This is a genomic window from Heliobacterium chlorum, assembly GCF_014502795.1.
Classification (GTDB): domain Bacteria; phylum Bacillota; class Desulfitobacteriia; order Heliobacteriales; family Heliobacteriaceae; genus Heliobacterium; species Heliobacterium chlorum.
In genome coordinates, this window is the sequence record NZ_JACVHF010000001.1 from 576255 (window position 1) to 623501 (window position 47247).

Genomic DNA, 47247 nt, shown 5'->3' on the forward strand with positions numbered 1-47247 from the left:
CATAAAGGGCGAACCGATTGGAACCCTGCTGTCGTCAAAGATTTAGTCCTTCTAGAGATCCAAGAGATGGTAGGAACGCCTCAGTCTGTTATGATATCTGACGACAATCAAGGGCCTGAAGTATTCCTTATGGTGGGACCTACCGGTGTGGGCAAAACGACAACCATCGCCAAATTAGCGGCTACATTTTCTATTGTCAACCGCCGTAAAGTGGGCTTGATTACGGCTGATACCTATCGAATCGCCGCTGTCGAGCAACTAAAAACCTTTGGCGATATCATCGGCGTACCGGTGGAAGTGGTCTTTACCCCGCCGGCCTTACGAGAAGCGATTGAACGAAACCGTGACAAGGACCTCCTGCTTGTCGATACGGCCGGTAGAAGTTATAAAAATGAACTTCAATTAGAAGAGCTTTCTGCCTTTGTAGAAGCGAGCCAGCCAAGCAGAATTATCCTTGTGCTCTCGGCAACCACCAAGTATAAGGACCTGATTCGAATCGTCGATTCCTTCTCTAAGTTTGAAATTAACCGGTTTTTGCTCACAAAGCTCGATGAAACTAATCAATATGGTTCGATTTTAAATGTAATTTATGCCACCGGAACACCTCTTTCATATATCACCACAGGTCAGAATGTGCCAGATGATATTGAAATTGCCAATCCAGAGAAGTTAGCCAATCTGATCTACGGAGAGACAAGCTTATGAAAGACCAAGCGGAAAAACTCCGCCTGATGATGCAAAATATGCGGCAAACAATGGAGCGGGAGATCATGGGTCACCTGCCGCCTACGCGGGTGATCTGCGTATCCAGTGGAAAAGGGGGCGTCGGAAAGACCAATATCACCCTAAGCCTGGGCTTGGCTTTACGGGATTACGGGATGCGGGTTCTTCTGCTCGATGCGGATATGGGGATGGCCAATATCGATGTCGTTTTGGGGAGGGTTCCTCCATATAATTTGTATCATGTCATCGGCGGACAGAAAAAACTGGCCGACGTCATCTATGAAGGACCAAAAGGATTACAAGTTATATCCGGTGGTTCTGGGATTGCCGAACTAGCCAACTTAAGTAAAGAAGCGTTAGACGAATTTATTACGGGCTTTTCTATCCTCGATGGGACCGTCGACATTTTGCTGATCGATACAGGCGCTGGAATTTCCAGAAACGTTCTTTCCTTTGTATATGCTGCTGACGAACTGCTCGTCGTCACAACTCCGGAGCCGACAGCCATCACCGATGCTTATGGATTGATTAAATCGGTTGAAGCCATGCAGCCCGGCAAGGCGATATCTGTCGTCATCAACCGTGTGGAGAGCAGGAACGAGGGAGACAGCGTTTCACAAAAATTAAAAATGGCTGTTCGTCAATTTTTGCACCGCGAAATACTGGTTCTCGGTTATATCCCCGAAGATTTACTCGTGGCAAAGGCAGTCAAAGCCCAAAAACCCTTCTATTTGCAGAATGATCGGTCATCGGCCTCTCAGGCTGTCTCTCAATTGGCAGCTACAATATGTAATTTACCACCTAAAGAAGAACCTGTTGGAGGAATTTCCCGTTTGTTCAGTCGAATGAAACGCTTTTTTGGGTAAGCACAAATGAGGTTAGGCAGGAAAAAGTCCATACCACGTGGAAGAAAGCTATAAGACGGGTACAAAAGCCTAAAAGCCGTCCGGGAGTGATAAATATGCCGCAAATGAAAGTACTTGTAGTAGACGATTCTGCATTTATGCGAAAAGTCATATCGGATATGATCGCAGCTGAGCCCGGAATGGTTGTTATAGGAACAGCCCGCAACGGTCAGGACGCCATGGAAAAAATCTCTCAACTGAAGCCAGATGTGATTACACTGGATGTTGAGATGCCTGTGATGGATGGACTGACGACGCTGGAACGAATAATGTCGACAAACCCATTGCCGGTGGTTATGCTCTCCAGCTTAACCCAGCAAGGTGCCGATGCGACCATGCAAGCATTGCAAAAGGGTGCTGTCGACTTTGTCCCTAAACCATCCGGTTCTATATCCTTGGATATTCATAAGGTTCGTGAGCAGCTCATCAGCAAGCTGAGAGTAGCCGCTATTGCCAAGATCAGACCCAGAATCAGCGAAATTCGTCCCCTTACACGACCAGTTACCTCTCCTGTTCCTCAACCGGTAGTGGCTGTGTTACCGGAAGTACAGAAACGGGCTAAACTTACCTCCCCGGGTTCGGGTCGACTCAATCGTTTAGTTCTTATAGGTACCTCCACAGGTGGACCAAAGGCACTCTACGAAGTGATTCCTAAATTACCAGCCGATCTTGGAGCAGCTGTGCTCATTGTCCAACATATGCCCCCTGGGTTTACCCGATCCCTGGCGGAACGATTGGATGCGGCTTCTGCCCTCAAAGTGAAGGAAGCCCAAGACGGAGAAGAAATTATCACCGGTACTGTTTATATTGCCCCTGGCGACTATCACTTTAAGGTGACTGTAACCGATAAACCAGGAGCAGGAAAACAAATGTGGGCCAAGCTGACCCAAGATCCACCGGTAGGCGGACACAGGCCGGCAGTTGACGTCATGATGACGTCAGCTGCGCAGCAATACTGGTCTTCTATGGTGGGTGTCGTTCTCACGGGAATGGGCAGTGACGGAACGGAAGGTATTAAACTTATAAAGAAACTCCAAGGCCGCACGATCGCGGAAGACGCATCCTCCTGTGTCGTATTCGGTATGCCCAAAGTGGCAATCGAGTCGGGATGTGTGGATAAGGTGGTTCCCATAACCGGTGTGGCAGATGAAATTGTAAAATCACTGCAGGACCGATAGTCTGGCAACTGCGGAGGTGTGATTAAGATGGATATGTCCCAATATATGGACATGTTTATGGAAGAGTCAAGAGAACATTTACAAGCGCTAAATCAAAAGATTTTAGAGCTGGAAGACAATCCTCATGACTTGGGAATCTTAGACGAAATCTTTCGTTCGGCCCATACCTTAAAGGGGATGTCGGCCACCATGGGATTTGAACGCATCGCCGAATTGACCCATGAGATGGAAAACGTCCTTTCCGTATTGCGCGGCGCTCAGGTAGCCGTGAACACGGCCGTTGTAGATCTCCTCTTTCGATGCCTAGATTCCTTAGAAAGCATGGTCGATTCGATCAGCAGCGGCGATACAGGGAATGCCGATGTGAGCGATCTGATCACGCTGCTGCGTAAAGCTGGCCAAGGGGAATTGGTTGCCGCCGATAAACCCAAAGAATCGATCCGGGAGGCGAGCAAAGTGAGCGAACCTGTTCAAGCCGATCTTCCCACGGTTGTCGATGGAATCGAAGTATTAAAATCCTTTGAAATCAACCAATATGATCTGACACTGCTTCAAGAAGCACAACGCAAAAGATATGACGCATACCATATTCAAGTGGAACTCGATCCCGGTTGTGTCATGAAATCGGCCCGAGCGTATATGGTATTTCGCAACCTTGAGGAGTTCGGTGAGATTATCAAATCCGTTCCGTCTTCACAGGAACTGGAAGATGAGAAATTTGATCTGTCTTTTGAAGTCGTCGTAGTGACGAAAGAAGACCAAGAACGGGTTTTACATGCTGTCGATTCGATCGCTGAAGTCCGTGTCAAGTCGATTACGCCGGTAAACCTCAAAGAAGTAAAAGCACAGGAAGCGCAAGATAATGATATTCCACAAGTGGTAAAGGAAACGAACGAACCAACGAATGAGAATGCCCTTTCGCTAAAAAATCGAACGACTACGGAAGCAAAAAGCAAAGCCAAAGGAAGCCAGACCGTTCGGGTGGATATTGAACGTCTGGACAATTTGATGAACCTCGTGGGAGAACTGGTTATCAACAAGACGAGACTGGAACAGATCTCCACCACCAATAGTGTGACCGAACTGAACGAAACGATTGAACATATCGACCGAATCACCACAGATCTACAAAATGTGGTGATGAAAGTTCGCATGGTTCCTATTGAACAAGTTTTCAACCGGTTTCCTCGAATGGTCCGGGATCTCGCGAAGGAATTGGGCAAGGAAATCAACCTCATCGTGGAAGGAAAAGAAACAGAACTAGACCGGACCGTGATCGACGAAATCGGCGATCCACTCGTCCATTTAATTCGAAATGCCATCGATCATGGCGTTGAGATGCCTGAGATTCGCCGCCAAAAAGGCAAACCGGTCGAATCGGTCGTTCGTCTGGTGGCGAAACATGAAGGTAACAACGTCGTCATCGAAGTGGACGATGATGGTCGTGGACTCGATCCTCAGGCGTTGAAGAACAAAGCCGTTCAAAAAGGCATCATCAGCGCAAGGGAAGCCGAGCAGATGGATGATCAGGCTGCGATCAACTTGATTTTCATGGCTGGTTTCTCCACTGCCGAAAAAGTCTCTGATGTATCGGGACGCGGAGTCGGCCTAGATGCTGTTCGCACAAAGATTGAATCCTTGAGCGGTTCCGTAGAAATTGAGACCCGTATCAATCAAGGCACGAAGTTTAAAATTCGTCTGCCATTGACATTAGCCATCATTCAGGCCTTATTAGTGAATGTGGGTGAAGAAATCTACGCCATCCCCTTAGGTACAATCGATGAAACAACCAGTATCATTCCCTCCCATATCAAAAAAGTACAAAATCAAGAAGTGGTCCTGCTCCGTGGCAATGTTCTGCCCCTCGTACGCCTGGACAATGTGCTTGAAGTTCCCAAAACCGTCGAAGAGTCGGAAGAACTCTATGTAGTTGTCGTGCGTAAGGGTGAGAAAAAGGCAGGCCTAATCGTCGATTCCTTGATCGGGCAACAGGAAATCGTGATCAAGTCGCCAGGAAAATTACTCCAAGGAATCAGTGGTATCGCCGGAGCGGCCATCCTTGGCAACGGACATGTTTCCTTAATTCTCGACGTTGGAACACTTTTCTAGGAGGTGTGGGTAGTGGAAAAGGTCGATTTCTCCGATGAACTGCAGTTGGTGGCATTTTCGCTGGCTGGCGAAGAATACGCCGTCGATATTCACTATGTACAGGAAATCAATCGTCTGTTGAACATCACCCGGGTACCGAAGGCTCCCTATTATGTGGAAGGGGTCATCAACCTGCGGGGGAATGTGGTCCCGGTCATTGATTTACGGAAACGCTTTTCACTTCCACCACGGGAAACAACTGATCGAACACGTATCATTATCATTAAAGTCAAAGATATTACGGTAGGCATCATCGTTGACGGTGTATCTGAAGTCATCCGCATTCAATCCTCTGCTGTTGAGCCGCCTCCGGGGCTCTACGGAAGCGTTGATCTTGATTACATTCGTGGTGTCGGTAAGATGGATGATCGCTTATTAATCCTCATCAACATCGAAAAAGTGATCGACTTGGAAGCGCTCGCCGACGAAGAATAGAGAACTCGAGTGGGCCAAGGAGCATTTCTTTTCGCTGCCAGACGTGGGCCTTGAATAGAAATGGTAGCGATGGGAGTGAAGGGATGATGCAGGCATGCTGATCAAGGTGGGCATGGCCGACTTGAAAGCGACCAAAGCACCAAACAACTTGATGACGTCAGGTCTTGGTTCTTGTATAGGTATTTGTCTTTACGATGCTGTTGCCAAAGTCGGTGGTTTGGCCCATATCATGCTGCCCCATTCCGCCCATGCTCGTAGTTCGGAAAACAAAGCCAAATTCGCCGATACGGCGATTCCCGTTCTGTTGGACGATATGATTCGATTGGGTGCTGTAAAAAGTCGCCTTGTCGCCAAGATCGCCGGGGGGGCGCAAATGTTTTCCTTTCCCGGTGCATCCGATGTGATGCGTATCGGAGAACGAAATGCTGAGGCCGTCGTTCTCAAGTTGAGACAAGAAAATATCCCCCTCTTGGCGAAGGAAACAGGCGGAAATTACGGTAGGACCATCGAGTTGGACACAACGAATGGAAAATTGCTCATCCGTACCATAGACCGTGGTGAAAAGGTGCTATAGGGAGGAGACAAATTGGGCCGCGTCAAAATCTGGGTTCCCCTTGCTTTGGCTTCATTTACCTGGCTCATCACCGCGGTTGTTGCCTTAAACGCATCGGTCTCTTGGAGTGCTTTATTCATCCGCAGCTTCTGTGCCGCCTCTGTCGTCGGCGGACTCACCTGTGTCACCCTGTTCTATTTCGATAAAGTATTGACACAAAGCGATAATCATCGAAACATCACTCGGAGCCATTTTGGAAATGAGGCCCACAAGGGAAGTATGGTGGACGTTAAAGTACCTGCTGCGAACCCATTTGTCCCTGGACAAATCGAGGCAGACATCGAAGAACTTCTGGCGTCAGATCCGACGAGGGCAGCCGAAATTATGCGGAAAATGCAGTTAGAGAGTTAATGCGCCTTCAGGGTTCGCAAACTACGGGATCGCGGGGTAGGTGGCGAAAATAATTATATCAGCAAAAGATATCGCCAGAGCAGGCTTACTCTGGGAACGGTATAAAGAGCACAAGGATTCCTCAGCCCGCGAAGAGCTAATCCTTTTATATTCCCCTTTGGTAAAGTTTGTAGCGGGACGGTTGGCCATCAGCCTGCCGCCCAATGTCGATCGGGATGACTTGCTCAGTTACGGAGTTTTTGGCCTCATGGACGCCTTGGAAAAGTTCGACCTCAGCCGTGGCCTCAAATTTGAAACTTATGCTATTTCGAGAATTCGCGGTTCTATTCTCGATGGACTGCGGGCGATGGACTGGGTACCTGCGTCGATTCGCCAAAAGGCAAAAGAGATTGAAAAGACATACTTAGCACTGGCTCAACAATTGGGCAGAGAAGCGACCGATGAAGAGGTTGCCCAAGCGTTAGGTGTGAGTGAGACTGATTTCCAAAAAACATTGCAGGATGTCCGGGCCACCACGATCATGTCTCTTGACGAATACTGGTTAGCGGAAAACGATAAGTCTGAATCTGTGCGACTCCTCGACACGTTGGTCGATGAACAAAATGAAGAACCGACAGCTGGTTTGGAATTTGAAGAGACAAAGCAACTCTTGGCTGGTGCGATTGATAAGCTTCCCGAAAAAGAACGAACCGTAATCGCTTTATACTATTATGAGGGTCTTACCTTAAAGGAAATCGGCACTATCCTCGGCGTCTCTGAGTCTCGCATATCGCAGTTGCATACAAAAGCAATTTTACGGCTCCGTGGACAGTTAGCCAGACAGAAGAAAAAAATCTTCTAGAAGTTCGATTCGTAAAAACGGAGGTGATACTGTGAGTGACATTAACTCCGATATGTTGAACCGGGACGGTTTTTATCGCATTGAATACAGAACAGATGGTGTTTTTTTATCCGTTTTTGCACCAGTCGGTTCCGGACGTGTTGTTACCGCAGAAACAGTACTCGCTGAGCTTTTAGATCGGGAGGTCCGCGGTTTCGATCCAAACCACATCCGTCAACTCGTGCTCCGGCAAGAACAGAACATAGTCATCGCTGAACCTCAGCAAGAAGTGATCCGAGACGGACAAGTTAAGGTCGAAACAGACCGGGACGGGATGAAGGCTTATCTGATCGTTTATCCCCCTCGAGGAGGGCAGGCAGTTACATTTGATGTGGCTATGGCAGCATTGGAGCAGGCTGGCGTCGTCTACGGGATCAATGAACAACTCGTTCGTATCGCCCTAAATAATGTTCAACCGGGCCAACGAGTGATGGTTGCCGAAGGGCAACCTGCGAAAGACGGCAAAAATGCGAAAATCGAATATCGATTTAACACAGACACACGTATTCGACCTGCTGAGCTTGAAAATGGACGGGTCGATTTTTACAATTTAAACTTAATCAAAAATGTACAGCCCGGAGAGATCCTGGCGATTCGCACACCTCCTACGGAAGGTGTGCCCGGTAAGACTGTTACAGGACGTGAGCTACGTCCGAAACCCGGCAAGGACGTACGCATTCCAGCGGGGAAAAATACAGCTATTAGTGAAGACGGAACGATTTTGATGGCGTCCACCGCTGGCCACGTTCACATTGTCAGCGAAAAAATCATGATCGACCCCGTCTTTGAACGTAAAGGCGATGTCGATTTTTCCTCAGGTAATCTTAACTTTCTAGGAACAATCATCGTTCGCGGTTCCATCACCTATGGCTTTCAGGTCAAATGCGACGGCGACTTAGAAGTGATGGGTTCGATTGACGGCGGTTCTGTCTTTGTGGGCGGAAACCTAACTGTTCGCCAGGGAATCCAAGGCCAACAAAAATCTGTCATCGATGTCAAAGGTAACGTGATCACTCGATTCATCGAAAATGCTACCGTCAAGTCCGGCGGTGATGTTATCGTCGGTGAAGGCATCATGCATTCAAATATCGATGCTGGACGAACTATCGCTGTGGGCGGAAAAAAGGGATTGATCGTTGGCGGCCAATGCCGTTCCGGTGAAGAGATCATGGCCAAAAATATCGGTTCTCCTCATTCCACATTAACAGAGCTAGAAGTGGGGATTCGGCCGGAAAAACGGCAGATCTATAACGAACTCGTGAAAAAGTTAAAAGATGCTACCGTTAATCTCGATAAAACGGAGAAAGCCGTGAATGTTCTCAAAGAGTGGGAACGACGCCAGGGCAAACTACCTTCCGAAAAGCAGATTCTCCTATTTAAACTGGCCCAAGCCCAAATTCAAATCCAAAAAGACGTGGAATCACTCAACCGAGAAAAAGAAGCAATGGACGCTGAATTTGAACAGATTGGCAATGGCCGAATCCGTGTTTCATCGAGGATATATCCCGGTGTCAATATCCGCATCGGCCAGTTTAACACTAGAGTGCGCGATCCGATAGATTTCACCAACGTCTATATTGACAACGGAGAATTCCGTTTTGGCCCCTATTCCTAAAAAAGTATACCGTCCCGGGTGACATTGGGGGGGATGACCATGACATTACGTCCCGTCGACATGCAGGTGATCGTGCCAAAAGTGACGGAAGTCGGTAAGCAGCAGCAGGTACAAAATCTAGCGCCTGACCAACAACAGCACTTTTTAGGCCAACAAGGCCAAGTAGAGGCCGATCATCGGCAAAAGACGGTCCAGTCATCGCCGCAATCAGAAGAAGGACGAATCAGAGAAAGACAACAGAACAAACAAGGACGACAGCAGGGAAAGAGCAAATCGGGCCGTCGCGATCAGGACGAACAAGAGGAATCGGTGCCGCAGGATCCACTTCGTGGGAGATTACTGGATATAAAAATTTGACCCAATCAAGGAGGAACCGCCTTGGACTCGGGAATATTGCTCACAGGAATTGGATGCCTGCTGATGGGGGCAGGACTTGCTTCTTCATTTTGGCAGCGGAGACAGCAGCAACAGGAACGAATCGAAACGGATGATATCAAAGGACAATTGGCGGATGCCCGTTTAGTCAAAGAGGATATGGAAGCCTTGCTGACGGCAGCAGCGAAGACGGGGGAAGAAATCGTCAACGATCTGCGTCAAGAAGTTCTTCAAGCACAGAAAGTCCTGAAACAAATAGAAACTCAACGTACAGCAGCCATGGTAGGATCTATGGAACTGCCAAGCGACCGGGAGAATAAGCTTGTTGATCAAGCGAAACTACCTCGTCCCTTTTATATTCAGGAATACTTGCGAAATAATGAAGTGAGGGGAAAAAGAACGAGTGCCCCAACGCCATCCCCAAATCCTTCTGTTCCCCCGATTCCCATGGCGCCGATCGTACGGGCTGAAGCTCATATTAAAGCCCTCGGAGAGGGCGAGCCGAAACAATGGAGCAAAAGCAAACGGTACGAACAAGTCCCGGTGTTGTTTGAGTTCGGATTAACGGACGAGGAGGTTGCCCAGTTCTTACACATCGGTAAAGGTGAAGTTCAACTGGTAAGCCAGCTTCGCAGGAGGGCGTAAAGGGTGAACAATAAACGTTCGCCTGAAGCAAAAGGGGCCTTTTCTAAAGCCATCCGATGGGTGAGCGATGGAAAGGTTCTTTTTACTTTAGGAATGATATTCTTCGGGGCTGGATTGCTACTTCAGGGAATCTCTCTGAAGAGTCCCCCCGCACCGATAGGGCAAGAAACTGCAGAGACGGCTAAACCGGATGAACCCATCAATCCAGGAACACCTAGCAATCCCCCCGCTCCAGCTACCCCTATTCCGACCGAAAATAGACCGATAGACACCGCAGAAAGTGGACAAAGCGGGGTCAATAATACTCCGGCTGCCCCAACTGATCCAACTGTCAATCGCACGATCGTTTGGGTAAACGGCGGTGACACATCCGAAACAGTAGCAGAGAAACTGCAACAGGCCGGTCTAATCGAAAATACGCGCCAGTTTAACGATTTTTTAATCAATCGGGGCTATGCTCGGCGGCTTCAGAACGGTGAGAAAATATTATCCAAAGGAATGGATGAAGAGGCTATCGCTAAAATACTCGTAACAGCTCCATAATTTTTTGACGTAGCCCTTGCCAGAATCCACCGGAATATGATATCATTTTTATCGGTGTGTTAAGTACACACGGTTGAAGACCGAAACGTTCGGTTCCCTGGCATGGCCAGGGTAACGGGCCGGGATGATTCAACCGGAGGAACAAAAACCTGAGAGGAGGTGGATGTTGTGGCGGTTATCTCTATGAAGCAACTGCTGGAAGCAGGTGTACATTTCGGACACCAAACCCGGCGCTGGAACCCCAAGATGGCCCCCTACATCTTCACTGAACGGAACGGTATTTACATTATTGACCTGCAAAAGACCGTTCGTAAAGTCGATGAGGCTTACAACTTCATTCGCGAGGTTGCAGCCCAAGGGAAGAAAATTCTCTTTGTAGGGACGAAAAAGCAAGCTCAAGATTCTGTCAAAGAAGAAGCTGAGCGTTGCGGCATGTACTACGTCAATCAGCGTTGGCTGGGCGGCATGCTCACCAACTTCCAAACGATTCAAAAGCGTATCGCTCGTCTGCGTGAGCTTGAGAAGATGGAAGCCAACGGCACCTTTGAAGTTCTGCCGAAAAAAGAAGTCTCCAAACTCCTGCACGAGAAGGAAAAGTTGGAGCGCTTCCTCGGCGGTATCAAAGACATGAAAGACCTGCCGGGAGCCATCTTTGTCATCGACCCGCGGAAAGAGCGGATTGCTGTTGCGGAAGCCCGTCGCCTGGGGATTCCCCTCGTCGGCATCGTGGATACCAACTGTGATCCCGATGAAATCGACTACGTTATCCCTGGCAACGACGATGCCATCCGTGCTGTCAAGTTGCTGACAGCGAAAATGGCTGATGGTGTGCTGGAAGGCAACCAAGGACAATCGGACGCCCAATAGTCCTACAGGGGTGACCGGGGGAGACCCCGCCGTCACCCTTTTTTGATTAGTCGCCAGAACATACGGATATACTACCCGAATGAGGTCATATGATAGGAGGAGTATCAACGTGGTTACAGCAGCCATGGTAAAAGAACTGCGCGAGCGCACTGGCGCCGGCATGATGGAATGTAAGAAGGCTCTCGGTGAAACGAACGGTGATATGGAAAAGGCCGTTGACTACCTGCGTGAAAAGGGCCTCGCCGCTGCTGCTAAGAAGGCCAGCCGGATCGCCGCGGAAGGTCTCGTCGAATCGTACATTCATGGTGGCGGCCGTATCGGTGTTCTCGTCGAAGTGAACTGCGAAACGGACTTCGTCGCCAAAACCGATGCTTATAAAACCCTCTGCCGCGACATCGCCATGCAAATCGCCGCTTCCAAACCGGAATATGTTCGCCGCGAAGAAGTTCCGGCGGAAGTCATCGAAAAAGAAAAAGAAATCCTCCGCAACCAAGCCCTCAACGAAGGCAAACCTGAAAAGATCGTCGATAAAATGGTGGAAGGCCGCGTTGAAAAGTACTATAAAGAAACCTGCTTGCTCGAACAACCATTCATCAAAAACCCGGACGTCACTGTTCAACAACTGCTCACCGAAGCGGTCGCGAAAATCGGAGAAAACATCAGCGTTCGCCGTTTTGTCCGTTTTGAACTGGGCGAAGGCTTAGCCAAAAAACAAGACGATTTTGCTGCCGAAGTCATGGCTGAAATCAATAAATAATAGACATTTCGGTGCGTATCGAAACACGAAAAAGGGGACACATGGGTGTTCTCTTTTTTATAGGAAAAGGATTTTCTTCCCGCTTGTAGAAAAGGGATAAAGAGATAAGGGGAGGTAGGACCCCATTGCAGCCAAAATATAAACGTGTGATTTTAAAATTAAGCGGTGAGGCCTTAGCCGGCACCAAGGGCTACGGCATCGATCCCGATGTGGTGAACTCCATCGCCGATCAGATCCAAGATGTCAAAAAAATCGGTGTCGAAGTTGCCGTCGTCGTTGGGGGTGGAAACATCTGGCGTGGCGTTGCCGGTTCTGCCAAAGGAATGGACCGGGCCACTGCCGACTACATGGGGATGTTGGCCACAATCATGAACTCCCTCGCCATACAAGACGCATTGGAAAAGCGGGATGTAGATACTCGGGTACAAACAGCGATTGAAATGCGGCAGGTGGCTGAACCGTACATCCGTCGCCGCGCCATTCGCCACCTAGAAAAAGGCCGTGTGGTCATCTTCGCCGCCGGAACAGGCAACCCCTATTTTTCGACTGATACGACCGCTGCGCTCCGGGCAGCCGAGATCGAAGCAGACGTGATCCTCATGGCCAAACGGGGTGTCGACGGAGTGTATGACTCAGACCCCCGCAAAAATCCAGAAGCGAAAAAAATCAACGAGTTAACATATATCGACGTGCTGAATCAGGGCCTTGGCGTCATGGATTCCACCGCCACGTCCTTGTGCATGGATAATCATATTCCCCTCATTGTATTTGGCTTGGAGACACATGGAAACATCGAACGTGCCGTCATGGGAGAAAAGATCGGCACGGTGGTTGGGAGGAAAGAAAGTGATTAAAGAAATCAAAAATGAAACCGAAGACAAGATGAAGAAATCCATCGAAGCTCTGCGCAAAGAATACCAGTCTATTCGTGCCGGCCGTGCCAACCCCGCTATCCTAGATAAAGTCATGGTGGAGTACTATGGTGTTCCGACTCCCCTCAACCAAGTGGGCAACATTTCGGCACCAGAACCACGGCTGCTCATGATTCAGCCCTGGGAGAAGTCGCTACTCTCAGCGATCGAAAAAGCTATCCTCAAGTCTGACCTGGGTCTGACGCCATCGAACGACGGAAGTGTTATTCGACTCATCATTCCCCAACTGACACAAGAGCGGCGGAACGAGCTGGTCAAGCAGGTGAAGAAACGGGCCGAAGAATATCGGGTCATCTTGCGTAACCATCGCCGTGAAGCGAACGATGACATCAAAGCCTTGCAAAAAGATCACATGATATCTGAAGACGAAGCGAAACGGGCCCAAGATGAAGTGCAGAAGCTGACCGATAAATTCATCAAAGAAATCGATCAAGTGGCTGAACGCAAAGAAGCCGAAATTATGGAAGTGTAACCTTTGTCAACACCGAGTCTAGATAACTTAGAACAGACATGGGTCGGTAAAACCCTGCAGGAGACAGTTGATTACTGTAAGCGTTCCGGCATAGATTTTCTGACTCAGTCTGTTGGCAGGATAGAGGAAACCACTCCGGTAGAACCAAGAGTGCTCCAAATCCGAAGCGGTAAACCGATGATTATCGTGTATGCACACTTTCCCCGCTACCACTAAACCACAATTTACCCCCTCGGAGCCCCGAGGGGGTTCATCACTCTTAGCGTAAAAAAGCGGAACAGACAGGAGGGGTCTGATTGCCACGACGTTTATGGCCTTTCGGCCAAACAAAAACATCTGCCGACGAGCAGGCATTGAGCGAGCAAGTTGACCCCCACCGTATCCCCAAACATATCGCCATCATCATGGACGGCAACGGGCGCTGGGCGAAGCGCAGAGGTTTGCCCCGAGTGGCCGGGCACCGAGCGGGTGTCGAATCGCTCCGTCGCGTCCTTGAAGTCTGTGAAGATTACAACATAGCCTATTTAACGGTTTACGCATTCTCCACGGAAAACTGGAAGCGGCCTGCCGATGAAGTCAATGCCCTCTTTGACTTGCTCGTCGAATACCTACATCGCGAACTCAACACTCTCCATTCGAAGGGAGTGCAAATTCGGGCCATCGGCAAAATCGAGGACCTGCCGGCAGGACCCCGTCGAGAATTAGAAAAAGCCATCGCGAAAACGGCTAACAATACAAGACTCGTTCTGAACGTGGCTCTTAACTACGGGGGGCGATTCGAGATCGTCGAAGCTGTCAAGTCGATTGCTCGCTTGGCCGTGGAAGGTAAGGTCGATCCCGAACGAATTGACGAGAAATTCATGAGTCAGTATTTGTACACGGCCGATGTGCCTGATCCGGACTTATTGATTCGTCCTTCCGGAGAACTACGACTATCAAACTTTTTACTCTGGCAATCGGCTTACACAGAGATTTGGGTTACACCTACCCTGTGGCCTGATTTCGGTCGAAAAGAAATGGTCCAGGCGATTGTTGATTATCAAGGACGGGACCGCCGGTTTGGTGGAGTGAAAGTCTAGGAGGAAGTATCCGTCATGCTCTGGAAACGTATGATAAGCGCAATGATAGGAATTCCTCTGGCTGTCGCCGTCATCTACTATGGTGGATGGATCATGACTCTGGCCGTAGGCTTGCTTGCTATGGGAGGCGTCTACGAGTACCGGCAAATGCTTTTACAATTGGAGACGGATCCGCCAGCATGGATAAGCTATCCTCTAGTTATTGCCGTGGTTTTAACGGCTCACTATGGCGGTCAACAGGTAAGCTGGATTCTTACAGCGGCAGGTCTAACCATGCTGGCTCATCTCGTCTTTGCCTACCCTGACGGTAAACCTCAGGAAAGCGCTGCTGCGATCACCGGAGCGCTGACGATCACGTGGCTGATGGGCCACTTGATCCTCCTGCGGCAGCTTCCCGCCGGGGTAGAAGCGGTCCTGCTCACCTTTTTGATCACTTGGTCCACCGATACGGGCGCCTATTTTGTGGGCCGAGCCCTGGGAAAACGCCCCTTGGCGGCTAAGCTCAGCCCCAAAAAGACGCTGGAAGGCTCTATGGGCGGCTTGATCGCAGCGGCCCTGGTTGGTGCTTATGTAGGGCCCCTCTGGTTTCCCCATATCCCTTTGCCGCTATGGATCGGGGTGACCTTGCTGGTTTCCGCCCTAGGACAGTTCGGAGACTTAGCTGAATCGGCGCTCAAGCGTCTAGCCGGGGTCAAAGACTCCGGTAATCTCATCCCGGGTCATGGCGGCGTTCTGGACCGCTTTGACAGCATTCTCTGGACAGCGCCGTCGACCTATTACTTTCTCCTGTTTTGTGAGAGGTTTCTACAATGAGAGATTGGCAATACTGGCTGGCGATTTTTCTGCGTTTGGCTGTCATCACCCTAACGCTGGCCTTGGCCTATTTTACAATTGAATACGCGCTGCCGATGACGATCGACGTATTTGGGCGGTTGACCACGTACCTGTTGCCTTTTCTGCTGGGTATCATGATCGCCTTGCTCATCGAACCGGTCGTAGAGTATGTGAGTAAGCGGACGACCTTGACGAGAGGACTGTCCACATTCCTCACCCTTGTCGTCTTCTTAGGTTTTGTCAGCGTCAGCCTGGTCGTCATCATCAGCCGTCTCGTCATTGAAATGGTCAAAATCGCATCCAGTTTGCCCTCACCACAGTTTATGACGCAATATTTCGCCAACCTCGTGCAAATGGCTGCGCCCTATTACGCTGCGCTCCATTCATCACCGGAAGTATACGCCACGGTGGAGCGAATTGCTGCAGAAGGCCTGATCGGTGTTAAAAATTTGGCCGTTTCTGGGTCAAACTATCTATTAGACACGATCACTTCCTTGCCGTCCTTCTTCACGATCCTGATCTTCACCTTGGTAGCTAGCTTCTTTTTCAGCCGGGACAAGCGAGCCATCTTGGATCTCTTGTACGGTGTTCTTCCTGATGCCAGAGCCAGCCAAGCTCGACAGATCATCATGGAACTAGGGGAAGCCTTTATCGGCTTTGTTCGTGCCCAAGTGATTCTGGTATCCATCACAGGCTTGCTGACCATCATCGGATTGTACGTCTTAGGCAACGAATACGCCTTTACCGTAGGGATTTTGACAGGGTTAATGGACCTTTTGCCCATATTGGGGCCGGGTCTTGTTTTTCTGCCTTGGATCATCTGGGAACTGCTCACTGGTCAATACACACTCGCCGCTAACTTGAGCATTCTCTACGGGGTACTTGTTCTCAACCGCCAATTCATTGAGCCGAAAATTGTAGCCGATTCGATCGGTCTTCACCCCTTAGCCACCTTAACGGCCCTCTATGTGGGTCTAAAAGCTTTTGGAGTGATCGGGGCCATTATTGGGCCGACTATTGTTTTACTGCTCATATCTATGTACCGGGCTGGCGTATTCAAGAACATCCAAACGAGGTGAACAGATTGACCAAAAGGTTAGCCATATTGGGATCCACCGGCTCTATCGGACGGCAGACCTTAGATGTGGTAGATCAAAGTGAAGGCCGCTTAGAAGTCATCTCTTTGGCGGCAGGAACCAACTGGCAAGGAGTGTTGGATCAGGTTCGTCGCTACCGACCTCAACTCGTCGCCATGATGGACACAGTTGCTGCAGAGAAACTGGCCGATGCGCTCCAGAAAGAGGACATCCACATCCCCATTTGCACCGGCGAGGGCGGATTGGCGAAAGCGGCTTGTCACCCCGAAGTCGATACAGTGGTGACGGCGGTCAGTGGTGCCATCGGATTGGGACCGACGATGCAAGCGATCGAGGCGGGCAAACATATCGCCTTGGCAAATAAAGAGACCCTCGTTGCCGCTGGTGCTCTCGTCATGGAGGCAGCACGGAACAAAGGCATTTCCATACTTCCCGTTGATAGTGAACACTCAGCCATTTTTCAATGCTTACAAGGACAGGATCGACGCCATGCACGGCTCATCCTGACCGCATCAGGGGGACCTTTCCGCGATAAAAGTGTCGAAGAACTTTACCGTGTCACCGCTGACGATGCCCTTCGGCACCCGAACTGGCGCATGGGTCCTAAAATCACTATCGATTCAGCGACTCTGATGAACAAAGGTTTGGAAGTGATCGAGGCTCGTTGGCTCTTTGATACGAATTTTGACGACATCGAGGTGCTTGTTCACCCTCAAAGTATCATTCATTCCATGGTAGAGTTCACCGACAGTTCCGTCATCGCCCAACTGGGTTTGCCTGACATGCGCCTACCCATCCAATACGCCTTAACCTATCCGGACCGTTGGACGACGAATTGGCCTCGTTTGAACTTAGCTCAGATGTCTTCCCTCACTTTCCAAACGCCCGATCTAGAGAGATTTCCTAGCTTGGAACTGGCGATACGGGCCGGACGGGCCGGAGGGACCTTACCGGCCGTCATGAACGCGGCCAACGAAGTCGCTGTACACGCCTTTTTAGATCGAAAGATCGGCTTTATGGATATTCCGAAGATCGTCGAGGAAGCCATGGAAGCCCATGAATGGATGCAGGAACCGGATTTGCTGACCATCCGCAGGGCTGATGAATGGGCTCGTATTTTTGCAGAAATGCGTGTCAACCATGGAAGGGAGGTCTCGGATTGCTCACCTTTTTAGCCTCCGTGTTCGTTTTCGGCCTGATGATTTTCTTTCACGAACTAGGGCATTTCGCTGTCGCCAAATTTACCGGTGTCCGAGTTCTGGAGTTTAGTCTTGGCATGGGACCGAAACTGGCAGGTATTCGGAGCGGTCCGACCCTGTACGCCTTACGCTTGTTGCCTATCGGAGGGTTCGTTCGGATGGCCGGGATGGATCCGGAAGAGAATGCAGTTGCAACAGGCTATGATCCAGGTAACTTTAATAACAAAACCGTCCTACAGCGGGCAGCGGTGATCTTTGCCGGTTCTTTCATGAATTTCATCTTGGCTTTCCTCCTCTTTCTCTATATCTACATGATCATCGGCGTTCCCACCTATTCGAATGTCATCGGTAACGTACTCGCTGGAAAGCCGGCCCAAATGGCTGGAATTCAACCGGGAGATCGTGTGCTGTCGGTCAACGATCAACCGGTGAAAAACTGGCCTGAGATGATCAGTCAAATTCACCCGAACGCCAATCAACCGTTGAATCTACGCATTGAGCGACAAGGGGAAATCCGGGAAGTGACGGTTACGCCGGCACTCGATCCAGAACGCAACGTGGGCCAGTTGGGAATCACCGTCGACGATAAAAGCATGATCTATGAGAAAAAGGGATTATTCGAGTCGTTAAAACTAGGGACGGCCAACACTTTTGCGATTACGGGCTTGATCCTGCAATCCATCATCCAAATGATCACCGGGGCAGCGCCACCGGAAGTAGGCGGACCGGTGATGATCGTCAACGAGATCGGAAAAGCGGCTCAAGTGGGACTTAACTCGTTGCTCATGTTGGCCGCCGTCTTGTCCATCAACTTGGGTATCATCAACCTCTTTCCGATCCCTGCCCTTGACGGCAGCCGTCTTGCCTTTTTAGGTCTCGAAGCTTTGCGGGGCCGGCCCCTCGATCCCTCGAAAGAAAGCATGATTCACCTTATCGGTTTCGCATTGTTGCTCGGTCTCATGCTCATCGTCGCTTACTTAGATGTCTTGAAATTGATGGGAGGAGGGGACTAGAAAATGGACATCACCTTGCCTCGTCGGTCCACTCGACGCATCTACATCGGCAATGTCCCCATCGGCGACGGAGCACCTGTATCGGTCCAATCCATGTGCAACACAGATACCCGGGACTCTCGAGCCACCTTAGAGCAAATTGGCCGCCTTGCTGCGGCTGGTTGCGAGATCATCCGGGTCGCTGTCCCCGATGCCAAAGCGGTAGAGGCACTGACGGAAATCGTCAACCATTCCCCGATTCCTGTCATCGCGGATATCCATTTTGATTATAAGTTGGCCATTGGTGCCCTCCGGTCTGGTGTGCACGGTCTTCGCCTCAACCCCGGAAACATTGGCGGTTCGCAGAATGTGCGGGAAGTTGTCGCTATCGCTCGGGAACGGCAAGTCCCCATCCGTATCGGTGTCAACGCCGGTTCTCTGGAAAAATCCCTTCTCGAAAAATATCAAGGGGTAACAGCAGAAGCGCTTGTAGAAAGCGCTTTGGGCCATATCCGGCTTCTGGAGAATGAAAACTACCCTTGGATGAAAATCTCCCTGAAAGCTTCGTCAGTTCCTCTCATGGTCAAGGCGTATCAGTCCCTCTCTGCACAAGTGGATTACCCGCTCCATATCGGCGTCACCGAAGCAGGTACCGTCCGATCAGGCGTCATCAAATCTTCCGTAGGGATCGGTGCCTTGCTGGCTATGGGGATCGGCGATACTTTACGGGTATCTTTGACAGGCGATCCTGTACCAGAAGTTGCTACCGGTTGGGAGATCCTAAAGTCGCTGGGACTGCGCAAGCGGGGTCCGGAAATGATCTCCTGCCCCACCTGCGGTCGTTGCCAAATCAACCTGACAGCCGTGGCAGAAGCGGTGGAAAAAGCGCTGGAGACGGAGACTCGTCCCATCAAGGTGGCCGTAATGGGTTGCGTCGTCAATGGACCGGGCGAAGCTCGGGAAGCGGATGTGGGCGTCGCCGGCGGTCGAGACAGTGGGCTTCTTTTTCGTAAAGGGGAAGTCATCAAAAAAGTCTCTCAAGAAGAAATGGTCGAGGCTCTCCTTGAGGAGATTCGCAATCTCCCTGCTTGAGTCTTATTTGATAGATCTACCAATCTCATAGAATAATTGGAGCGTGAAAACACCGTGCGCATGTCGCAACTGTTCGCACCGACTCTGCGGGAGACGCCCGCTGAAGCTGAAGTCATCAGCCATCAACTCTTGCTGCGGGCGGGATTTATCCGCCGGTCTTCGGCCGGCGTCTATCATTACCTGCCCTTGGCGCAGCGGGTCCTGCAAAAAATCATGGCCATCGTCCGTGAAGAAATGAACGCTGCTGGCGGTCAAGAACTGCTCATGCCTGTCATTCAACCGGCTGAACTGTGGCTGGAGTCAGGTCGCTGGAATGTATACGGCGACGAACTATTCCGGCTAAAAGACCGGCACCAGCGTGACTTTTGCCTCGGTCCGACCCATGAAGAGATCATCACCGATTTGGTAAAGAACAACGTCACCTCTTATCGGGATTTACCGCTGATGCTTTATCAGATCGCTAACAAATATCGTGACGAACGTCGCCCCCGCTTCGGATTGATGCGAGGCCGTGAGTTCATCATGAAAGACCTCTATTCTTTTGATCGTGACGAGGCGGGACTCCATGAATCGTACCGCAAGATGTATGAAGCGTATACGAACATATTCCGACGCTGCGGCTTGAAGTTTCGCCCAGTAGAAGCCGATGCTGGTGCCATCGGAGGCACTGGCGGTTCGCACGAATTCATGGTCCTCGCCGAATCAGGCGAAGCCGAGATCGTCTATTGTGATGCTTGCGAATACGCTGCCAACGTGGAAAAGGCGGAATGTAAGCCTCAAAACCAACCAGGCAAACCGGCCTTGCCGATGGAAAAGGTATCTACACCGGGACAGAAATCGATTGAAGACGTGAGTAACTTCCTCAAGGTCAACCCGACCGACACGATCAAGACGATGATCTTCCGGGCCGACGATCAGTTAGTCATGGTGCTTATCCGCGGCGACCGGGAAATCAACGAGATCAAGCTCAAGAATAAACTGGACTGCCTGGACTTGCGGCTTGCCTCCGAAGCAGAGTGCCTCGAAGTAAGCCCCGGCGGTACAGGCTATCTCGGCCCTGTCGGCATCAAAGGCATCCCCATCTATGCGGACTTAGAAGTAATGACTCTGACGCGGGCCGTCGTCGGTGCAAACGAACCGGAGGCTCACTTGATACAAGTACTGCCCAATCGCGATTTCTCGGTGACAGAAGTGGCCGACTTACGGATGATTCAAGCAGGCGAGCCTTGTCCCCAGTGCGGCGCGCCGGTGAAAAAAGCCCGCGGCATTGAAGTGGGACAAGTCTTCAAGCTGGGCACTAAATACTCCAAGTCGATGGGATGCACCTATCTCGACGAAAAAGGGCAAGAGCAACTCATGGTCATGGGCTGCTACGGTATCGGTGTCAGCCGTACGATAGCATCGGCGGTGGAACAAAACTATGACGCCAATGGCATTGTCTGGCCTGTCGCCATCGCCCCCTATCAAATTGTCGTTGTCCCCGTATCGAACAAAGATGCAGCTCAGATGGAAGCTGCTGAGGCGATTTATAAAGAACTGCAACAAAAAGGGGTCGACGTAATGCTCGATGATCGGGCCGAACGTCCCGGTGTAAAATTCAAGGATGCTGATCTCATCGGTTTCCCAATTCGCATCACCGTCGGCAACAAACTGGCCAGTGAAGGGCTGGTAGAGGTCAAACTCCGCAACAATGGTGATCAGTTCAACCTTACCAGGGGAGAGGTCACCGATAAAGTCGTCTCTTTGATTCAGCAGAGTGTGGCCCAAAATAGGTAAGTACCGTTAGAACAAAATATCTCCTGATTAAGAGGTGGGAAGATGTCTGTTTCCGTCATTATTCCTGCTTATAACGAAGAACGAACCATCACCGACGTAGTTCGAGCCGTTATGGCATCGCCTTATGCGGATGATGTCATCGTTGTCAGTGACGGATCGGAAGATCACACCGCTTTTTTGGCCCGACAAGCGGGGGCGCAGGTGATCGAGCTTCCTGACAACCGGGGAAAAGGTGCCGCCATGCAGGCAGGAGGCAAGGTGGCCCGATTTCCCACATTTCTCTTTCTCGATGCAGATTTGATAGGTCTTACTCCGACCCACCTAAGGTCACTGGCCCAACCAGTGCTCGACGATCAGGCCGATATGACCGTCGGCATCTTTGAGCAGGGGCGATTCGCCACCGACTTGGCCCAACTTGTGAGCCCCTACCTATCAGGTCAGCGGGCACTAAAAAGAGATGTCTTTACGGCGATTTCGGAACTAGAAGCCAGCCGCTATGGCGTCGAGGTCATGTTGACACGGTTTTTTCGGAATAATGAACACCTGCGTCAGCAGGAAGTGATCCTGACCGACTTAACCCATCTGATGAAAGAGGAGAAACTGGGATTCGTCAAGGGCTTCAAAGCCCGCTTGAAGATGTATTGGGAGATTGGAACTGTCTATTTGGAACGACCAACAAGGATAGGCAGAGACGATAGGCCCGATTCGTAAAGAAAAGGTAAGTCTTGTAGAATTGCGAGGCTTCTGACGAAAAGAGGGTCTGCAGACCGACAATCGGTCTGGCAGATTCTCTTTATTTTTTCTGCATCATTTTTCTTTGACCCCTGCTATGTAGCAGCATTCTTCAATTTTCATACCATAATGATACATTGCCGAATACGGAACTTTTATTCGTCCATCCTTGCGAGAAGTATTCAGGATAAGCCGCCGATCGTTAGTCTTGATTTCGCTCTCTTGGACGTACTCTGTATTAAGGAAACTTAACAAAGCCAAGTACGAGGAAGGTGACCGGGAATGTGGAAATCGTTTAGAAGAGGCCTGACCAATGTAGCTAAACCCTAAAATAAAACAGGGAAGGGCGGCTGAAACATTGGAAAACCGTAAGACCTATATCCTGGACACAAACGTACTTCTACAGGATCCTGAATCGATTTTTGGATTTAAGGAAAATGATGTGATCATACCCGCCGCAGTCGTCGAAGAACTTGATGGTAAAAAGCGCCTCCAAGATGAATTAGGGCGGAGTGCCCGTCAAGCGTCTCGATTGCTCGATGGACTGCGGGAGAAAGGATTTCTTCACGAAGGGGTGCCTCTCCCGGAGGGAGGCACCTTGCGCGTAGAACTAAATCACCGCGATGTGGCTGGTTTTCCCGAGGCTTTTTCCACTTCCGGGGCTGACAACCGGATTCTATCGGTTGCCTTTAACCTAAAACGCGATGAAGAGGAGAGAGGCGTCGAAGCACAGCCCGTCATCATTGTGAGTAACGATGTGATCGTACGCATCAAGGCTGATGTACTCGGCATCGAGGCAGAGGAATACCGACGGGACCGGGTGACGGAAGACCAGGAGCACTATATGGGGTTTAAAGAGATCACCGTTTCGGCAGCCCTTATCGATTGTCTTTATCAGGATCTCGTCGTTGATATTGAAGAGACTGGCTTGAAAAGCAGTTGTTGGTACCCGAATGAATTTGCTATCTTGAAGGATGAATGGGGTTCCAGTCGATCCGCTGTCGGTCAAATCAGCCCCGATGGTCGTAAACTCGACTTGATATCGCCGGCGACCCAACCGGTCTGGGGTGTCACTCCCCGGAACGTTCAGCAGAAAATGGCATTGCGCCTCCTGTTGGACGATGAGGTCCCCCTCGTGACCATCTGCGGCAAAGCGGGCACGGGCAAAACGTTGCTGACGTTGGCCTCCGCCCTGCACAAGACGATGGATGATCAACGGTATAAGAAAATTCTTGTTTCTAAGCCGGTCGTTCCTATGGGCCGCGACATGGGCGCCCTTCCCGGCGAACTCGGTGAAAAGCTTCGTCCTTGGATGCAGCCCATTTACGACAATCTAGAATTCTTACTCGGGGCCAAAAGCGATATGATGAAAGACATTTTGGAGGAATATGGAACGATCCAGGTGGAAGCGTTGAGCTACATCCGTGGCCGCAGCATCCCGAAACAATTTATCATCATCGATGAAGCACAGAATTTGTCCAAACATGAGATTAAAACGATCGTTTCTCGGGTGGGAGAACAGAGTAAAATCATCGTGATGGGCGACCCTCAACAGATCGATGCGCCCTATCTAGATGAAAGGAATAACGGTCTCGTCTACTTGGTAGAAAAATTTAAAGACCAGGAAATCGCCGGTCATGTAGTCCTGACCAAGGGTGAGCGCTCTCGCTTGGCTCAACTGGCTGCCGATCTGTTATAAACCGTCAGTTGAGACAAAGACCGCCTTCATGGTAAAATTGAGAAAAAGGGTGGCCCCTTTGGGGCCACCTTAACCTTTCGGGAGACGTTGAAATGAGTTCTCAGCCAGAAAAGTGTGACGTGCTAATTTTATCGGTCGAGGCCGGAACGGGACATGCTCAGGCAGCTCGCGCCTTAGCCGATGCCTTGGCGGAGCGGGGCCTTGTCTCCCGGATAGAAGATGCCTTTGCTTATGGACCACCCTGGGTCTTTGATACAGTCATCGGTGTCTATCTACGTTTGCTGGAACAGGCCCCAAGCCTTTATAGCTACCTTTATGGACTCGCCGAAGGTCCTTCAGCAGGTCGACTCGGACAAAGGATACTTACGACATATCTAAAAATCTTCCTAGGTCAAGGGTTAAGGGATCTGATCCGGCAAAGAGAACCTCGCTGTATTATCTGTACTCATCCTTTTCCAGTAGGGGTTCTCGGCTACTTTCGCGAGGAAGGCTGGCTTCAAGGGCCTATCGCTGGCGTCGTGACGGATTTTTCCATTCACCCCTTCTGGGCTTTTGAGGGCGTCGATCGTTACTACGTGGCGGCGACGCCTCTCGTCGACCAACTGAGAACCTTCGGAATTGATCCGAAGACGGTACAGGTGACGGGGATTCCGATCAAGGAAGATTTTCTACGGGCCGCACCGATGAGCCGGACCGAAGCGGAAAAAGCCCTGAACATTCCCGCCTCGCCGAAACGTATCCTTGTCATGGGCGGCGGGCTGGGACTAGGACCAGTGGCTGAATGGGTGAGCGATCTCACTCGAGCGCCCTTAGAAGACCTGCAGATCGTCGTTGTGGCTGGTAAAAACGAGGAACTTGAACAGCGTCTACGCCAAATTCCGGCACCGCCGGAACGGCTCATCGTCCTCGGCTATACCCGTCAGGTCGCCTTACTGATGGCATGCAGCGATCTGTTTATCACCAAACCCGGCGGCCTATCGGCCTCGGAGGCCATGGCCATGGCCCTGCCGCAAATTTTGCTGCCGCCTTTGCCAGGTCAGGAGGAGGTCAACCTGCGATTCCTTGTCGATCACCAAGCAGCTTGGCCTGCAGAGGATGGGGACAAGTTTATCGAACAGGTGACGGTCCTGTTGCAGGATGAACAAAGACTTTCGGCTTGTCGCGAAGCGGCCCGCCGCCTAGGCAACCTATTGGCTGCCCGAAAAGTGGCCGACGATATCGAAAACATCATCAATCGGTAATGGGGGGACCACCTTGGCCACCATGCCTTCAAATATAGCCTCCGCCGCTGCTGCCGTATCAGCTCCGACGACGACCCTATCGGGAGACAAGCCCCTCTTTCAGATCGAGCGGGTCATCGTACAGCGGCAAAAGGCGTCATGGATCTTATCCATAAGAGCGAATAAAGCTTGGACGGAGTCCGACTTACAAAATCTATTGGATAAAACCCGTTCCGCCGTTCCTGAGTTGCAAGAAATCGATCTACATATCGAATGTCCTGTCCAAAATTCAGAACAGTTGCTTCGAGATTATTGGGAATGTTGGGTGTCCCTTTCCGTACCGGACAAAGCGCCACTGGTGCGAACAGCCTTACTCAATGCAGATAGACGAATTGAAGGAGATCGTTTTGTTCTTTCCGTCGATCCGGCGAAAGCAGATTGGCTCCGAACACGTCAATGTCAGCGCCATTTAGCTGAAACGGCGGCCCGCGTTTTCGGCGTAAAATGTACAGTCATCCTAAAAGAAGCGGAAGCACAAGTAGATGATCAGTACCTGCAAGCTCGCGAAGAAGAAGAAAAGCGGCTCTTGGCAGAAGCGAACAAAGCCGCCGAAAACAGCGGTGGAACCAGCGTTACCAAAGGAGACGATAAACCTTCGGGGCCTGTCGGCGAGATTTGCGGAAAAACGATCGGCGATTGGGAAGTGACCCCCCTTAAAGAAGTGCAGGATGAAGAGCGCAGCATCATCGTGCAGGGTCGCGTATTTGGACTGGAGACGCGAGACTTAAAGTCCGGCCGCCGCCTAGTCACTTTTCACGTCACCGACGAGACCGATTCAATCACAGTCAAGGTCTTCGAAGGAGAGAAAGAAGACATCCTGGCTGACGGACGTCTTAAAGATAATGCATGGGTCAAGGTTCGAGGCCAGGTACAATTGGATAAATGGCAACAGGAACTGACGTTGCTGGCCCGGGACATTAATGCTCATAAGGTGTCCATCCGGCCTGACAATGCCGAAGTGAAGCGGGTCGAACTGCATGCCCATACGAAGATGAGTTCCATGGACAGCGTCGTATCGGCGAAAGATCTGGTTGCGCGAGCTGCCGCCTGGGGCCATCCGGCCATCGCCATCACCGATCATGGCGTGGTACAAGCTTTTCCAGAAGCCTTTGAAGTGGGTCGCAAGCTCAAGATCAAGGTGATTTACGGCGTTGAAGGATATTTTGTGGACGCCATGCCCGCGAACGGTCAAAAGATGAAATCCTATCACATCATCCTCATGGTGAAGAACTACACCGGTCTGAAAAACCTTTACCGGTTGATCACCAAATCCCACCTGGAGTACTACGAACGTCGCCCTCGCATTCCCCGGCCGCTTTTAGAGGAATACCGGGAGGGCCTCATCGTAGGTAGCGCCTGTGAGGCTGGTGAACTGTTCCAAGCGATGCTCAAAGGCGCTGATGACGACGAACTCAAGCGTATCGCCGACTTTTACGATTTCTTAGAGATCCAGCCTGTCGGCAACAACATGTTCTTATACAGAAAGGGAGAAGTTCCTTCGGTAGAGGCGCTGCGGGATTTAAATCGGCGCATCGTCCGTATCGCCGACGAACTCGGGAAGCCGATCGTCGCCACTGGTGACGTACACTTTTTGGAACCTAAAGATGAATGCTATCGGCGTATCCTTATGGCTGGCAAAGGCTTTGAAGACGCAGACGACCAGGCGCCTCTCTACCTCCGGACTACTGACGAAATGCTGGCTGAATTCGACTATTTGGGGAAGGCCGACGCCAAGCGGGTCGTCATCGATAACCCGCGCCTCATCGCGGACATGGTGGAAGAAGTTAAACCGATTCCCGATGAGTTTTTCCCGCCGATCATCGACGGCGCTGAAGAGCAGATCCGCAGCATGTCTGAAACAAGGGCGGCCGAACTTTACGGAGATCCCTTGCCAGACGTGGTTCGCAAGCGTCTCGATAAGGAACTACACTCCATCATCTCAAACGGCTTCTCCGTCCTATACCTCATCGCCCAAAAGCTGGTGAAAAAGTCGAACGACGACGGCTACCTGGTCGGCTCTCGGGGTTCCGTCGGCTCCTCCCTGGTTGCCACTTTCACAGGCATCACCGAAGTAAATCCTCTCCCGCCGCACTACTGCTGCAGCCATTGTAAACATTCCGAGTTCATCACCGACGGCAGCACCGGCTCCGGAGCGGACTTGCCCGATAAGGTATGTCCCCAGTGCGGCCATCCATTGACCAAAGACGGTCATGATATCCCCTTCGAAACCTTCCTAGGTTTTGAAGGAGATAAGGTACCTGATATCGATTTGAACTTCTCCGGTGAATACCAGCCGAGAGCCCATAAATTCACAGAAGAGCTCTTCGGCAAAGACTATGTCTTCCGGGCCGGAACGATCGCCACCATCGCCGAGCGAACGGCTTTTGGCTTTGTAAAGAACTACATGGACGAAAAAAAGATTCCTGCCAGAAACGCCGAACTGTCCCGACTGGTCGGCGGATGTACCGGTGTCAAACGGACGACAGGCCAGCACCCGGGAGGCCTGATGGTCGTCCCGCGAGACGGCGATATCCATGACTTCACGCCGCTGCAGCGCCCGGCCGATGATACCAAATCAGAGACGATTACGACCCACTTCGACTACCATTCCATCTCCAGCCGTCTCGTCAAGCTGGACATCCTCGGTCATGACGATCCGACGGTCATCAAGATGTTAGAGGACTTGACAGGGATCAATGCGAAGACTATCCCCTTGGACGACCAGAAAACGATGTCCCTTTTCTCGTCGACAGAAGCATTGAGCGTTACGACCGAGCAAATCCGTTCCAACACAGGCACGTACGGCATTCCTGAGTTCGGCACGAAGTTCGTCCGCCAAATGCTGGAGGACACACAGCCGAAGAGCTTTTCTGAACTGGTGCGCATCTCTGGGTTTTCCCATGGTACCGATGTCTGGCTGAACAACGCCCAGGACCTGATCAAGAGCAGAACTTGTCAGGTGGGCGAAGCCATCTCTACCCGGGATGACATCATGGTTTACCTGATGTACAAAGACCTTCCTCCCAAAAAAGCCTTCTCTATCATGGAAGGCGTCCGGAAAGGCAAGGGTGTCAAACCGGAAGATGAACAACTGATGCGGGAGAAGAAAGTGCCTGAATGGTACATCGAGTCCTGTAAAAAGATCAAATACATGTTCCCCAAAGCCCACGCTGTTGCCTATGTAACCATGGCATTTCGCATTGCCTGGTTCAAAGTTTACTATCCCGAAGCTTTCTATGCCTCATTCTTCACCGTTCGAGCCGACGAATTCGACGCAGACCTCATCTGTCAAGGCGGGTCCGTTGTGCGCCGAACGATTGAGGAGATCGAGCGCAAAGGGAACGAAGCGTCAGCGAAAGAAAAGAACTTGCAGACTATCCTCGAATTGGCCCTCGAGATGTACGAGCGCGGGATCCACATGCAGAAAGTAAACCTCCAACGATCCCACGCATCCAAGTTTCTTATCGAAGAGGCAGGTCTCTTACCGCCCATTGGCGGCCTGCCGGGTGTGGGCGCCACAGCGGCGCAGAACATCATGGCCGCGAGGGAGGAAGGGCCGTTTATCTCCATTGAAGACCTGAGGGTGCGGAGCCGAGTAAGTAAGACCGTCATCGAGGCACTGCAGAAGCATGGGGCTTTGGATGGAATGTGTGAGACGGACCAGATGTGTCTGTTTTGATAGCCTATTGATTAGGATTCCTATGAATCTTGTCAAAAAGCCCGGAATGAATAAAGCGGTGAGTAAAAAGGGTTCTTTTTACTCACCGCTTTTCTTTTTGGCAGAACCAATTGATGGTTACGCAGGAGGTTCGTTTAGAATCATATAGCTTCTTTAACCTCAATCGATAATGACTCTACCCCCCGTTTGAGTTCCTCTAATAAACATAACACCTCGGAAGATACCTTTTCCGCTTCCTCAAAAACCTCTCTTGAATGGGCAAGATCCATCCTTTTATACATTTGAATCGCATGAGCACATTTTTGATGGAACAAGGCGTGAATCTCTTCCAGTTGTTTGAAGGGTTCCAAATCGCCAAACTCCAGCTTTCCGATGCCATAATACCATTTGCCAAGGCGACATACCCTATGGTCGCGCACATTTGTTTCGTCGAGGGTAAGAATACCCCGAAGCATATAGGCAAGGCGAGCCTTCCACAACAGGTGATCCGTTTTTGCCAAGTCGATAAGTTCATTGGCCGTAAAGAATACTTTCTTGCCGCTTAACTCGGCCCGGATAGCGTCGGCTTGTTTTAACACCTCCAGCAAACTGACGTTGCTTTTTTGCATCATGTCGTTTAACAGTACCGTCCGGTGGGAGAAATCTTTGATCGTGGCGTGAACCTCATCAAAAGCAGCGTTTTGCTCCTGGGCCAAAGGAGTCAGGTTGACAATCGTTTGACCGATCTCTTCGAACACTTCGATAAGGTGGCTAGCGTTTTGGCGTACTGTATCCACTGACTTGGAATTGTGTTCGAAGGAATCGCTCATTTGATGAAATGAAGTACAGATTTTATGGACCTCATTTTGAATCCCTACCAGTTGAAGGGTAATCTCTTCGACCGATTGCTTAGCTTGAACGGCGAGTTTCCGGATCTCTTCGGCTACGACTGAAAAGCCTCGGCCATGTTCTCCCGCCCGGGCGGCTTCAATAGCAGCGTTCAAGGCCAATAGATTCGTTTGATCGGATACCGCTTTTACTGCCGATACCAGGTGGTCGATACGGGCTGTCGAGCGGTTCAGCTCTTGTATCCGGTTCGTCACATCCAGCAAATTTTTCCGAGAGTTTTCTGTTTCTTGAGTTACCTCTTCTAAACTGGAGTTGGTTTGCATCACCGACTCCTTCCCCGATTGGGTTTGTTCTGCTGTTTCTGTCACCATTTGGGCAAAATCATTTATCGAACTTGATACCTGAACTACGGAGCCTGCGACATGATCAAAGTTAGCTGTTAATACCTCAAATTCATGGGCTAACTGATTCACGTATTCTCCGTTGTTCAGCCCCTCGAAAACGACCGTGTTTAAACTGCTCGTAATCTTTTTAAGCAACGATTCTTGTTGATCGAGCAGTTTATTGATGAGTCGAGTTACGGGATATAAAGAGTCCTCTTTTGATAGATAAATGCGTAACGTATAATCGCCTTCACAAATTTTTTCTAGAGCGGAGATAATCGGATTTAAGTCAAGCTGCTTTTCCTCCAGGGCTGGTTGGTTTGCTCGCTTCCAAAAAATATATATGCACCTCCTGACATTTATCTACATTCTAAATTCCCTAGCATTTAAAAACTTTTTCGGCCAATATCATAACCGCTCTATATTATGCGATGGCAAAAGAATTGCCCCTTCTAAAATCACAGAAGGACGAACATAATACCCTTGAGATATTTCAAAAGGGGCTATTATAAATGGAAACAGTCGCACAGCTGATTCTGAAGGTTCTGTCGTCTTTGGGGACAAAGCGCATCTACGGGTTGCCAGGTGATGCCATTTTACCGCTGATGGATGCCATTTCGAAGCAAGATGCCATCCGTTTTATCGGCACGGCTCATGAAATGGGGGCAGCCTTTATGGCTTGTGGAGAGGCACGGGTAACAGGATTGCCGGCTGTATGTATAGCAACAGAAGGCCCTGGTGCTTTGAACTTAGTGAATGGCGTGGCCGACGCCTATCGCGACGGTATTCCCCTTTTAGTGTTGACGGGGCAAGTGGAAACTGGAAAGCTGTATAGCAATGCGAAGCAATACATCGATCAGCAAGCCCTTTTTCTTCCGATCACCGGAATGACCACTCTGTTTACTCGTCCAGAGTCAGTGGTCGATGTCATTAAGGTGGCTTGGCAAAAAGCTATAGGTGACAGTATCCCATGCCACATCTCCAGCCCAAAAGATATCCTGCTCAGCCCCGCACCGGTGGCCGAGCTGCCAACCATCAGTCCATTGGCGCCTCCGTCCATTGACGGGGATATTTCGTCAATCGTCGCTCTGTTAGAGGCCAGCGAACGTCCGATAATTATCGCTGGAAAGCTTGCATACTCTTTTAAAGAAAAGGTATATCGTCTTGCTGAACAATTAGGGGCTGGGATCATTCCCGGACAAGGCGCCCGGGGCGTTTTTTCCGCCCAAGATCAAAGAGTCTTATCTGGATTGGGAGAAGCCCACATTCCACCGATTCTCCGGGAAGCGGATTGCATCATCTTTATCGGTTCCAGCCCCTATGAGCACCCGTTTATCCCGAAAGAGGTTCCGGTGATCCAAATTGAGCAGCGTCTGCAACTGGTAGACCATTCGTTACGTCCCATCTACGCGGTGGGAGATATACAGTCAATCCTAGGCAAGCTTCTCGAGCGGTCGGTTGGTAAAAATCCCAACCTCGAATGGCAAGAGAAGCTTCAAGCCTCCCAAAAAAGCTTTCTAGATATCATCGAGGCTGAAAAAGGTGATGCGGGGAGGGGTAATTCTATTTCTGTCCGTCAGTTTTTTTCATTGTTGAATCAAATGCTGCCTCAAGAATCGATCATAGCTTTGGATATCGGCGAATTTACTCATTGGTTTGATCGGGCTTTCTTGAGCCGGGGACAACAAGTGATCATCTCCGAGTATTGGCGCTGCATGGGAGCGGGCCTGCCCTTCGGTTTGGGCGCCCAGTTAGCATGTCCGGAGAAAAGAGTCTTTGTGTTAACCGGGGAAGGAGGCCTCTTAGTGACGCTTCAGGAAATGGTGACAGCCGTACGGTATTCTTTACCGGTGATCGTGATCATTTTGAATAACGGGCAGTATGCCTTGGAAAAGCACAAGATGCAGAAAGCTGCTATGGAGCCTTTTGGAGTGGATGTCTATTCTCCGGATTTTGCAGGTATTGCATCTGCTTGTGGAGCTCTGGGTCTAAGAGTGAAAAGACCGGAAGAACTGAGATCGACCTTGGAGAGGGCGTTTCAAAGTAACCGCTTCACGGTTGTAGATATCCTTGTGGATGAATCGGTGCCTATGTTTCTATAATGTACACAGTCCGAATTCGACTCCAATCATAGAGCGTACATGAATAAACAGGTGAGTAAAGTTAAAGAACTTTACTCACCTGTCTTTTTTAAATACCGGGTAAACCAATCCACAGCAAGGCGAGCCGCTTCTTCAAGGGTACCTGGCTCCTCAAATAGATGGGATGCTCCGGGAACAATCACCAACTCCTTTTGCGATTTAAGTTTGTCATAGGCAACCTGGTTAAGTTCAATGACAACGTCATCATCTCCACCAACGATCAGCAATGTCGGTGATTGGACTAGACCGAGATCAGGTTCAGCCAAGTCGGGGCGTCCCCCTCGAGAAACGACAGCGGCGATAGACTCCCCCAAAGAGGCAGCCGCTTTCAATGCAGCTGCGGCCCCTGTGCTGGCGCCGAAGTAACCAATCGGTAACCCCTTTGTCATCCTTTGCTCCTTAAACCAACGGGTCGTTACACAAAGTCGATGGACAAGAAGTTCGATATCAAAACGGCGTTCATAAACAGCGTCTTCTTCTTCAGTTAATAAGTCGATCAGAAGTGTGCCTAATCCTGCTGATTGCAGTTGCTTTGCCACGAAATTATTTCTTGGGCTGTGGCGACTACTGCCGCTTCCGTGGGCGAAGATCACCAGACCTTGAGCATCATTAGATAAACCCAGGGAGCCTTCTAGAGAGACCGAATCGACAGGGACGTAGATGATTTGTTCAGAAAAGCTTTTGCTCATGAAAGAACCTCCCATCTAAGAACGATCAAAGATAGTGTTCCAGAGTCATCCCGTCTAAATTCTTTAAGACTTGTCGTCAACCCTGATCCGTGAGACCTCCGTTTCCGGCAGGAATAAGGGGGTCTTTTTCTTTCAGAACGTCTTTGGACGTGCAATTCATGTGGTGTAAAAAATTAACAAGAAAATAGTTTTCTTTTTCAAGCAACTTTTTCACGTCCCTTAAATATAGCTTAGTGTATATGTGGAAAAATGAGGGATTAATCTGTGGAAAGAGAACCGTTACTTAGTGAAGAGGCCAAAGAACAAAGGGGTTCTGGACAAGAAAAAGAGCAAAACCGGTATAAACAACTGTTGAAACGATTTCAACAAATTCAGCCGATTCTCCTAACGCTAATGATCCTAGCGATCATCGGTCTCTCCGTATTTTTGGTGAACGAAAAGATGAATGTTCAACGGCTGCAAAGCAGCAATTCGGATTTTCGTAAACAAATTCAAGCTCTGCAAGTCCACGACAACTTGGTCATCGAAAAGATGCAACGAATCTACAGGGAAAATGAAAACTTTCAACTAAGGTATGGACCGATTCCCGCCCGTGGAGGGAATGCCGATTATCCCATGAAGCCGAAAACGGTTTATCTTACCTTTGATGACGGCCCCAGTGAAATTACGCCTGCCATCTTAGATGTATTGGCTCAACATAACGTGAAAGCGACCTTCTTTGTTACCGGTAATGAAACTCCTTTTGGCAAAGAGATGTACCGTCGTATTGTGAAGGAAGGTCACGCAATCGGGAACCATACCTTTAGCCATAAATACGGCCTTATCTATGCTTCAGGCGACCGCTTTATGGATGAAGTGAAGCGTCTCGATGGACTCATCGCCCAGGAAACAGGAGTACATACGGATATTCTGCGGTTTCCAGGCGGGTCAAACTTCAACGGAACATTAGGAATCGACTTTATGCGTCAACTGTCACGACGATGTATAGATGAGGGCTATGATTATTTTGACTGGAATGTCGATTCGAAAGACTCTGAGAAACCAGTACAGAGCAAAGAGACCATCACCAGTTCTGTGAAAGAACAAGTGTCCAACAAAAACACCGCCGTTATCTTGTTTCACGACCTATCTGCCAAGAAAACCACTGTTGAGGCCTTGCCTGAGATCATCGAACACCTGAAATCGCAAGGCTTTACCTTTGAAGTGCTGCGCAAAGGCGCATACTCTGTGAAATTCATTTAGGAAATAGAGGGGAGATGGCGCGAATGAGATCCAGTAGTAAATCCGCTATGTTCCTTCTCTTGCTAAGTTTGCCTTCGCTCACAAGCGCTTGTGCTCTGACCACGGATATTCCTTCTCTTCCGACGGTACAAGAAGCAGAGCAAGTCCCTCAAAAAACAACAACCAGCAAAATCGTCACAATCGATTTGAAGAACGAGTCTATTGCTGGTATCGCCCCCAAGATGAGCGAAAAAGAGTTTCAAGCCAAAAGCCCCCCATCAGAACTAAAGGTGGAAAAGGTGAAGGAACAAGACAAGTTGATCCTGTACCGTTTTGACGACGGATTGAACGTGGGATTGCGTAAAAAAAGTCCCGAAGAGCCCCTTACGGTCGAAGCGATATTTATCGAGTCGGGAGCATATGGGACAGCAAAGGGTATCAAACTGGGAATGGACGAATCAGAGGTACTTGCCGTTTATGGTGAACCTTCTGTGAAACAAAGCAACTCCGATGGGACCTGGTGGTGTTATTATTCTCAGGATGGTATAGAGCTTTCTTTTGTGTTAAATTCCGAAAAAGTAAAAAAGATATACCTTCAAACAGGGGCATAGACAAGAGGAAAAAGCAAGGCCGATTACAGGACCTTGCTTTTGTTTAGTCAAAATTCAAAAGAAATAGAACGATTGTATATAGTTAAAAATTTCCCATTGTGTTATAATTATTTTGAAAAAATACAAGACGATCGGATTGGGTATTTTTAATTTTAGGCTTAGCGGCAATATACATTAACAAATTGGGCTTATAGTAGATTATTGACTGCAATTAATAACATATACATTCCTGGATTATACTTACATCGCTGAAGAATCAGTATTTCTGCTAAAATTGTGGGCCATTTGAGCATAGGCGTCCGACAGAAGGAGGGGAGGGCCCTGTCAGAAATTGAGCAAAAGTATAAATCTCTCTTAGAAAACTCCCATGATCTAGTCTATATCTTATCCCCTGAAGGAGAAATTATTGAAGTATCGCCAAATCTATTTGAACATACAGGCTATCGTTCTTCTGAATTGCTTCATCAGCCTGTGGAACGATTAATTCATCCTCTGGACCAACCGATTTTTCGATCGTTTATGGATAAGGTAGTACAAGTCGGCTCCTTTACACAAGGGTTAGATCACCGGATATGTCTCAAAGAGGGCCGTACGAAGTGGTACACCACCAAATTAGCTCTGGTTGAAAACGAAGATGGCCCTTCCATCTTCATGGGTGTTACAAAAGACATCAGCGAATTAAAAGAAACAGAATTCCATCTAAAGCATCTGGCAACCCATGATTATCTGACAGGCGTTCCGAATCGATACTTCTTTGAAGGGGCCCTTTCTCGTGCCCGCGAGAAAGTCAAAGAGGGCGGCGAGTACTATTCCCTGTTGCTCGTTGATGTGGATAAATTCAACTTGGTAAACGACCTGCTGGATCATGACATTGGCGATAAACTGCTCGTGAACTTGGCTCGTCTCCTGAAAGGCAATGTTAGCATAAATGATGTGGTAGCTCGACTCAGCGGGGATGAGTTTGCGATCCTCTTAAAAGGGGTACGGGAGCAAAAGGCAGAGCAATTGGCCATTGAACTTTGCAATAAAGTCAAACAAAAAGACTTATGCCCCGTGTTAGAAGCTTGCGATCTACGATTTACCATCAGCATCGGTGTTGTCGAAATTGATGGCTATCACGATGTCCGTCAAATCTTAAGCCGCGCTGGAGCAGCTTTGTATATGGCTAAGTCGGCGGGACGAAGCCAAGTCATTGTGGCGTATGCGAACGAGCGATTGTTTTCTCGCCTAGAAGAAACGAGCCGTCTCATTAAACTGATCAAGGGAGCCGATCGGGAAGGGCGGTTCCAGCTTTTCTTCATGCCTGTTGTCCGCAGCAGTGACGGGGAGATCGCTCACTATGAAGCGCTCCTTCGACTTCAAGACGGAGATGGTAAAATTATCTCTCCGGCCACGTTTATACCGGTAGCAGAAAGCTTTGGACTCATGGGGGATATTGAACGGTGGGTCGTATCGGAAGCGGTACGTTTTTTAGAGAAGAATCCATTGTTGAGTATTTTCGTGAACTTGTCCGGTGAAAGCTTAAGCGATCGCGACCTCCTAACATTTATAGAAGAATCAGTAGAAAACAATCCAGCTGTTCATGGGCGGCTGGGCTTTGAGATCACTGAAACGGCAGCCGTCAATGACCTTTTGTCAGCGGAGCAATGGATCCAAAAACTGCGCAATAAGGGTTGTCGTTTTGCCCTGGATGACTTTGGGAGCGGCTATTCCTCCTTTGCCTACTTAGGCAAACTGCAGGTGGATTACATTAAAATTGACGGATCCTTCATCCGGGCTATCGATCAGGACCCAGCTCGCTGTGCCTTGGTAAAAGGGATCAATGAGCTGGTACATTCCCTTGGCAAAGTCACGATCAGTGAGTATGTAGAAAACGAGCAGATCTGGAACCTGATTCGAGAGATGGGCGTTGAATACGGTCAAGGATATTTTTTGGGCACGCCTTCTCCGGTCCCTCAGGAAATGATGAGTCATTCGACGATAAGTGACTTGGTAGGTAATCGAAAGTAATTCATACGAACGGAAAAGCCCTTGGTCAATGAATAGGATATATTTGTTGACCACAGGGTTTTTTCTATTTTTGACCACCAGTTATCGTCGTAATTTACATGGACAGTGCGCTGTGATACCATAATAAAGAATTATTTTCCTCTATTAGAGACCGATGGATGATAAACCTTTTGATGAATGGAGTTTGACAATGACTCAAAACGATATCGTTGGGTTGATTCTTTCCTATGCCTACGTGGCGGCGTTGATCATCATCGCCACTTTGACTCAAAAGTGGAGAGGGTACCAGACGGAGTTTACTCGCAAAATCATCCATATTGGTGCAGGTATGTGGATCGTTGGGGCGGTAGCAATTTTTGACCATTGGTATATCGGAATCATACCCATCTCAACATTTATCGTGATGAATTATATTAGCAACCGGAAGCGACTCATCGACGCGATGGATTTAGCCGGTGACACTGCAGGTACGGTCTATTTCCCACTTGCCGTTACCGTGCTGTTGTTGATCTTCTGGCCTCGTGATCAGGTCTACATCGCAGTAGCAGGGACGATGGCCATGACGTGGGGAGACGCTTTCGCCGCGATCATCGGAAAGACCTATGGCAAAAAAAGCTACACAGTCCAAGGCCATCGACGTACTTTTGAAGGAAGTACCGCTATGTTTGCCTTTAGTTTTCTAGCGATTGCCCTAACTCTTTTGCTGATGAAAGCTGAATTAGGTCTGGAAAAAATCGTCCTATCCAGTGTTCTGCTCGCCATCATAGCGGTTATACTGGAAGCATTTTCGCTGAAAGGGATGGACAACTTAACCGTGCCCTTTGGAACTAGTTTTTCTCTTTGGGCACTCATAAGCTGGGATGTTAACTTTTCTATGATTTTTTTAGGACTGATCATGAGTGCTCTTATCGGCGTAGTTGCCTATCGAAAAAAGTCTCTCTCTGAGAGTGGCGTTGCCGGAGCGATGTTGGTAGGGACGCTTATTTTCGGTTTTGGTGGATGGGTTTGGGGGTTAACCTTGATCGCCTTTTTTGTCTATGGGTCTCTCCTGTCTAAGTATAAAGAAGTCGAGAAAAACCTAGTCGCTGCCGAGAAGTTCGATAAAGGAAGCCGACGGGATTTCGGTCAGGCTCTCGCCAACGGCGGGGTCGGTGCCGTTCTTGCAGTGCTATTCTTCGTATATCCATCTCAAGAATGGCTTTTTGCTGCGTTCATTGGAACCATGGCTACCGTAAACGCTGACACATGGGCGACAGAAATCGGCGTGCTCAGTAAGCATCCCCCGCGATTTATCCTTAATGGTAAACCGGTGCCCCCTGGGACGAGTGGAGGGATTACTCCAATAGGGACATTGGCTACAATTTTGGGCGGATTGTTAATCGGAATCACGGTCTGGGTTCTACAGAGCCTCTTTTCGCTGCTGAGTACCGGTCACGCAGATCTCCTATCCCAACTCTGGATGATCCCTGCCGGCACAGCCGGCGGTTTGGCGGGATCGCTTTTTGACAGCCTCTTAGGCGCTACAGTGCAGGCCATGTACATCAATCCCGAAACAGGGAAGGAGACCGAAAAGAAGGTGGCCCGTAACGGGGTCAAGAACCGCTTTAGCCGAGGGCTGCCTTTTATGGATAATGATTTGGTGAACTTTGTTAGTTCTATTTTCGGAGCGGGAGTTGCGGTAGTAATATCGATGTTATTTAAATGACAAATAACAGTAAAACCATTTGAAAACAAGTAGGCAGGAAGAAATGATTCAGAGTGAAAATGGTCAATTTGCAATCAATAATTTTTTTAATAAATTTTAATAATAAAATAATGTTAATAAATCAAATCATGAGCTTACACAACCTATAAGTAAAAATACTTATAGGTTTTTTATTTCAATTTATAAAATCAAATTATTGCAAACGAACTATTGTTAGAAGGAATTAATTTTCTAAGACTTAACCTCTTGACAGATGTTTCTGGTTAATATAAGTTAATATTGGAAATAAAAAACTTCGCAAAAAATGATTACAAGTAAATAAATTGGTCTCGTGAAGCAGTACTTGTCTTGGATTCATAATTAAGTTAGAAAGTAATAAATAGATTTGTATCTAAAAGAATTAAATCATAAAAATATTTAAAAAACAAAGGAGATTTTCATGAAGATTGAAGTTATGGAATCGAATAATGTTGATTGCTATTATGATGTCGGGCTTGGATCATTCTTAGGACCTAAAGCCGAAAACCGTGAAATATTAGTAGATTACATTAATAAAGTCCTGGACACTATTATTTCAGATGGTGTTGATAACGGAAGACTTAGATTTCATACAGATGACCCGTTATATATTAGCAAAAAGAAAAAAATGTCCAAACAATACAAAATGGAAATTGATAAGATAGGAACTAATTTAACCAGGCTCTTAGAATATTTAAGAGATTATTCTGTTCCATTTTATAGTATGAGATATCAGGACAACATGATCGGAGATACCACAATACCCTCCATGTTGGGTTATTTTGCTGGAATGCTACAAAATCCTAACAACGTAACGCCAGAACTTGCTCCAGCTACTACCAAAATCGAAATGATAGTAGCAAAAGATATATGTAATATGATAGCTTTTCCTATGGATAAAGATCCCTGGGGGCATTTAACTTGCGATGGGACAATAGCAAACATAGAAGCAATTTGGTCTACACGAGAAGTAAAATGTCTCCCTATTGGAATTAAACAGGCTTTAATAAACGATTTAGATTTTGAGTTTGCCAAGGATCTTATAGTCACTCAACCAAATGGTACTAATAGAAGACTTGTTGAATTAAACAATTGGGAATTAATAAATTTAACGACAGATGAAATATTAAACATACCAAAAAATATGTCGGAAATGCTTAAAAATTCGACATATAAGGAACTAAATGAAGATGCAATGTGGAAAATATTAACATCGAGGTATTCTTTAAATTCTATTGGAATTGTTGAATTTACTAAACAATATCTATTAGACATGGGCACTCCAGCGATTGCGGTTCCTTCAACAAAGCAATATTCTTTGGCTAAAGCTCCTGCGCTTTTAGGCATTGGAAGAGGTGTACCAGGAGGAACTTTCCAACAAAGTGGACTTCTCAATATTTATGTCGATAACGACGCAAGGATGGACGTAGTTCACCTTAAGCACATGATTGACAAGTGTATACAAATTAAGAAACCGGTTCTTTCCGTTGTAGTTGTCATTGGAAGCACCCAAGAAAGTGTAGTAGATCCATTGAATTTAGTTTTAAAGCTTAGAGAAGATTACCGTCGGAAAGAGAATATAGATTTTAATATTCACGTAGACGCAGCTTTTGGAGGATATGGTCTTTCGGCGATTCGACTACCATATAATATATCTTGGCCCCAAGAGTGTATTAATGAAGAGAATTCGAATCAGAAACCGTTTCTTCAAGACACTTCTGAGATACCTTTAAGTGAGTATGTTATTGACCAATATAAGAAGATTAGAGAGGTTGATTCTGTAACCATTGACCCTCACAAATGGGGTTATATGCCCTATGGAGCCGGGAGTTTATCTTATCGCAACGGGAAAATGATTAAGCTTCTTAATATTAAGGCCCCTTATATTGGCGGTTCAACAAAGCTTGATAAAACAATAGGAACGAGTGGCGTAGAAGGATCAAAGCCCGGTGCTACAGCAGCAGCGGTTTTTTTAAGTCATAGCGTTGTTAGACCGGACATAAGCGGACATGGGAAAATAATATTAAGAAGTCTATTAAATGCTAAATTATTTTGGATTTTACTTAGGAAACTACAGAGCAACAAGGAATCTTTTATTGTAGTAACCATCCCTATGTTATCCGAAGAAGACAATAAAACTATATTTAATAATATTTGTGAAAGCCTATTGCGTATTCCTCTCAGAGATATAATGAAAAATAAACATTTAAGAGAGTGTATGAAGCAAATAGGACCTGACTTGAATATCATTCCGTATGCCTTTAACTTTGTTAAAAAAGATGGAACTATTAACACTGATGTAAACATGTTCAACCGTTTTAATGATCTTATTTTTGAGCATCTTTCTGTTACTTATCAAGAGAAAATATATGATGTTGAATTGATTATCAATAAAACCACGTTGTATAGAGCTGAATACGGGGGGAGATTTATCGAACCATATGCCAAATATCTGGGGCTCTTAGATATTCAACACATTAGAGAATTAAGATTTCTTCGTTCAGTAATAATGGGTCATTGGTACGCTGATGAGTTTGAACTAGAAGAAAAGCCTTGTAATTACTATACAGATATTTTAATTCCTACACTAAAAAACACTGTATTAAAATGTGTCGAGTACATAAGGGAAGAAATGGACAATTGATTAATAATCTACAAGTGTCATTTGTATAATATCTATACCTAAAAAATAATAATTGAAAATTTAATATAAAGACAAAAACCGTCCCTAAAAAATTTCGAATCCGGATGGCTTATTTAAAAATTTTATATAGAAAATAAAGATAAAAAGTTAATTCAAAAAGATATTCATGATACGTATTAGGAGATGGAGGGAATTTTTAAAAATACATCTTAAACTAGAAAAGGGTGCTACGTCAAAGGAATCACAGGTGGATCTTATAATAAGGGGGGGGCATATTATGTTAGAACGATTGAAAAAAGGGAGTTTAGCAAATCGTTTCGTAGTTGTAACCCTAATGGGGGTCATATTCTTTGGTTCAGTTCTGTTAGGAATAATTCTTTTTCTCTCGTATGAAAAGGGTCTTGAAGATGCAAACAACGTATCAATGTTAGAAGGTCGACATCAAGCAGCGGAGATTAAAGATAAGTTCACTGCCATACAAAATATAACTTCTACTGTTGGCGACGCCGTTATGGTCGCTAGAGAAGGAAAAATACCACGTTCTAATGTAGTTGCTATTTACGTACATTCATTGAAATCAAACCCACAAGTTACTGGGATTGGAGGTATATTTGAATCTAATTCATACGACGGACAGGATAATTTATACGCTGGAACCGGTGGCTATCATGATAATACAGGTAGATTTGTTGCTTACGCTGCTCGTGATAATAACGGAAATATTGAACTAACCCCCAGTGTCGGATATGAAACGGAATTATACTATTCCCTACCCAAAAAAACAGGTAAGGCTGTTCTTACGGAACCTTATGTTTATCCTGTTAATGGGGTAGATACTCTAATGGTCACATATTCTTATCCACTAAAGGAAAACGAAAAGTTTATTGGGATGATTGGCTTAGATACCGCACTGTCTACGGTACAGGAAATTGTAAACTCTATTAGGCCTATGGGTGGATTTGCGACTTTAATTTCTCCCGGAGGATTATACGCTGCTAATGGACATAACTCTGATATAATCGGAAAAAACTTTTCAGAATATCATGGAAATACGCCAATTCTTGATAAACTTAAGGAGGGAAAGGAATTTGTTATTGAAGACAATATAGACGGTATTTCCGGTTCGGCATTAAGAACATTTATTCCGTTTCAGTTAGATGAGTCAGGTCAAAATTGGTACCTAGAAGTAATAATTCCAAAATCTCAAGCGCTAAAGCAATTTTATTCTGTATTTGAGTGGTCAATCGGTATAGGTCTTATTTGCTTAATATCCATGGCGTTTTCTGTAATTTGGATTACGAACCGAAGCGTATTGCCACTAACTTATCTTGAAAATAAACTAATAACTGCTGAGGCTGACGGCGATTTAACCTGCAACTTTGAGATTAATGGAAACGACGAAATATCTCGTGCGTCCAATGCCTTAAACCGTTTCTTTAATTCATTAAGAAAAAGTATTGCAGGAGTTTCTTACGAAGCACAACGTGTTATGGAAATCGGAAATGCAATACATATAGCATCTTTACAATCTGATGAAGCAGGAATGTTGATGGCACGGGATATCAATGGGGTTGCAGAAGGAGCATCCAGGCAAGTCACATTGCTTAGCACAATTCAATCCATGTGTGAAACTGCCTCGTCGTTAGTGGGAACAAGTATCCACCGAGCGTCAGAGAGTCTTGAACAGGCTATGCATAGTTCGAGAATAGCTAATGAAGGGCATATAGCGATGTCATCTGCAGTTGAAGAAGTGCATACTGTTAATATAAGCATGACGGATGTTGGAAGCGCCGTTGAGACGCTAGGAAATCGAATCGGAGAAATAGATAACTTAATGACAGCAGTGGAGGGAATTGCTTCACAAACGAATCTTCTAGCTTTAAACGCCGCAATTGAAGCTGCCCGTGCAGGAGAACATGGACGAGGGTTTGCGGTTGTTGCCGAGGAAGTAAGAAAATTAGCCGATGAATCTGCAAGTGCAGCTAAACAGGTAACCACGGTAATCAAACAAATTCTTCAAGAAGCTAATGCTGTCTCATTAACCGTCGAAAAAAACCGTGTTCAATATTCTACATTAGTTAAATCAATTCATTGTGGAAGCGAGTTTCTTACCCAAATTACTAAAGAGGCGAATAAATTGGAAACTAATGCCTCGATACTAAAGGATGATCTTGATAAAGTCTCGAAAGTGACCCGAGAGATATTAGGGGCGACTCAAGAAATATCGTCGATTTCAAATAAATTGGCTAGTAAAGCAGAAGGTACTGCGTCGGTAGCAGAAGAGCACGCAGCATCAGTAGCAGATATAAACGAGTCATCCACAAATTTGGTTTCTGTTGGAAAAGAGCTATTAAAAGGTATTGAACAGTTTAAAGTATAGCTGAACTCAAAAAGCAATCCTAATATTCAGGTTTAGGATTGCTTCATTTTTTACACCGGATCATCGCTTTTTAGTCGCTTTGGTAAAAAGTTATTTCTATAATATGTGAAAATTGCTCAGAATGTTTTAAAATTAGATAGAAATTCAATATTCAAATTTTGAAAAGGAGTGGTGCTGTGTTTTTGTCTCATACTAAGAAAATCCAGTTTAAAACCCTTAACGGTCTTGGAATTGTTTGTGCTAGAAAACAATCCTTAGTGGGCCCTGAGCAAGGCTGGGACGGCTGGGTCATGCGCCAATTTACCCTTGGTCAGGACGGACAAACACCAAAGCATAGCCATCCATGGCCACACATCAACTATATTCTTAGCGGGAAAGGAACCCTTTTTTTAGACGGCAAAGAGCAGGCTGTTGAATCGGGTTCGGTAGCGTACATACCCGGTGATGAGGAGCATCAGTTTCGTAACGTCGGGGATGAGGACTTTGTTTTTATCTGTATTGTTCCTGAAGAAGGGGATAAATAGCGGATTCATTCGTCGGTTTGCTATTTGAACTTTTTACAGACGGAAACAAACAGCGGATGATATGTACAATAAACTCCCAGTTCATCTTGAAAGTGTTTTTCGTAGATAGACTGCATATCTAGCAGTGTTCGACGTTGGTATTGTAAAGGACCGTTACTAGCGTCGCTTTCACCAGTTCTTCGAATCGAGTATAGAAAATCCTTTACTCCTGCGAAGTGTTGTCGAAACAATGATTCTTCCAGAGTGATCTCGTTAAAACCCGCTTTCTTGCTCCAGTCAACCCATAAATCCCCATCGGCATAAGCAAGTCCTTTTCGCCGATAGGGGATTTTATTTTTTTCAGAGGCCATTATCATAGAGTGGTGTAATTCCCTTAGCGTTTTTGCACCGAATGTAGAGAATAGCATCCATCGATTTGGCTTAATTAAAGCCGATAGGTTCTGTAAGGTTCTCGCTGGTTCGTTAAACCATTGAAAAGTGGCATTAGAGACAATAAGGCCGAAAAGAGGAGGTAACGGTTGATTCTCAGAAGGTTGCGAAAAAGGAGATTCTATGATTCGGTTTTCCGAAGTTTCGTTGGATCAATTGCTGGCCCACTTTAGACAAGCCTCCTTTTTCGTTAAAAGTGGGTGATGACCGCAACCGGGTATTAGATGAATGTCGTCTTCGTTCAGTGTGGGTAGGATTTTTTTCATCAACTGAATCCCTTGGGGAGGACAAATAGTATCGTCTAACCCGTTAATGATGCATACTTTCGCACTGACTTCAGAAAGTATGTGTCGAACATCAAATTGTTCTAAGTATTTGAGACCGGCCATCAGTGAAGGAAGTGGAAGTCCGACAAACTCCCGTTGGGCTTGATCTTCAAACTTGTCAAGATAGCCTTGGATTAGTTCTGTTGAAGAATACATTTCTCTGTAAAAGCCCTTAATTGTTTTAGAAGGATTACGGGAAAGATCCCGTAGTATTTTTCGTAAGAGGGAAGGGGGCATACCGAGGTATTCATTGTCGGAAATAAATTTTGGTGCAGCCGAAATGAGGATGAGACTATTAACCCGTTTTGGGTAAAGTATGGCCAACTCAACGGCAACCATAGCCCCGAGAGACCATCCGGCGATGTCTATAATCCTTCCAGGATATTGCTCAAGCATGGCCGCTGCATATTGTATATAGTCTGCCGACTGAACACAGTTTTGGAAATCGACGAACGCTATTTCATATTGACGCTGAAAATAGATCTCCCACTCGCTCCAAATAGCTTTTTCCATCGACCATCCCGGGATGAGCAGTAAAACCGAATTCGGGTGATCTGTCATGCTCATCATTCAACTACTCCCAATTCTCTGCCGACGGAAGTGATACGAGATATAGCCCATTGCAGGTCTTCTTGACGATGGGCTGCCGTTACGCTGATGCGTAACCGAGCCGTATTCGTCGGTACCGAAGGGGGGCGTATGGCCACGGCCAGAATACCTTCGTTTTCAAGTCGCTTGCTGAAGGTAAGGACGGTTTCGTTGTTCCCGACCATAACGGGGATGATCTGGCTTTGAGTGGATAAGGTATTAAACCCTTTTTGACGCAGTCCCTGATTTAGAAATCGACTGTTTTCAAAGAGTTTTTCTCGTAGCTTTCTCGATTGAGCAACCACTTCGAGTGAAGCCTAAGTACAGCCGGATGAAGGCCCGTTGTAAAGATGAGACTTCGTGAACGGTTGATGAAAAAGTCGACCCATTGTTCTTTCGCCGCTACGTAAGCACCATAGATACCATAGGCTTTGCTGAATGTGCCCATTTGAATCTCCACACGGTCTTGTAGGCCTAATGCATGGACAAGTCTGTTTCCATCTGTTCCAAAAAGTCCGCTGCTATGGGCTTCGTCAACCATCAAAAATCGCGCCGTATTTTTCCTTCAATTCAACAATCTCATTTAAAAATCGCCATCCATACTAAAAACACTTTCCGTAACGATCAAAGTCTTGCCAGAGCAAGGTTTTTGTAATAATTTCTCAAGATGGTCTAAATCATTGTGGCGGTAGCGATGATGTTCTGCTCGGCTTAAGTGAATAGCATCCAATATACTTGCGTGACACAATTTATCACTGATGACTCGATCGTCTTTTCCGAATAGTGCGATGATAATGCCTAAATTGGCCAAAAAAACGCTGCCGAAGACGAGCGCTTTTTCTGTCCCTTTGAGGGCGGCGATTTGCTGCTCCACTTGTTCATAGAGAAGATGGTTCCCCACAACTAGTCGTGATGAAGTAGCACCGCAACCATATTGATCAATACTTTCTTGCATTCGTTCTTTAATATGTACATGATCAGCAAGGCCTAAGTAATCGTTTGACGATAAGTTCAACAACCTTCTTCCGTCTATAGTTATCCAGGGCTTTTCTTCAGCGGTTACCGTTCGCAGTTGCCGGAAGAGGTCCTTATCTTTAAGTTGATCCAGTGATTTCTCGATAAAATCTCAGTGGTATACACGATTAGCTCCTTTCTTTGTTTCGCTGGGTATTTGTAAACTAATAACAAGTTAACGAGTTTACAAATCGATGACAACAGTTCTTTTATCAAAAGCAAAATGGAAGAAAATAATAGTTGCCAAGAGGCTGTTGTTGTGTAATAATAGTCAACGTCGCCGCTGCGGTGGGGAAATAGCCGAGAGCGAAGACACTGGTCCTTGAAAATCAAACAGTTGTTAAAGCAAAGCGTGCGAAACTAAAGTCTATTCGGCCCACGTAAGCGGGATGGATGGACAACTTCTTGAAGGTCGTTGGTCTTCTCCTAGTAAGATGCCTCGACTTGATAGATTACTTTAATCAATAAGAGCTTGACTCAAGCTTATCTACAATATTTTGTGGAGAGTTTGATCCTGGCTCAGGACGAACGCTGGCGGCATGCCTAACACATGCAAGTCGAACGGAGAGCGGAAGTTTCGATGGAAGCTCTTAGTGGCGGACGGGTGAGTAACGCGTGGATAACCTGCCTGAGAGTGGGGGATAACAGCCCGAAAGGGCTGCTAATACCGCATAACGTTCCTGGAGGACATCCTCTGGGAACCAAAGGAGCAATCCGCTCTTGGATGGGTCCGCGTCCGATTAGCTAGTTGGTGAGGTAACAGCTCACCAAGGCGACGATCGGTAGCCGGCCTGAGAGGGTGAACGGCCACACTGGGACTGAGACACGGCCCAGACTC

The 47247-nt window shown here is 47.7% G+C and carries 40 protein-coding genes, 1 rRNA gene and 1 pseudogene (1 of these 42 cut by a window edge); 37 read left to right on the forward strand and 5 right to left on the reverse strand.

The window, feature by feature from the left end:
- The 28 genes from flhF to H1S01_RS02895 all read left to right on the forward strand — a co-directional run.
- On the forward strand, positions 1-705 hold the 3' portion of the coding sequence (gene flhF, locus H1S01_RS02760; RefSeq protein ID WP_188038543.1) for a flagellar biosynthesis GTPase FlhF. It extends 603 nt beyond the left edge of the window; only the last 705 of its 1308 coding nucleotides appear in the window; the start codon falls outside the window, past its left edge; its stop codon occupies positions 703-705.
- Entirely contained in the window at positions 702-1589 is an 888-nt protein-coding gene (locus tag H1S01_RS02765; protein WP_188038544.1) for a MinD/ParA family protein, read from the forward strand. Before flhF ends, H1S01_RS02765 begins: the two co-directional genes overlap by 4 nt.
- 95 nt (positions 1590-1684) lie before the next feature.
- Positions 1685-2806 (forward strand): protein-glutamate methylesterase/protein-glutamine glutaminase, encoded by a 1122-nt coding sequence (locus tag H1S01_RS02770; protein ID WP_188038545.1) that lies wholly within the window; start codon positions 1685-1687, stop codon positions 2804-2806.
- A gap of 27 nt (positions 2807-2833) precedes the next feature.
- Positions 2834-4915 carry a chemotaxis protein CheA gene (locus H1S01_RS02775; protein WP_188038546.1) on the forward strand — a complete coding sequence of 694 codons (2082 nt, stop codon included), beginning with the start codon at positions 2834-2836 and terminating at the stop codon, positions 4913-4915.
- 12 nt (positions 4916-4927) lie between these two features.
- Positions 4928-5389, forward strand: a complete 462-nt coding sequence (locus tag H1S01_RS02780; RefSeq protein ID WP_188038547.1) for a chemotaxis protein CheW — start codon at positions 4928-4930, stop codon at positions 5387-5389.
- Between the two features lie 94 nt (positions 5390-5483).
- Positions 5484-5963 (forward strand): chemotaxis protein CheD, encoded by a 480-nt coding sequence (locus H1S01_RS02785; RefSeq protein WP_188038548.1) that lies wholly within the window; start codon positions 5484-5486, stop codon positions 5961-5963.
- Positions 5964-5975: 12 nt separating this feature from the next.
- The gene (locus H1S01_RS02790) at positions 5976-6353 is read left to right on the forward strand and encodes a hypothetical protein (RefSeq protein ID WP_188038549.1); all 378 of its coding nucleotides are present in this window, start codon (positions 5976-5978) and stop codon (positions 6351-6353) included.
- Positions 6354-6393: 40 nt separating this feature from the next.
- Positions 6394-7194, forward strand: a complete 801-nt coding sequence (gene whiG / locus H1S01_RS02795) for an RNA polymerase sigma factor WhiG (protein ID WP_188038550.1) — start codon at positions 6394-6396, stop codon at positions 7192-7194.
- A gap of 31 nt (positions 7195-7225) precedes the next feature.
- Complete coding sequence (locus tag H1S01_RS02800) at positions 7226-8848, forward strand: FapA family protein (protein ID WP_188038551.1); 1623 nt, start codon at positions 7226-7228, stop codon at positions 8846-8848.
- A 39-nt stretch (positions 8849-8887) separates the two neighbouring features.
- Positions 8888-9205 carry a hypothetical protein gene (locus H1S01_RS02805; RefSeq protein WP_188038552.1) on the forward strand — a complete coding sequence of 106 codons (318 nt, stop codon included), beginning with the start codon at positions 8888-8890 and terminating at the stop codon, positions 9203-9205.
- Between the two features lie 21 nt (positions 9206-9226).
- Entirely contained in the window at positions 9227-9868 is a 642-nt protein-coding gene (locus tag H1S01_RS02810; RefSeq protein ID WP_188038553.1) for a hypothetical protein, read from the forward strand.
- A 3-nt stretch (positions 9869-9871) separates the two neighbouring features.
- Complete coding sequence (locus tag H1S01_RS02815; protein WP_188038554.1) at positions 9872-10411, forward strand: MltG/YceG/YrrL family protein; 540 nt, start codon at positions 9872-9874, stop codon at positions 10409-10411.
- A 168-nt stretch (positions 10412-10579) separates the two neighbouring features.
- Positions 10580-11278, forward strand: coding sequence for a 30S ribosomal protein S2 (gene rpsB / locus H1S01_RS02820; protein WP_188038555.1), 699 nt, complete (start codon positions 10580-10582; stop codon positions 11276-11278).
- 79 nt (positions 11279-11357) lie between these two features.
- Positions 11358-12035 (forward strand): translation elongation factor Ts, encoded by a 678-nt coding sequence (gene tsf, locus H1S01_RS02825; RefSeq protein WP_155474888.1) that lies wholly within the window; start codon positions 11358-11360, stop codon positions 12033-12035.
- Positions 12036-12160: 125 nt separating this feature from the next.
- Positions 12161-12889 (forward strand): UMP kinase, encoded by a 729-nt coding sequence (gene pyrH, locus H1S01_RS02830; protein WP_188038556.1) that lies wholly within the window; start codon positions 12161-12163, stop codon positions 12887-12889.
- A gap of 28 nt (positions 12890-12917) precedes the next feature.
- Positions 12918-13439, forward strand: coding sequence for a ribosome recycling factor (frr, locus tag H1S01_RS02835; RefSeq protein ID WP_243236932.1), 522 nt, complete (start codon positions 12918-12920; stop codon positions 13437-13439).
- 3 nt (positions 13440-13442) lie between these two features.
- Positions 13443-13655, forward strand: a complete 213-nt coding sequence (locus tag H1S01_RS02840; protein ID WP_188038558.1) for a hypothetical protein — start codon at positions 13443-13445, stop codon at positions 13653-13655.
- 80 nt (positions 13656-13735) lie between these two features.
- Positions 13736-14518 carry an isoprenyl transferase gene (locus H1S01_RS02845; protein ID WP_188038559.1) on the forward strand — a complete coding sequence of 261 codons (783 nt, stop codon included), beginning with the start codon at positions 13736-13738 and terminating at the stop codon, positions 14516-14518.
- A gap of 15 nt (positions 14519-14533) precedes the next feature.
- Complete coding sequence (locus H1S01_RS02850) at positions 14534-15331, forward strand: phosphatidate cytidylyltransferase (protein WP_188038560.1); 798 nt, start codon at positions 14534-14536, stop codon at positions 15329-15331.
- The gene (gene ytvI, locus H1S01_RS02855; protein WP_188038561.1) at positions 15328-16431 is read left to right on the forward strand and encodes a sporulation integral membrane protein YtvI; all 1104 of its coding nucleotides are present in this window, start codon (positions 15328-15330) and stop codon (positions 16429-16431) included. The genes H1S01_RS02850 and ytvI overlap by 4 nt, the downstream gene beginning before the upstream one ends.
- A gap of 5 nt (positions 16432-16436) precedes the next feature.
- Positions 16437-17624 carry a 1-deoxy-D-xylulose-5-phosphate reductoisomerase gene (locus tag H1S01_RS02860; protein ID WP_188038562.1) on the forward strand — a complete coding sequence of 396 codons (1188 nt, stop codon included), beginning with the start codon at positions 16437-16439 and terminating at the stop codon, positions 17622-17624.
- Positions 17609-18661 (forward strand): RIP metalloprotease RseP, encoded by a 1053-nt coding sequence (rseP, locus tag H1S01_RS02865; RefSeq protein WP_188038563.1) that lies wholly within the window; start codon positions 17609-17611, stop codon positions 18659-18661. Before H1S01_RS02860 ends, rseP begins: the two co-directional genes overlap by 16 nt.
- 15 nt (positions 18662-18676) lie before the next feature.
- Positions 18677-19732, forward strand: a complete 1056-nt coding sequence (gene ispG / locus H1S01_RS02870; protein WP_207732167.1) for a flavodoxin-dependent (E)-4-hydroxy-3-methylbut-2-enyl-diphosphate synthase — start codon at positions 18677-18679, stop codon at positions 19730-19732.
- A gap of 54 nt (positions 19733-19786) precedes the next feature.
- The gene (locus tag H1S01_RS02875) at positions 19787-21508 is read left to right on the forward strand and encodes a proline--tRNA ligase (RefSeq protein WP_188038565.1); all 1722 of its coding nucleotides are present in this window, start codon (positions 19787-19789) and stop codon (positions 21506-21508) included.
- A 42-nt stretch (positions 21509-21550) separates the two neighbouring features.
- Complete coding sequence (locus tag H1S01_RS02880; protein ID WP_188038566.1) at positions 21551-22219, forward strand: glycosyltransferase family 2 protein; 669 nt, start codon at positions 21551-21553, stop codon at positions 22217-22219.
- A 379-nt stretch (positions 22220-22598) separates the two neighbouring features.
- Complete coding sequence (locus H1S01_RS02885) at positions 22599-23939, forward strand: PhoH family protein (protein ID WP_188038567.1); 1341 nt, start codon at positions 22599-22601, stop codon at positions 23937-23939.
- A 92-nt stretch (positions 23940-24031) separates the two neighbouring features.
- Positions 24032-25180 (forward strand): MGDG synthase family glycosyltransferase, encoded by a 1149-nt coding sequence (locus tag H1S01_RS02890; protein ID WP_188038568.1) that lies wholly within the window; start codon positions 24032-24034, stop codon positions 25178-25180.
- A 22-nt stretch (positions 25181-25202) separates the two neighbouring features.
- Positions 25203-28898, forward strand: coding sequence for a PolC-type DNA polymerase III (locus tag H1S01_RS02895; RefSeq protein ID WP_188038631.1), 3696 nt, complete (start codon positions 25203-25205; stop codon positions 28896-28898).
- 140 nt (positions 28899-29038) lie between these two features.
- Here the strand turns inward: H1S01_RS02895 and H1S01_RS02900 are convergent, their stop codons facing one another.
- On the reverse strand, positions 29039-30199 hold the full coding sequence (locus H1S01_RS02900; protein WP_188038569.1) for a methyl-accepting chemotaxis protein: 1161 nt from the start codon (positions 30197-30199) through the stop codon (positions 29039-29041).
- A 422-nt stretch (positions 30200-30621) separates the two neighbouring features.
- Here H1S01_RS02900 and H1S01_RS02905 point away from each other — a divergent pair, with 422 nt between their 5' ends.
- Complete coding sequence (locus H1S01_RS02905) at positions 30622-32211, forward strand: thiamine pyrophosphate-binding protein (protein WP_188038570.1); 1590 nt, start codon at positions 30622-30624, stop codon at positions 32209-32211.
- Between the two features lie 71 nt (positions 32212-32282).
- On the opposite strand, the gene H1S01_RS02910 is transcribed toward H1S01_RS02905, so the two are convergent.
- Positions 32283-32939 (reverse strand): dienelactone hydrolase family protein, encoded by a 657-nt coding sequence (locus H1S01_RS02910; RefSeq protein WP_188038571.1) that lies wholly within the window; start codon positions 32937-32939, stop codon positions 32283-32285.
- A 264-nt stretch (positions 32940-33203) separates the two neighbouring features.
- Between H1S01_RS02910 and H1S01_RS22235 the strand changes: the two genes are divergently transcribed.
- The 7 genes from H1S01_RS22235 (at position 33204) to H1S01_RS02945 (ending at position 44052) form a co-directional block, all read left to right on the forward strand.
- A complete protein-coding gene (locus H1S01_RS22235) occupies positions 33204-34181 on the forward strand; it encodes a polysaccharide deacetylase family protein (protein WP_188038572.1) in 978 nt (325 codons plus the stop codon).
- A 23-nt stretch (positions 34182-34204) separates the two neighbouring features.
- Positions 34205-34771, forward strand: coding sequence for a hypothetical protein (locus H1S01_RS02920; protein WP_188038573.1), 567 nt, complete (start codon positions 34205-34207; stop codon positions 34769-34771).
- A gap of 285 nt (positions 34772-35056) precedes the next feature.
- Positions 35057-36781, forward strand: coding sequence for a putative bifunctional diguanylate cyclase/phosphodiesterase (locus H1S01_RS02925; RefSeq protein ID WP_188038574.1), 1725 nt, complete (start codon positions 35057-35059; stop codon positions 36779-36781).
- 190 nt (positions 36782-36971) lie between these two features.
- Entirely contained in the window at positions 36972-38486 is a 1515-nt protein-coding gene (locus H1S01_RS21120) for a DUF92 domain-containing protein (RefSeq protein WP_207732126.1), read from the forward strand.
- Between the two features lie 439 nt (positions 38487-38925).
- Entirely contained in the window at positions 38926-41148 is a 2223-nt protein-coding gene (locus tag H1S01_RS02935; RefSeq protein WP_188038575.1) for a hypothetical protein, read from the forward strand.
- A 277-nt stretch (positions 41149-41425) separates the two neighbouring features.
- On the forward strand, positions 41426-43528 hold the full coding sequence (locus H1S01_RS02940; RefSeq protein ID WP_188038576.1) for a methyl-accepting chemotaxis protein: 2103 nt from the start codon (positions 41426-41428) through the stop codon (positions 43526-43528).
- Between the two features lie 176 nt (positions 43529-43704).
- A complete protein-coding gene (locus H1S01_RS02945) occupies positions 43705-44052 on the forward strand; it encodes a cupin domain-containing protein (RefSeq protein WP_423751911.1) in 348 nt (115 codons plus the stop codon).
- Positions 44053-44072: 20 nt separating this feature from the next.
- Here H1S01_RS02945 and H1S01_RS22240 read toward each other — a convergent pair whose 3' ends face one another.
- The 3 genes and pseudogenes from H1S01_RS22240 to H1S01_RS22465 all read right to left on the reverse strand — a co-directional run bounded on the left by H1S01_RS22240 (position 44073) and on the right by H1S01_RS22465 (position 46413).
- Positions 44073-44609, reverse strand: coding sequence for a methyltransferase domain-containing protein (locus H1S01_RS22240; RefSeq protein WP_341479021.1), 537 nt, complete (start codon positions 44607-44609; stop codon positions 44073-44075).
- Positions 44610-44633: 24 nt separating this feature from the next.
- Positions 44634-45377, reverse strand: a complete 744-nt coding sequence (locus H1S01_RS02955; RefSeq protein ID WP_341479014.1) for an alpha/beta fold hydrolase — start codon at positions 45375-45377, stop codon at positions 44634-44636.
- A pseudogene (locus tag H1S01_RS22465) lies at positions 45374-46413 on the reverse strand (aminotransferase class I/II-fold pyridoxal phosphate-dependent enzyme). The gene H1S01_RS02955 and the pseudogene H1S01_RS22465 overlap by 4 nt, the downstream one beginning before the upstream one ends.
- Positions 46414-46905: 492 nt before the next feature.
- Between H1S01_RS22465 and H1S01_RS02965 the strand changes: the two are divergent.
- Positions 46906-47247, forward strand: a 16S ribosomal RNA gene (locus H1S01_RS02965); the annotation flags it as partial.

Bases quoted from the DNA above. Each gene is read 5' to 3' on its own strand.
- H1S01_RS02770 (WP_188038545.1), top strand. From the start codon at position 1,685: ATGCCGCAAATGAAAGTACTTGTAGTAGACGATTCTGCATTTATGCGA.
- H1S01_RS02785 (WP_188038548.1), top strand. From the start codon at position 5,484: ATGCTGATCAAGGTGGGCATGGCCGACTTGAAAGCGACCAAAGCACCA.
- H1S01_RS02905 (WP_188038570.1), top strand. From the start codon at position 30,622: ATGGAAACAGTCGCACAGCTGATTCTGAAGGTTCTGTCGTCTTTGGGG.
- tsf (WP_155474888.1), top strand. From the start codon at position 11,358: ATGAGGTCATATGATAGGAGGAGTATCAACGTGGTTACAGCAGCCATG.
- H1S01_RS02890 (WP_188038568.1), top strand. From the start codon at position 24,032: ATGAGTTCTCAGCCAGAAAAGTGTGACGTGCTAATTTTATCGGTCGAG.
- H1S01_RS02805 (WP_188038552.1), top strand. From the start codon at position 8,888: ATGACATTACGTCCCGTCGACATGCAGGTGATCGTGCCAAAAGTGACG.
- H1S01_RS02940 (WP_188038576.1), top strand. From the start codon at position 41,426: ATGTTAGAACGATTGAAAAAAGGGAGTTTAGCAAATCGTTTCGTAGTT.
- H1S01_RS02920 (WP_188038573.1), top strand. From the start codon at position 34,205: ATGAGATCCAGTAGTAAATCCGCTATGTTCCTTCTCTTGCTAAGTTTG.
- H1S01_RS21120 (WP_207732126.1), top strand. From the start codon at position 36,972: ATGACTCAAAACGATATCGTTGGGTTGATTCTTTCCTATGCCTACGTG.
- H1S01_RS02935 (WP_188038575.1), top strand. From the start codon at position 38,926: ATGAAGATTGAAGTTATGGAATCGAATAATGTTGATTGCTATTATGAT.
- ytvI (WP_188038561.1), top strand. From the start codon at position 15,328: ATGAGAGATTGGCAATACTGGCTGGCGATTTTTCTGCGTTTGGCTGTC.
- H1S01_RS02775 (WP_188038546.1), top strand. From the start codon at position 2,834: ATGGATATGTCCCAATATATGGACATGTTTATGGAAGAGTCAAGAGAA.
- H1S01_RS02880 (WP_188038566.1), top strand. From the start codon at position 21,551: ATGTCTGTTTCCGTCATTATTCCTGCTTATAACGAAGAACGAACCATC.
- H1S01_RS02895 (WP_188038631.1), top strand. From the start codon at position 25,203: ATGCCTTCAAATATAGCCTCCGCCGCTGCTGCCGTATCAGCTCCGACG.
- frr (WP_243236932.1), top strand. From the start codon at position 12,918: ATGAAGAAATCCATCGAAGCTCTGCGCAAAGAATACCAGTCTATTCGT.
- H1S01_RS02765 (WP_188038544.1), top strand. From the start codon at position 702: ATGAAAGACCAAGCGGAAAAACTCCGCCTGATGATGCAAAATATGCGG.
- H1S01_RS02910 (WP_188038571.1), bottom strand. From the start codon at position 32,939: ATGAGCAAAAGCTTTTCTGAACAAATCATCTACGTCCCTGTCGATTCG.
- H1S01_RS02955 (WP_341479014.1), bottom strand. From the start codon at position 45,377: ATGATGAGCATGACAGATCACCCGAATTCGGTTTTACTGCTCATCCCG.
- H1S01_RS02850 (WP_188038560.1), top strand. From the start codon at position 14,534: ATGCTCTGGAAACGTATGATAAGCGCAATGATAGGAATTCCTCTGGCT.